The organism is Streptomyces sp. NPDC093510 (assembly GCF_040683555.1).
GTDB lineage: Bacteria > Actinomycetota > Actinomycetes > Streptomycetales > Streptomycetaceae > Streptomyces.
In genome coordinates this window covers 480,309-537,979 of the sequence record NZ_JBFBEE010000001.1, presented here as the reverse complement: position 1 = coordinate 537,979, position 57,671 = coordinate 480,309, and the positions used below count along the sequence as shown (strand labels likewise).

Below are 57,671 nucleotides of genomic sequence, written 5' to 3'. Positions count from 1 at the left end.
TGCCCGATACCCGCCACCTCCTGGTCGTCGAGCAGCGCCCGCACGTACGGGCCGAGCTGCTGCGGACCCGGCCGGAACTCCCACCCGAAGAGTGACCCGTAGAACTCCTGGGTCGCGGGCAGATCATGTGTCATCAGACTCACCCAGCAGGGCGTACCGAGCTTGTCCCGCAGACCGGTCCACGCACCGTCCCGCCGTACTTTCCCGAAGGGCTCCGACGAGCTCTGTCCAGGGGAGACCCCATTCGCCCGCGCCTCGGTCATCGTCACCCTCTCCTCGGTCTTCGTGCGACCGCTCAGCTCTGTATTCGAATGTGCATACGGCGCCGCGCTGTCCGGCTTCCCGCGGTAGATGCCCGATTTCCCGCTTCTCATCCGTGACGCGCGCTCGCTCCGACCCGTCCGTCATCCGTACGGGCCGTGCATGGTTCCATACGCCCCGTGGTCGGGCGTCGTCCGGCGGTGCAGGGTAGCCGCACCTTGGCGACACGACCACCCCGTACGCAAGGATGGGGCCATGAATGCCATCATCTCCGCATCCGAACTCGCGAGCGAGCTGGCGGGCGGGAATCCGCCGGTCGTGCTCGACGTCCGCTGGCAGCACGCGGGCTCCCAGCGCTCCGCATACGAGGAAGGGCACATTCCGTCGGCTGTCTTCGTCGATCTGGACGCCGACCTGGCCGGACCCGCGGGTTCCGGTGGCCGGCACCCCCTGCCCGACGTGGACCGATTCGGTGCCGTGATGCGGGCGGCCGGGGTCTCGCAGGACCGGGACGTCGTCGTGTACGACGGTGGCCAGAACTGGGCGGCGGCACGCCTGTGGTGGATGCTGCGCTGGACGGGTCACACGTCCGTCCGGGTCCTCGACGGTGGCATCGGTTTCTGGACGGGTCCGCTGGAGCGGGGCGCGGGTACGGCGCCGGCCGAGGGCTCCTTCGAGCCGGCGCCGAACAGCACGGACCTCCTGGACGCGGACTCCGCCGCGGCCCTGGCGCGCTCCGGACTCCTCCTGGACGCCCGCGCGGCCGAGCGCTACCGCGGCGAGGTCGAGCCGATCGACCGCGTGGCCGGTCACATCCCGGGCGCGGTGTCGGCACCGACCACGGAGAACGTCGAGGCGGACGGCCGCTTCAGGCCCGCGGACGAGTTGGCGGTCCGCTTCAAGGCGCTGGGCACGTCCGGCACTTCGGAGGTCGGCGTCTACTGCGGCTCGGGAGTCTCGGGCGCCCATGAGGTGCTCGCCCTCGCGGTGGCGGGGATTCCGGCCGCGCTGTACGTCGGCTCGTGGTCGGAGTGGTCGGCCGACCCCTCGCGTCCCGTGGCGACGGGGCCGGACCCGCAGTAGGACGGGGCCGGTCCTCGCACCCGTCGGGTGCGAGGACCGTGGCCCTGCGTCCGGTTACTCCTGCTTCTTGCGGCGCGTGCCGAAGACGATCTCGTCCCAGCTGGGCACCGCCGCGCGGCGGCCCGGCCGCACACCGTCGGCCTCGGCCTGACGGTCCGTCGAGCCGACGAGACGGTCGCGGTGGCTCGCCACCGCGCGCGGCATGAGTACGTCGGCGTAGGCCGCGCCGGCACCGGCGGAAGCCGCCGGGGGCTCCTCCGAGTCCGGCTCCTGCTCGGGCTCCTCCTGGGCGGGCGGCGGCAGTTCCGTGGTGGTCGCGGCCGTGGGGCGCTCGGGCACCACCATGTCGCCGCGGAAGCTGGGCACCGCCTCCAGGAGGCTGGTCAGGGAGTCGCGCTCCTGCTCGGCGACCGCGGAGGCCGCCCCGGTGCTCTCCTCCGGCGGGTCGGCGGGCGGAGCGGGGATGCTCGGGCGGTCGAGCTGCCGGTCGAGGGCACGGTCGAGCGGCCGGTCCGCGGGGCGGTCCCGGGGGAGCCGCGCGATGCGCGGCACGAACGGGAAGCTGGGCTCGGGCGCGGAGATGTCGTCCGTCTCGCCGATCAGCGAGCGCGCCTCGTCGTCCACGGCCTGGACGAGCCGCCGGGGCGGGTCGTACGTCCAGCACGCGGAGTGCGGCTCGGTCGCGACGCGGTAGACGAGCAGGACTTCCCAGGTGCCGTCGTCGCGGCGCCAGGAGTCCCACTGGACGGTGTCCTTGTCGACGCCCCGCAGCATCAGCCGCTCCTGCACGGCCTCGCCGAGCTGGGGGCCGGTGTTCTCGCCGGGGCGGCGTACGGGGGTTTTCCTGGCGCGTTCCGCCATGAAGGCGCGCTCGGCGAGCACGGGTCCTTCGAAGCGGCGGACGCGATCGACGGGGATGCCCGCGAGCTGGGCCACTTCTTCCGCGCTGGCGCCCGCACGTATCCGGGCCTGGATGTCGCGCGGGCGGAGGTGGCTCTCCACCTCGATCTCGATCTGTCCGAGTCGGGGCCTGTCGCCGCGGACGGCCGCACGCAGCCGCTCGTCGATCGGAAGCGTGTACTCCGTGCTGTCCGCAGCCTTCAGCACCAGCCGTGTGCCGTCGTTGCTGACGGCCACGACACGCAGTTCGGGCATGGGGACCTCCCGGGTGGTGCCTGCCGACGTCACGTGCGTCGCTGCTTCCGCTAGTCGAGTGTGGCCTGCCCGGGTGCAGCCTGCCACAACCTTGCCGATTTGCCCGGCGTGTCGGGCATGGGCCCTGGCTCGCCGTTATGGCACGGTTACCATTTCGCAACGCTAAGTGACGACGTTCGTCACCCTGTGAAGCGAGCCCCCCACCCGGCGGTCCTGGAAGGCCCCGGGCACCCTGGCGGGAGACCGGACCCAGGGCTCGCAACAGTACTCCATTCGGGCCACGCGGGTGGACCGCCGCGCCGCCGAAGTTCTCGTGGGGGAGGGCAGTTGACGGACACTGACGGGCGCTGGCGGGCGCCGACGGGCATTGACGGGCGCTCCCGCTCTCCCGTCGCGCCCGCGCGCGGGTGGCGCACTTCACGGAAAAGGCGGAAACGGAACTAATCGCTTCGCCCATACGTCCCTGTCTCGTGCAGTCAGTCGAGAAAGGCGTGAAAGGCAGGTAAGGGTCGGAGATGCGTGAAAAGCCGGATTCCGGCAAGGAGTCGAAGGACCAGGAGGAGCCGGAGGAGAAGCGGCGCCTCGATCTGAGCGTGCCGCAGGTGGCGGGCAGTGCCATCGCCGCGGTCGTGGCGGCCAAGCTCGCCTCGAACCTCGGTGTCTACGGGACGATCCTCGGCGCCGGCGTCGTCAGCGCGATCGCGACCTGTGGCGGCACCGTCTTCCAGCACTTCTTCAAACGTACGGGCGAGCAGATACGTGACGTCACGGTGCAGGCCAAGCCGAAGGCGCGGCAGGTACCGGTGACGCCCGACGCACAGGTGCCCGAGACGTTCAGAACCGCGACCCACACGAGAGCCATGGGCGCGACCGGGCCCGTGACCACGACGTGGGGGAGACCACAGCCGGCCGGCACGGATGCCGACGCCGACGCGACCACGGTGCTGCCGGCGGCGGAAGACGCTGATCCCACGACGGTGCTGCCCTCCGTGGCGGCCGGGCTCGACGCCGACGCCGACAGGACCCAGCTCCTCGGGACCGTGGACGCCGCGCAGTTGGACGCCACACAGCTGTTGCCCAGGGACGACGCCACGCGCGTGCTCCGCACCGAGGGTCACGTCCCGGCTCCGACGACCGCTGTCGAACCGCCGCTCCCGCCGGACGAGTTCACCGAGGGCACCACGCACCGCGCGCGTATCCGCAGCTGGAAGCGGCCGTTGATCGCCGCGGCCGTCGTCTTCGGTGTCGCCATGGCGGGGATCACGACGTACGAGGTGGTCTCCGGGGAGGACTTCAGCGGCGGCAAGGGGACCACGATCGGCAACGGCTTCTCGGGCCGCAACTCCTCTCCGGAGAAGCCGTCCACGCCCTCGGTCGAACCGTCCGGTCAGCCGTCGGACAACGGCACCACGGGGACGGACGAGGGCTCCGGGCAGGGTGACGGAAACGCCTCGCCGGACCCGAACGGCACCGGAGGCGAGACCCCGGGGAGCGGTCAGGGCAACGGAACGGGCAACGGCACCGACTCCGGTTCGAAGGGCGACCCGGACAGCGGCACCGGCACGGACCCCGACAAGGACAAGGGCACCGGCTCCGGAGACGACGGTTCCAAGACGGACCCGACGCCCACGCCGACCCCGACGCCCACTCCGTCGAGCGGCACGGGCACCGGCTCGGACGGCGACGCCCAGCAGGGCGGGACCCCCTCTCCGTAGAGGGCGGTTCAGTCGCCGAGGACCCGTCGCAGGTAGTCGTTGCCGAACAGGCGGTCCGGGTCGAGGCGGTCGCGCAGGTCGGTGAACTCGCCGAAGCGGGGGTACGCCTTGGAGAAGTACTCCGCGTCGCGCGTGTGCACCTTGCCCCAGTGCGGCCGCCCCTCGTGCGCGGTGAAGATCCGCTCGGCGGCCGTGAAGTACGCCTGGTACGGCGTGCCCCGGTACATGTGGACGGCGATGTACGCGCTCTCCCGGCCCGCGGCCGTGGAGAGCGCGATGTCGTCCGCGGGCGCCGTGCGGACCTCCACGGGGAAGCTGATCCGCAGCCGCGAGCGGTCCACCATCGCCCTCAGCTCGCGCAGGGTCGGTACGAGGGCCTCGCGCGGGACGGCGTACTCCATCTCCATGAACCGCACGCGGCGCGGGCTGGTGAAGACCTTGTAGGGGATGTCCGTGTACGTGCGTGCGGACAGTGCCTTGCTGGAGATCTTGGCGATGCCGGGTATGGCCGCGGGGACGGCGCGGCCGAGGGAGTTGACCACCTGGAAGAGGCCGTTGGAGAGCAACTCGTCCTCTACGAAGGCGCTGATCCGGCTGGGCGGCGCCGCCGGGCCGGGGCTGCGGTTGTTGCGCTTGGTGGTGCAGTTGCCGGTGTGCGGGAACCAGTAGAACTCGAAGTGCTCGTTCTCGGTGACGAGCGCGTCGAAGTCACCGGTGACCTTGTCGAAGGTCATGGGCTCCTCGCGGGCCGTGAGGAAGAAGATCGGCTCCACGGCGAAGGTGATCGCCGTGATCACGCCGAGCGCCCCGAGCCCGATGCGGGCGGCGGCGAAGACCTCGGGGTTCTCGTCGGCGGAGCAGGTCAGGACCGTGCCGTCCGCGGTGACCAGCTCGAGGCCCTTGATCTGGGCGGCGATCGAGGCCGACTCGCGGCCCGTGCCGTGCGTGCCGGTGCTGACGGCCCCGGAGACGGTCTGCTCCATGATGTCGCCCATGTTCGTGAGCGACAGGCCCTCACGGGCGAGCGCCGCGTTCAGGCGCTTCAGCGGGGTGCCCGCCCCGACGGTGACCGTCCCCGCCGCACGGTCGATGCTGCGGATGCCCGCGAGCAGGTCGGGGCGTATGAGAACGCCGTCGGTCACGGCGGTCGCCGTGAAGGAGTGCCCGGAACCGACCGGCTTCACCTTGAGGCCGTCGTCCTTGGCGCGGCGCAGTGCGGCGGACAGTTCGCCGACCGACGCGGGGGTGGCCTCCCGGACCGGCCGAGCGGTGACGTTGCCCGCCCAGTTACGCCACGTCGCTGTGCTCTTCCCGCTGCCCGTGCCCGTTCGCGTGCTCATGCGGCCCTCCCCGTTGCGGCACCGGCCTCTTCAGCCGGCGATACCCAAGGAACCCGACCGCGACCGCGACGGCTCCGGAGACGCCCGGCACCCCGTACCCGGCATCCGAGCCCGCGGCGTCGATGACCCAGCCGGCCGCGGAGGAGCCGAGCGCGACGCCGACCGCGAGCCCGGTGCTCACCCACGTCATGCCCTCGGTCAGTTTCGCGCGTGGTACGTGCTGCTCGACGAGGGCCATCGTCGTGATCATTGTCGGTGCGATGGAGAGGCCCGCTACGAACAACGCCACGGCCAGCAACGGAAGGTTCCCGACCAGTTGAAGCGGGATCATACTCACGGCCATCGCACAGACACCCAGCAGCCATCGGGGGGCCGGCGCCCCCTTGAAGTGCAGCAGCCCGAAGGCCGCTCCTGCCAGGCAGGAGCCGAGCGCGTAGACCGCGAGGACCAGGCTCGCCGCGGACTTGTGGCCCTGGTCCTCCGCGTACGCCACGGTGACCACGTCGATCGATCCGAAGATCGCGCCGGTCGCGACGAAGGTGAGGACGAGCACCTGAAGGCCCCCGGAGCGCAGCGCCGACTCCTTGGTGTGGTGCTCGCGCGGGTGCGGCACAGGCTCGGTGGCCCGCTGGGCCGTCAGCCAGAAGACGCCCACGGCGAGGAAGGCGCCCGCGAGCAGCGGACCCGCCTCGGGGAACCACACCGTGGACAGACCGATCGAGATGATCGGCCCGAAGATGAAGCAGACCTCGTCCACCACCGACTCGAAGGAGTACGCGGTGTGCAGCTGCGGGGTGTCGCGGTACAGGACCGCCCAGCGCGCCCGGATCATCGAGCCGACACTCGGCACACAGCCGACCAGGGCGGCGAAGACGAACAGCGACCAGTCGGGCGCCTCGAACTTCGCGCAGAGCAGCAGCCCGGCGACCGCGGCCAGGGACACCAGCGTCGCGGGCCGCAGCACACGCCGCTGGCCGTGCCGGTCCACGAGCCGGGAGATCTGCGGCCCGATCGCCGCCGCGGACAGCGCGACCGTCGCCGACAGCGCGCCCGCGAGGCCGTACCGCCCGGTGAGCTGGGACACCATGGTCACGATGCCGATGCCCATCATCGACAGCGGCATGCGGCCGAGGAACCCGGCGCCGGAGAAGGCCTTGGTGCCGGGGGCGGCGAATATGGCGCGGTAGGGGCTGGGCACGAGGAACTCCGCGGAGGCGCCGGAGCGGCTCCGCGAGGAGAGGCTCCGGTAAGGCGTAAAGATGGCTGATACAGCTTACGGCTCCGGAGGGGTCGGCGGCACGGGGATTTTCCGGTCGGCGGAGGCCGTTTTCCGCCTGTCAGTGGCGGGTGGCAGGATCGGAGACATGTCCGATGCGCTGGATCCCACTCCGTACGACGCCCTGCTGCTGCTCTCCTTCGGCGGCCCCGAAGGCCCGGACGACGTCGTCCCGTTCCTGGAGAACGTGACGCGTGGTCGCGGCATCCCCAAGGAGCGGCTCAAGGAGGTGGGGCAGCACTACTTCCTGTTCGGCGGGGTCAGCCCCATCAACGACCAGAACCGCGCCCTGCTCGACGCCCTGCGCAAGGACTTCGCGGAGCACGGCCTGGACCTCCCGGTCTACTGGGGCAACCGCAACTGGGCGCCCTACCTGACCGACACCCTGCGCGAGATGGTCACCGACGGCCACCGCCGCATCCTCGTCCTGGCCACCAGCGCGTACGCGTCGTACTCGGGCTGCAGGCAGTACCGCGAGAACCTCGCGGACTCCCTCGCCGTCCTGGAGTCCGAGGGCCTGGAGCTGCCGAAGATCGACAAACTCCGGCACTACTTCAACCACCCCGGCTTCGTACGCCCCATGATCGACGGCGTCCTGAAGTCCCTCGCCGACCTCCCCGAAGACGTGCGGGCGGGCGCGCACCTGGCCTTCACCACCCACTCGATCCCGAACGCGGCGGCGGACACCTCGGGCCCCGTCGAGGAGCACGGGGACGGCGGGGCGTACGTCAGGGAGCACCTGGACGTGGCCCGCCTCATCGCCGACGCCGTCCGCGCGGAGACCGGCGTCGAGCACCCCTGGCAGCTCGTCTACCAGTCGCGCAGCGGAGCCCCGCACATCCCGTGGCTCGAGCCCGACATCTGCGACCACCTGGAGGAGCGGCACGGCGCGGGAGCGCCGGCGGTGGTCATGGTGCCCATCGGTTTCGTGTCGGACCACATGGAGGTTCTGTACGACCTCGACACCGAGGCCGAGGCCAAGGCGGCGGAGCTCGGCCTTCGGGTGCGCCGCTCGGCGACCGTCGGCGCCGACCCGCGGTTCGCCGCCGCGATCAGGGAACTCGTCCTGGAGCGGGCCGCCGCGGAGAGCGGCACACCCGTCACCCCCTGCTTCCTCGGTTCCCTCGGCGCGAGCCACGACCTGTGCCCCGTGGGCTGCTGCCCCGCCCGTGCCCCGAAGCCCGCGGCCGCGGGCGCCGACAGCCCGTACGCGTAAGGACTCTCCAAGGTGACCGCTGTGACCGACGTGAACGACCTCAAGGCAGAACTCCTCGCCGTCGCCCTGGAGGCCGCGCACCGCGCAGGGACCTTCCTGCGCGAGGGCCGGCCCGACGACCTGGGCGTCGCCGCCACCAAGTCCAGCGCCGTCGATGTCGTCACCGAGATGGACATCGCCTCCGAGAAGCTCATCACCGACTTCCTCGCCGAGCGCAGGCCCGCCGACGGCGTGCTCGGCGAGGAGGGTGCGAGCTCCGAGGGCAGCAGCGGCGTCCAGTGGGTCGTCGACCCGATCGACGGCACGGTCAACTACCTCTACGGACGCCCCGACTGGTGCGTGTCCATCGCCGCCCGCAAGGACGGCGAGACGCTCGTCGGCGTCGTGCACGCCCCGATGCGCGGCGAGACGTACAGGGCGGTCCTCGGGGAGGGCGCCCACCTCGGCGACCTGCCCGCGCGCGTGCGGCCCGCGCCCCCGCTCGACCAGGCACTGATCGGCACCGGCTTCGGATACGTCGCCGAGCGCCGGGCCCAGCAGGCCGAGGTGGCGCGCCACCTGATCCCGAAGGTCCGCGACATCCGGCGCGGCGGGTCGGCCGCGATCGACCTCTGCGACGTCGCGGTGGGCCGCCTCGACGCGTACTACGAGCGGGGACTCAACCCCTGGGACTTCGCGGCCGGTGACCTCGTGGCCCGGGAAGCGGGCGCGCTGACCGGTGGCCGCCCCGGAGAGCCCCTCTCGGGCGACCTGGCCATCGCGGCCCCGCCCGCCCTCTTCGCGACGCTCCAGGGCCTCCTGGAGGACTTCGGCGCCTGGCACGACTGAGCCGTCCTCGCCCACGGACCGAGCTGTCCGGGCACACAGAAGGGCCCCGGCACCTCGTCCACAGGTGCCGGGGCCCTTCCGCTCATGTCCTGAGGCGTCGGTCAGGCCTGCAGAGCGCCCACCTCGACGCCGTGCTCGGCCGCCAGGCGGTGGAGGTCCTCCAGCTCCGCCAGCTCGACCTCGGCAAGGAAGTCGTCTCCCGTCTCACGTGCCTTCGTGAGGTCGGACTCCGTGGCCTCTATGCGCTGCAGGAGACCTGCGGTGAATGCGTCCATGGTTGCGCCCCCTCGGCTGGGTCGTGGGTCGATGGCACGGGGGTGTGCCCTCAAAGAGTGGGGCGATCACGTCTCAAGCCGCTCTGGGAAAGCGGTTCGTGGCGCGCCACATACAAAGCGTGATCGCGGGTGTAAGGCCGTCCTCCCCTGGGTCCGTTCCGCAGAAACCTCAACCGGCGGAGAAAATCCCGCATTCCCGCGGTCCGCTGCCGATGACAGGCCGTCTTACAGCCGGTTTACGGCCGAAAGGGGCAGGATGGGGGCCTACCCCCAGACAGACCTGCCCGCAGGGGCACAGAGGAAGGACAGCGACGTGCGCGTACTCGTCGTCGAGGACGAGCAGCTGCTCGCCGATGCGGTGGCCACCGGACTGCGCCGGGAGGCCATGGCAGTCGACGTCGTGTACGACGGAGCGGCCGCCCTGGAGCGCATCGGTGTCAACGACTACGACGTGGTGGTGCTCGACCGGGACCTCCCGCTCGTCCACGGCGACGACGTCTGCCGCAAGATCGTCGAGCTCGGCATGCCCACCCGCGTCCTGATGCTCACCGCGTCGGGCGACGTGAGCGACCGTGTCGAGGGCCTGGAGATCGGCGCCGACGACTACCTCCCCAAGCCCTTCGCGTTCAGCGAGCTCACGGCACGCGTGCGTGCCCTCGGACGGCGTACGAGCGTCCCGCTGCCGCCCGTCCTGGAGCGCGCCGGGATCAAGCTCGACCCCAACCGCCGCGAGGTGTTCCGCGAGGGCAGGGAGATCCAGCTGGCCCCCAAGGAGTTCGCCGTCCTCGAAGTGCTGCTGCGCAGCGAGGGCGCGGTCGTCTCCGCGGAGCAGCTCCTGGAGAAGGCCTGGGACGAGAACACGGACCCGTTCACGAACGTCGTCCGGGTGACCGTCATGACCCTGCGCCGCAAGCTCGGTGAGCCGCCCGTCATCGTGACGGTGCCCGGCTCCGGCTACCGGATCTGATCGGCGGTGGCCGCGACCCCGGCGCCACCAGCCGCGCCCCCCAAGCCGACCTGGGACCCGAGGAAGGCCGAGCCGCCGTTCCCGTGGCTGCGCCCGACCATCCGCATACGGCTCACGCTGCTCTACGGCGGCATGTTCCTGATCGCGGGCATCCTGCTCCTGTCGATCATCTATCTGCTCGCCGCGCAGGCCCTGAACGTGGGCAGTGACCTGCCGTTCAGGGTCACGGGCAAGTCCACGGTCAGCAGCAGCACCTGTACCAACTTCCAGGGGCTCCCGGAACACCCCACGGAGGTGCAGCTCAACGCCGCGCTGAACGAGTGCGTCAACCGGATGCGCCAGAGTGCCCTCGACAACCTCCTCAGCCGGTCGCTGCTCGCCCTGCTCGGCCTCGCCGTGATCGCCTTCGCCTTCGGGTACGCGATGGCGGGCCGCGTGCTCTCGCCGCTCGGCCGGATCACGCGCACCGCCCGCAGGGTGGCCGGCACGGACCTGACCCGCCGCATCGAGCTGGACGGCCCGGACGACGAGCTGAAGGAGCTCTCGGACACCTTCGACGAGATGCTGGACCGCCTGGAGCGGGCCTTCACCGCCCAGCAGCGGTTCGTCGGCAACGCGTCGCACGAGCTGCGCACGCCCCTGGCGATCAACCGCACGCTCCTGGAGGTCCACCTCTCCGACCCGGGGGCGCCGCCCGAGCTTCACCAGCTCGGCAAGACGCTGCTGGCCACCAACGAGCGCAGTGAGCAGCTCGTGGAGGGCCTGCTGCTGCTCGCCCGCAGCGACAACCAGATCGTGGAGCGCAAGCCGGTCGACCTCGCCGAGGTCGCCGACCGCGCCGTCGACCAGGTGCGGGCCGAGGCCGACGCCAAGGGCGTGGAGATCCGCGGAGAGCGCGCCCCTGCCGTCGTGCAGGGCAACGGCGTCCTCCTGGAGCGGATCGCCCTGAACCTCGTCCAGAACGCCGTCAGGTACAACGTGCCGGACGAGGGCTGGGTCGAGGTCACCACGGAGGCCCAGCACGGTCAGGCGGTCCTGGTGGTGTCGAACACGGGTCCCGTGGTGCCCGCGTACGAGATCGACAACCTTTTTGAGCCGTTCCGGAGGCTGCGGACCGAGCGGACGGGCAGCGACAAGGGCGTCGGGCTTGGCCTGTCGATCGCCCGGTCGGTGGCGCGGGCCCACGGGGGCCGTATCATCGCGGAGCCGCGTGAGGGGGGAGGCCTCGTGATGCGAGTCACCTTGCCCCTCTGAGATGCTGGCGCGGACGCGCCGACGTGTTCGCTCTGCGCGAAATTCCCAAGGGTCCACCCCGGGGAAAAAGTGTGCGATCGATCACAGAGGCGATTTTTCGGCCATCTACTCTCCGTGATCGTGAAAGTCGTCGGAAAGCCGGGAAAATCCGGGTTTTCGGGGGTCTTGATCACGGGAAGTACACGGGGTGGCGCCCGTGGAGTGCGACATTCGGACCGTGTACGGTCCGATCGCCATCCAACCCGAGCACCTCTTCGGAGGTGCGGTTGGGTGTCGATTGAGTAACAGACCTTGATGTGAGGCAAAATCTCCGCCTCGGGTCGGGCACAAGTCCGGCCTCTCACGCGTTACGTGCGCTGGAGACACCGCAGACACCCAGAGGGGGAGAGCGACATGGCAACGGACTACGACACCCCACGCAAGACCGACGATGACGTCAACGAGGACAGCATCGAGGAACTCAAGGCACGTCGGAACGACAAGTCGACGTCGGCCGTAGACGTCGATGAGTTCGAGGCCGCAGAGGGCCTGGAACTGCCCGGCGCGGACCTTTCCAACGAGGAGCTCGCCGTGCGCGTGCTCCCGAAGCAGCAGGACGAGTTCACCTGCATGAGCTGCTTCCTGGTCCACCACCGCAGCCAGCTGGCCAAGGAGAAGAACGGCCAGCCGATCTGCCGCGACTGCGACTGAGGCGGGGTCGGCCGTGACTGGCTCGACCCCGTCCAGGAAGCGCCGCTTCCGCAAGGGCGGAGCGGACGAGGCCGGCGTCCCGGACGCCGGCGTGCGTGACGACGGGCGAGGCTCTTCCACCACCGGAGCAGCCTCGCTCGAACCGGCGAACGCCCTCGAGGCGGTGCCGGACGCGACGGCGGCGGACAAGGCCCCCAGGACCGACCGGAAAGCCGGTGGGACATCCAGGATCGGCCGCGTTGCCGCCGTCACGCACGGGGTGAAAGAAGGCGTGCGCAAGGGCGGGCGCGGCGCCAAGGCCGGCATCGGGTATCTCGCCGACCGGCTCATCGAGAACGCCCCGCGGATCCCGGTCCGCGATCTCGCGACCCTCCGCAAGCAGTTCCCGGGCCTCGGCCCCGAGCAGCTCGCGGACAAGCTCGTCGCGGGCGCCGCCAACGCCACGTCCACCGTGGGCGCGGGAGTGGGCGCCGCCGCGATGATGCCGGTGCCGCCCGCGATGCCCGCCGAACTCGCGGCGGAGATCACCGGTGTCGCCGCCATCGAACTGAAGCTGATCGCCGAGCTGCACGAGGTCTACGGACGGCGGCCCGACGGCAATCTGAAGCAGCGCAGCACCGAATATCTGAACTCCTGGTCACAGGAGCGCGGCGTCGACGTCTCGAAACCGGCGACCTTCAACGCCGCGCTGGGCGGCCAGATGAAGCGGGAGCTGCGGCAGCAGATCATGAAGCGGATGGTCCGGAACCTGCCGAACCTGATGCCCTTCATGGTGGGTGCCGCGGTCGGGGCGGTCATGAACCGCCGGGACACCAAGAAACTGGCGGCCCGCATCCGGCAGGACCTCCGCAAGACGCAGGTCCCGTGGGACGCGCTGCCGGAACTGCCGCCCCTCGACAAGCCGGACAACCCGCTGCGCATGGGGGACACCCCCAGGGAGCTGGGCCGCTGATCTACGCAGCGCTCTGCCTCACCGTGTCCAGCGCCTTCGCCAGTTCCTCCGGGTGCCGCGTCGAGACGTACACGTACGGCGTGGGGTCCTCGGGGTCCGTGATGTTCACGCGCAGTGCCGTGGGGATGTAGGCGCGCAGCAGCATGTACGCGCGCGGGTCGGCCTTGTAGGTGCGCCAGGCGCGGGTCTCCTCGCCCGTCAGGACCTCCGCGTCACCCAGGGCGGACACCGGGATCTTCGCGTCGCCCGCGACCAGTGAACCCGCCACCACACGGATTCGTACAGCGCCGTACGCGCTGGTGACGACGGCCGCCACGGCCGTGCCGCCGACCAGGCCGCCGAGGAGCGGCAGCGTGCCGAACGGCAGCAGGATCAGGGCCATCGCGACGCCGACCAGGAGAGAGGCGAACCACCACGAACGGGGCGCGGTCAGGCGTTCTTCGTAAGGCTGCATGGAACCAAGCTTGGCACGGTGCGGTTGCCGCGCTGACGCGGAGGTAAGGTCTGCGCCTGTGAGTGGTACATCTGCAGCTCTGACGCCCCCGGCCGACGCGATAGCGCCCGTCCGCCACCCCGACGCACCCGCCCCCGGTGAGCTCATCGGAGCCCACTACGAGCACTGTTTCGGCTGTGGCGAAGGGCAGGCGCACGGACTGCACCTCGCGGCGCGGGCAGGCGAGGGCGTGGCCATCACCGCCGAGTTCACCGTGCGCGAGGCGCACCAGGGCGCTCCGGGCCTCGCCCACGGAGGTGTCCTCGCCACCGCGCTCGACGAGACGCTGGGCTCGCTGAACTGGCTGCTGCGCGTGATCGCCGTGACCGGGCGGCTCGAGACCGACTTCGTGCGACCTGTGCCGCTGGGGACCGTGCTGTACCTGGAGGCCGAGGTCACCGCCGTCGCCGGACGCAAGATCTACTCGACCGCCACCGGGCGGATCGGCGGACCCGAAGGGCCCGTCGCGGTCCGCGCCGACGCCCTCTTCATCGAGGTGAAGGTCGAGCACTTCATCGACAACGGCCGCCCGGAGGAGATCCAGGCCGCCATGAACAACCCGGACCAGGTCCGGCGTGCCCGCGCTTTCGAGGTGAACCCGTAATGCCCTCCCAAGAGCTGAACGTACTGATCAGGCGCGTCGACCCCGACGTACCACTGCCCGCCTACGCGCAGCCCGGTGACGCGGGCGCCGATCTGCGGACGACGGAATCCTGCGAGCTCGCGCCCGGCGAGCGTGTGGTGCTGCCCACCGGAGTGTCGATCGCGCTCCCGGAGGGGTACGCGGCCTTCGTGCACCCCCGTTCGGGGCTCGCGGCCCGCTGCGGTGTCGCTCTGGTGAATGCCCCGGGGACGGTGGATGCCGGGTACCGTGGAGAGATCAAGGTGATCGTGGTGAATCTCGACCCGCGCGAGGCCGTGCGGTTCGAGCGCTTCGACCGGATTGCCCAACTGGTCGTCCAGCAGGTCGAGAAGGTTCGCTTCCAGGAGGTGGCGGAGCTTCCCGCATCGGCGCGGGCCGAGGGGGGCTTCGGGTCCACCGGTGGCCATGCCGCCGTGGGCAGCGGCTCGGGCGTGAGCTCGGGCGAACAAACGGGTGGGAATCGATACGCATCGGTCGTATCCGACCGGGAAGGACAGTGACGTGTTCGGACGTCGCAAGAAGGACAGTGCCGCCGAGGACGCGGCGGGCGCGGACGAGCAGGTCGACGGCGTGAACAGTGCCGAGTCCGCCGACTCCGCTGACGCCGGCGCCGCGCGGTCGCGGGTGAGGCTCGAGCCCGAGCCCCGCCCCGACGGTCCCTGGGACCTCTCGGAGGTCCGTGAGCCGGGCGAGGGCCGTGTGGACCTCGGCGGGCTCTTCGTGCCCGGTGTCGAGGGCATGGAGCTGCGGGTGGAGGTCGCGGGCGACGCGATCGTCGCGGCCACCGTGGTGCTCCAGGACAGCGCCATCCAGCTGCAGGGCTTCGCCGCCCCCAAGAAGGAGGGCATCTGGGGCGAGGTCCGCGAGGAGATCGCCTCGGGCATCACCCAGCAGGGCGGCGTCATCGACGAGGTCGAGGGACCCCTCGGCTGGGAGCTGCGCGCCCAGGTGCCGGTGCAGCTGCCGGACGGCACGGGTGGCGTGCAGGTCGTGCGCTTCATCGGCGTCGACGGCCCGCGCTGGTTCCTGCGCGGCGTGATCTCCGGGCAGGGCGCGGTGCAGCCGCAGGCCGCGGGGCTCCTGGAGCAGATCTTCCGGGACACCGTCGTCGTGCGCGGCGAGGGCCCGATGGCGCCGCGCGACCCGATCGTCCTGAAGCTGCCGGACGACGCGCAGATGGTCGCCGAGGGCAGCGTGCAGCAGGAGCAGCAGGAGGGCTCGCGCTTCTCCGGAGGCATGGGCCAGCTGCAGCGCGGCCCCGAGATCACCGAGGTTCGCTGACAGCCGCTCAACTGGTGGGTGGCCCGCAGAGGTTCCGGTTCGTCCGGACCATTGCGGGCCACTTTCGCGTACGCCCATACTGTGCCGGTCACTCGGGGGGAGACCGGTGCGGTGAGGGGACGACGCCTGCCCGCGGCGGTGCGGGGGAGCCGGCACCACGGACTCGTGCTGGGGGCGGCCGGTCTCGCCGTGCTGCTCGCCGCCACCGTGCTCGCCGCCTTGGCGGCGCTCTCCGAGAAGGCCGTCGAGGGCGGTGTGCAGCGCAGGCTCGCCGCGGACCGGGATGCCGTGGTCGAGGTCGCGGGTCCCCACCGGCCGGACGGTGCGGGGACGTTGGACCGGAACGTACGTGCCGCTCTCGACCGCACGTACGACGACGTACCCCACCGCACCTGGTCCGCGCTGCGGGCGCCCGCAGCCCGTAACGACGAGCTCGCCGTCACCGAGGCCGCGGGCCGCCCCCGCGAGGACGCCACCGTCTCCGTCGTCGCCCTGGAGGGCGTGGAACGGCACGCCTCGCCGACGGCCGGGCGGTGGCCGCGTCCCGGCAGCGGGGCGGTCGAGGCCGCGCTGACCGAGGTCCTCGCCGCGGAGCTCGCCGTGCGGCCGGGCGACGGGATCACGGTGCGGGGCGCGGACGGACGCCCGGTGACGATGCGGGTCGTCGGGTTGTACGCCGCGGAAGGGCGTGCGCCCGCGGTCTGGGCCGCGCTGAGCAGCACGTTCGGGACACCCGACTCGATCGCGGTCGTCCCGCGCCGGGCCTTCGCGGGCAGCGGCGGCCTCGCCGGGGACGCCACGGCGCTGTGGCTCGGGGTGCCCGGGACGGGCGGGCTGAGGCTCGGGGACATCGGGCCTTTGGAGGAGCGGGTCAAACGGTTCGCGGGCAGCGACGCCTCGCGTTCTGTGCTGGGAGGTGCGGGTGGTGGCGGTGGGCAGGAGGGGAGCGGTGAGGGTGACCGGGGCGGAGGGGATGTCCGGGCCGGGGAGGTCGGCGGGGGTGATCTGACGCTGTCGGGCGGGCTGCGCAGGGCGCTCGACCGGCTCACCACGCCGATCGCGGTGGCCCGCGCCGGGCTCTACGTCCCCGCGATGCTCCTCGCCGCGCTCGCCGTGGCCGCCCTCGTGCTCACCGCACGGCAGCTCGCCGAACACCGCCGCCCCGAGCTGGTGTTGCTGGCCGCACGCGGCGCGGGCACCCGCCGGATCGCTCTGTCGACGGCCGCGCAGTGGGCCTGTGTCGCGGTGCCCGCCGGGCTGGCCGCGCCGTTCCTCGCGGGGCCACTGCTCCACGTACTCGAAGGGGCCGGGCTCATCGGGGGCGATGTGCCCGCGTCGGCGGCGACCGTCCTGGGCTGGTCGGCGGCCGCGGCAGCCCTCGGTGTGCACGGCCTGGCGGTGCTCGTCCCGACCGTGCGGTTCGTGCGGGACCGGTGGGCGGTGCCCCGGCGGCGTCCGCGTCTGCCGTTGCGGCTACGGCTGCGAAAGGCCGGGTCTCAGGGCGGCGCGGGGGGAGCCGGTGGCGTGAGGGGCGTGAGGGGTGTGAGGGGCGTGGAGGGCCGTCTCGGCCCGGAGCTCGGGGGAGGGCATTGGGGGAGGTTCGGGGCCGATCTGGCGCTCGCCGCCGTCGCGGTGCTCGGCTGGCTGCAACTGCGGCAGTACCGCTCGCCGGTGACCGGCGGCAGCGGCGTCGACCCGGTCCTCGTGCTCGCGCCCGTCGCGATGACCGTGGCGGCCGCGCTGCTCGTCCTGCGGCTCCTGCCCCTGCTCGCCCGTGTCGTCGACCCGCTCGCGCGGCGCGGCCGCGGCCTGGTCCTGCCGCTCGGCGGCTGGCAGCTCGGCCGGCGCGCGGCCCTGCACGCGGGCCCCGCCCTGGTGGTGACACTCGCCCTCGCGGTCGCCGCGCTCAGCAGCACGGCGCTGGCCGTCCTGGACCGGGGCGACCACGACCAGGCCGCCTTCCAGGTCGGCGCCGACCTGCGGGTCGAACCGGGCGACGGAGTGCCGCCCGGCGAGCGGCGCGCCGCGTACGAGGCGTTGCCCGGCGCCGAGTCCGTCACGCCCGTGGTCACTACGGAGGGGTACGTCGGCCAGGACGCGGTGGCCGTCACCGCCCTCAACACGGGGCGCGGGCCCGTGCCCTTGCTGCGCGGCGACCTCGCGGACCGGCCCGTGAGGGAGCTCGTGACGCCGCTGGGGAAGGGAATCCCCGAGCATGGGCTGCCGGTGGGGCGGGCCGGGCAGGGGGCGAAGCGCGAGCTGCCGCTCCGCGTGCGGCTGTCCGCCGACGGCGGAGGCACCGCCGTGCCCGTGCGGCTCACCGTCTTCTTCGAGGACGGCGACGGCCTGACCCACACGAGCTCCGTCGTCATCGAGGAGGGCGGCGCCAGGACCGTGCCGCTGAAGGTGACGGCGCGCGGTGACGGCGTACGCATTGTGCAGATCGATCTGAGCATGGCCGGCGAACGGGTGCGCAGGACGTACCGGCTGACCGTCGATCAGGTGCCGGGGCTCTCGCGGGAGGCGCGGTGGCGCGATCTGCGGGCGGACCGGCCCGACCGGCGTGCGGCGGGGTGCCCGGGGAGCGCACGGGAGCGGGAAGGAGAGCGGGGGCGCGAGCGGGGGCGGCGGTCTTCCGGGGAGGCGCCCGGGCCCGTCCTCTGCGCCGACCGCCCCGGACGCGGAAAGCTCATCGACGCGGTGCTCCGGGGGCCCGACGGGCGGCTGAAGTACCCCACGTGGAACGTGCGGCTCGGCACGGACCGCGCCAAGGGGCGTCCCGCCGCGCCCGCGCTCGCCGGCGACGCGCTGCTGGCCTCCGGGGCGGTGCGGGTCGGGGACACCGTCACGGTGCGGGGGAGCACGGGCGGCAGCGCGCGGGTCGAGATCGTGGGGCGGATCGCGGCGGTGCCGGGGGTGCCGCGCGACCGGCCGCGGCTGCTCGCCGACTCCCGTGCCGTGGCCGCCCAATGGGTCCTCGGCGGAACGTTGCCGGGGGCTGAGAGCGCCTGGTGGGTGGGGGTCCGCGGCACGGACGTGGCGGCGGCCTCGGCGGCTTCGGCGGCGGTGCGGGCGGACCCACGGCTGGGGCGCGCGGTGGACGTCCCGCTCGTCCGGGAGCAGCTGGCCGACGACCCGCTGCGGCGTGGGGCGCGCGGGACGCTCGTGCTGTGCCTGGTGCTCGCCCCCGCTTTCGCCGTCATCGCGTTCGCCCTGCACACCGTCCTCTCCGCGCGGGCCAGGCAGCGGGAGTTCGGGCTGCTGCGGGCGCTCGGGGTGCGTCGGGGACAGCTGGCGGCGTACTTGTGGACGGAGCAGTTGGCGCTCGCGGGGGTGGCGGCGGCGCTCGGCACGGTGCTCGGCGCCGCGCTCGCCTCACTGATCATGCCGGTGGTGACGGTCGACGCCGAGGGCAAGCCGGTCTTCCCGGACCTGACCGCCTCCGTGCCGTGGCTGCGGGTGGCGACGACGGCCGGGCTGACCACGACGGTGATCTGCGCGGTCGTGACCTTGGCCGCGCGAATCCTGGGCCGGGTGGACCCGGCGCGGGTGCTGCGGGCGGGGGAGGAGGGGTGAGGGGCGCGCTGTTGGGGGCGGGGTGGCGTGCTTCCGGCCGGCCCGGTCGTGGGAGCGGCGGTACTTTCGGCCGGCGCGGTCGTGGGGGGCGGCCAGGGGGGGCGTGGGAGGTGCTGAGGCCAGGGGCGGTGTTGCTCGCGGGGTGGGGCGGCGGTGCTTTCGCACCGGTCCGGGCGCGGGGGCGGTCGTGGGGTGTGAGTGGGGTGTGAGGGGTGCCGGGGGCGAGGGCGGCAGTGCTTTCGACCGGTGTGGTCGGGGAGTCGGCTGTGGGGTGTGAGGGGTGTCGGGGCGGGGGCCGAGGTGGGGGCGTCGGTGTTCGTGGCGGGGGCCGAGGTGGGGGCGTCGGTGTTCGTGGCGGGGCGTGGGGGTGGTTGTGAGGTGTGAAGGGTGGCGGGGTGTGCCGCTGATGGTGGGGCTCGGGGTGTTGATCGGCGTGCTCGTGGCCGTCGCCGCCGCCGGTCCCGGGCTGCTCGGGCGGCTCGGCGGGGACGCGTTGGCGGGCCGCTTCGAGCAGGTGCAGCGCGCGGCGCCCGGTGTGGTGCACAGCGCGCGGATCGATCCGGAGCAGCCCCGCCCCGGCGAGGAGAGCGACCTCGGGGCCGACCTCGCGCGGTACGCGACCACCCTGGAGAACGCCGCTCCGGCCGCACTGCGCGGCGCCCTCGCACATGATGCGACCCGGATCGAACTGCCCACCGTGCGAGGGGACGTGGCGGGCGGCGTCTCGCTGTCCCTGGTGTACGCGTCCGACGCCCCGGGCCGGCGCGCGTACGTCGCCGGGCGGGCACCCCGCGAGCGGGGACAGGTCGTGGAGCTCGCCGTGTCCGAGCGGACCCGCGCCGAGCTGCGGCTGCGCGTCGGGCAGCGGATCGGACTACAGGGCGGCGCTCTGGAGAACGTCCACGCGGTCGGGCAGGTCGTCGGTGTCTACCGGGCGACGGGCGGCGAGAGTGATGGAGAGGACGGGACCGCGCGGCTGTGGAGCGAGCGGCCCCTGCTGGCCCGCCCGTTGCCCGGCACAGGCGTGGCGCGCGCCACCCCGGACGTCGGCGCGCTCATCGCACCCCGTGGCGCCGAGATCCTGCAGAACCAGTCGAACGCCGAGCTCACCGTCGAGTGGAACATGCGGCTGCACCTTGAGGAGGAGGCGGCGGCCCGCTTCGTGGGGGAGCGCGGGGCGCGGGAGTTCCAGCGGCTCATGGCCCGCTACCCACCCGCGGCCAAGGACGCCTTCTGCGACATCGAGACGTACGGCGGAAAGTGGTGCGTCCTCGGAACGCATGCCGCCACCGAGCTGGAGAGCGACACCGAACTGACCGACACCTTCGAGGAGTTCCGGGACCAGTGGCGGCAGGCGAGCGTCGTGATGTCGTTCGCGCTGGCCACGTTGCTCGGCGTGGGGTTCGCCGCCGTCGTCGTGACCGCGCTGCTGGTGGTGCGGCGACGGCTCGACGCCGACCGGCTCCTGCGGGCGCGCGGGGCGTCGGCCGCCGGGCTCGCCCTGACCCGCGCGGCGGACGGCGCGCCCGCCGCGGTGCTCGGCTTCGGCGCGGGGTGCGCGGCCGCGGCGACGGTGCGGGGAAGTTCGCCGAGCTCACCCGCGTACGGCGAAGGGCTGGTCGTCGCCCTTCTCTGCTGGCTGCTGCTGCCCGCCCTCACGTGGTTCGCGGTGCGGGACCGGGTGGTGCCGCGAGAGGGGGAGAGGGCATCGCGTGGCGCCGGGCGCCGGATCGTGGCGGAGGCGCTGGTGCTGCTGCTCGCCGTGAGCGGGGTCCTCGCGCTGCGGGCACGGGGCACGGAGGGGGAGTCGGGGCCGGACCCGCTGCTCGCCGCGGTGCCCGTGCTGCTGGGGCTCGTCACGGTCGCCGTCCTCGTGCGGTGTTACCCCTGGCCGGTGCGCGCGGTGGCGCGGTGGTCGGCGCGCGGCCGGGGCACCGTGGTCCTCGTCGCGCTGTCCCGCGCCGCCAAGGAGGCGCCGGCGCGCGGACTCGCGCTGCTCGTCCTGGTGGTGACGCTCGCCGGCGCCGTCTTCGGAGGGCTCGTCTCCGGGACGCTGGTGGAGGGGCGGCAGGCCGCGGCGGCCTGGCAGGTGGGCGCCGACGCCTCCTTCCTGGGCGCCGGGCGCGACCCGGGGACAGCGGAGCGGCTGGCACGCGCGCGTGGCGTGCGGGAAACGGTGGCGGTGCGGCAGCTGCGGGTCGATCCGGTGAGCGGGACGGACGGGGGACGGTACGGGATTGCCGGCCTGGTCGGGGTGGACGGGGCGGAGCTCCGCGAGGCGGCGGGGGGTTCGGCCGCCGCCCGGGCACTGGAAGCGGCGGGGCTCACCCGGGGCGGAGGCGGCCGGGACATCCGGGTGCTCGCCTCGGAGGGCCGCACCGGGGACCTGCTCACGTTCATCCGGCACGGCAAGGAGACGCGGCTGAGGGTCGTCGGACCACTGCCCGAGGGAGTCGAGCGGGACGCCGCTCTTGGGCCCGTGCGCGGCGCCACCGAGTCCCGTCAGCACCTGCTCCTCGCCGACAACAGAGATCTGCGAGCCTTCGACGCGTCCGAGTTCGAGGAGTCCGCGCTCCTGCTGTACGGCGCACGGATGGACACCGAGGCGCTGCGTTCCCTCGTACCGCGTGCCGCTCCCGGGGCGACCGGCGGCGAGCTACGCATCCGCGCGGAGGAACAGGCGGAGGCCGACGATGACAGGCTGATCGCCGCCGTGACCGCGGCGCACACCGTCTGCACCGCCCTCGCCGTGCTCCTCGCGCTCCTGGCCCTCGTCCTCGACCTGCTCCTTTCCGCGCCCGCGCGCGGGCGTACGACCGCCTGTCTGCGCACCCTCGGGCTCGGCGGCCGTCCCGCGGCCGCGCTGCACCTGTTGCAGCTTCTGCCCCTGGCGCTCGCGGCCGTCACGGGCGGCGTCGCACTCGGCCTCGTACTGCCGTCGCTGCTCGGACCCGCCCTGGATCTGCGGGAGTTCACCGGCGGGCCCACCGCGCCCGACCGGCATGTCGACGTGCTGTTCACCGCGGCCCTCGGCGCGGGACTCTGTCTCCTGGTCGCCGCGGCGGTGGGCGTGGAGACGTGGCTCGGGCGGCGCCGGGGGCTCGGCGCCGCCCTGCGACTCGGGAGAGCCGATGACTGACCAGGAGAGCCGATGACCGAGCTGGCCGAGCTGGAGGCGCGGGCTCGCGCCGCGGGGCGCACCGCGGACGACGAGGGGCTGGTCGTCTGCGACAACCTCGTCCGCGTCTACCGCACGGAGGAGGTCGAGGTGCAGGCCCTCCAGGGCCTGGACCTGGTCGTCGCGGAGGGCGAGTGCGTGGCTCTGGTCGGCGCCTCGGGCTCGGGCAAGTCCACGCTCCTGTCGATCCTCTCCGGGCTCGATCTGCCCACCGCGGGCCGCGCGAAGGTCGCGGGCCACGACCTGCTCGCGATGGGCCGCCGGGAACGCCTCGGCTACCGCAGAAGCACCGTGGGCTTCGTCTGGCAGCAGGCCGGCCGCAACCTGCTGCCCTATCTGACCGCACTGGAGAACGTGGCGCTGCCGATGAAGTACGTGCGCGTGCCGCGCCGCACGCGCCGGGAGAGGGCCGCCGAACTGCTCGGCGTGCTCGGCGTCGCCCACTGCCGCGACCGGCGGCCCGCCGAGCTCTCCGGCGGCGAGCAGCAGCGCGTGGCGGTCGCCGTCGCCACCGCCAACTCTCCGCGCGTGCTGCTCGCCGACGAGCCGACCGGCGAGCTGGACACCGTCTCCGGAGAGGACGTCTTCGCCGCCCTGCGCCGTGCGAATGAGGAGCTCGGCTCGACCGTCCTTGTCGTCACCCACGACCCTCTTGTATCCGGACAGGTCCGCCGCACCGTGCACATCCGCGACGGACGTACGTCGACGGAGACCCTGCGCGGACAGGGCGGCGGCACGGGCGAGGAGTTCACGGTCCTGGACCGGGCGGGGCGGCTGCAACTGCCGGGGGAGTATGTGGAGCGCTACGGACTGCGGGGCCGGGTACGGCTGACGGCGGAGCCCGATCACGTCGGACTGTGGCCGGACACGCCTCGTACTACTGAAGAAGAGCCCTAGGACAAGAGCCCTGGAACAAGAGCCCCGAAACCGGGGTTCCGGCCTTGTCGGGCAGGGCCCCGCTGGCGATACTGGCGCCCGGCCCAGCACACCCGGGGGCGTACGGGGGCGTACGGGGAGGGGGGACGGTGGCAGTGGTCGCGGAAGACATGGTCGTCGTCGAGGACCTCCACCGCACGTACGGCACCGGCGCCGCGGCCGTGCACGCCCTGCGCGGCGTCTCCCTCACCGTGCCGCGCGGTGAGCTCGTCGCCCTGAAGGGTCGCTCCGGGTCCGGCAAGACGACCCTGCTCAACCTCGTAGGCGGGCTGGACACCCCGGACCACGGGAAGATCACCGTGGACGGTGTGGAGCTCGCGGGCCTCGGCGAGAGCGGCCTCCTGGAGCTGCGCAGGGACCGGCTCGGCTTCATCTTCCAGTCCTTCGGGCTCATCCCCATCCTCACCGCCGCCGAGAACGTCGGCGTCCCCCTGCGGCTCCGCAGGACCGACCCCCGCGCGCGTGAGGAGCGTGTCGCCCTCCTCCTCGCACTCGTCGGCCTCGCCGACCACGCGAAGCAGCGGCCCGGCGAGCTCTCCGGAGGACAGCAGCAGCGCGTCGCCATCGCCCGTGCCCTCGCCAACAGGCCCGCCCTGCTGATCGCCGACGAGCCGACCGGACAGCTCGACGCGGAGACGGGGCTCGCCGTGATGGAGCTGCTGCGCGCGGTCGTGCGCGGCGAGGGCGTCACCGCCCTGGTGGCCACGCACGACGCGACGCTGCTCGATCTGGCCGACCGGGTCCTCGAACTGCGCGACGGGGAGATCGTCGCGCAATGACTGACCAATGACTGATCACCGACTGATCACCGACTGATCACCGACTGATCAATGACTGATCAGTGACTGATCACTGACCGGTCACCGACCGACCGCCGACCGGCCCGGCGGGGCCGACCCATCAGGGTTGTGTCAAGGACAGCACCCCCGTACCCCCTCATCCGTAATGCCGGATTTGTTGGCCGTAAGGTCGACGCTGCGTACACAGCAGTTTCGGGAAGACAATGAGGCCATGGCACGCGGCAAGCTTCGGATCTACCTCGGTGCGGCACCGGGCGTCGGCAAGACGTACGCGATGCTCTCCGAGGCCCACCGCCGCATCGAGCGCGGCACCGACTGCGTGGTCGCCTTCGTGGAGCACCACGACCGGCCGCGCACCGAGGTGATGCTGCACGGTCTGGAACAGGTGCCCCGCAAGGACCTGGAGTACCGCGGCACGGCGTTCACCGAGATGGATGTAGACGCGGTCCTGGAGCGCGCCCCCGCCGTCGCCCTCGTCGACGAACTCGCCCACACGAACGTCCCCGGCTCCCGCAACGCCAAGCGCTGGCAGGACGTCGAGGAACTCCTCGCGGCCGGCGTCGACGTCGTCTCGACGGTCAACATCCAGCACCTGGAGTCGCTCGGCGACGTCGTCGAGTCGATCACCGGCGTGCGCCAGAAGGAGACCGTGCCGGACGAGGTGGTGCGCCGCGCCGACCAGATCGAACTGGTCGACATGTCGCCACAGGCGCTGCGCCGCCGCATGGCGCACGGCAACATCTACAAGTCCGACCGCATCGACGCGTCCCTCTCCAACTACTTCAGGCCCGGCAACCTCACGGCGCTGCGCGAGCTCGCCCTCCTCTGGGTCGCCGACCGCGTCGACGAATACCTCCAGCAGTACCGCGGCGAGCACAACATCCGCTCCACCTGGCAGGCCCGCGAGCGCATCGTCGTCGGCCTGACCGGCGGACCCGAGGGCCGCACGCTGATCCGGCGCGCGTCCCGGATGGCCGCCAAGGGCTCGGGCAGCGAGATCCTCGCCGTCTACATAGCCCGCAGCGACGGCCTGACGGGCGCGTCCCCCAAGGAACTCGCCGTCCAGCGCACCCTCGTCGAAGACCTCGGCGGCACCTTCCACCACGTCATAGGCGACGACATACCGGCCGCGCTCCTCGACTTCGCGCGCGGCGTCAACGCCACCCAGATCGTCCTCGGCTCCTCCCGCCGCAAGACCTGGCAGTACATCTTCGGCCCCGGCGTCGGCGCGACCGTGGCCCGCGAGTCGGGGCCCGACCTGGACGTGCACATCGTCACGCACGGCGAGGTCGCCAAGGGGCGCGGCCTGCCCGTCGCCCGCGGGGCCCGCCTCGGCCGGTCCCGCGTCATCTGGGGCTGGCTGGTCGGCGTCGCGGGCCCCGTGCTCCTGACGCTGCTGCTCACCCATGTCGACGCCGATCTCGGTCTCGCCAACGACATGCTGCTGTTCCTGACACTCACGGTCGCCGCCGCGCTGGTGGGCGGGCTGTTCCCGGCGCTCGCGTCGGCGGCCGTCGGTTCGCTGCTCCTCAACTACTACTTCACGCCGCCGCTGCACCTGTGGACGGTCTCCAACAACAAGAACATCGTGGCGATCGCGGTGTTCGTGGGCGTCGCCGTGTCGGTGGCCTCCGTGGTGGACCTCGCCGCCCGGCGCACCCACCAGGCCGCCCGGCTGCGGGCCGAGGCGGAGATACTCTCCTTCCTCGCCGGCAGCGTCCTGCGCGGCGAGACCAGCCTGGAGGCCCTCCTGGAGCGGGTCCGCGAGACCTTCGCCATGGAGTCCGTGTCCCTCCTGGAACGCGCGGGCGACACCGACCCCTGGACGTGTGCGGGCAGGGTCGGCGAGGGCCGCCCGCTGGAACGCCCCGAGGACGCCGACGTCGACATGCCCGTCGGCGACCACATGGCGCTCGCCCTCTCGGGCCGGGTGCTGCCCGCCGCGGACCGCCGCGTCCTCGCCGCGTTCGCCGCGCAGGCCGCCGTCGTCCTGGACCGCCAGCGTCTGCAGTCCGAGGCCCACCAGGCCCGCACCCTCGCCGAGGGCAACCGCATCCGCACCGCCCTGCTCGCCGCCGTCAGCCACGACCTGCGCACGCCGCTCGCGGGCATCAAGGCGGCCGTGTCCTCGCTGCGCTCCGACGACGTGGAGTGGTCCGAGGAGGACGAGGCCGAGCTTCTGGAAGGCATCGAGGAGGGCGCCGACCGGCTCGAACACCTCGTCGGCAACCTCCTCGACATGTCGCGGCTGCAGACCGGCACCGTCACCCCCCTGATCCGTGAGATCGACCTCGACGAGGTCGTCCCCATGGCCCTCGGCGGCGTACCAGACGGCAGCGCGGAGCTGGACATCCCCGAGACGCTGCCCATGGTCGCCGTCGACAAGGGCCTCCTGGAGCGGGCGGTCGCCAACATCGTCGAGAACGCCGTGAAGTACGCCGCCGAGGGCGAACCCGTCAAGGTCTCCGCCAGCGCCCTGGGCGAGCGCGTCGAGATCCGTGTCGTGGACCGGGGCCCCGGTGTCCCCGACAGCGCCAAGGACCGCATCTTCGCGCCCTTCCAGCGCTACGGTGACGCTCCACGGGGTGCCGGTGTGGGCCTCGGCCTCGCCGTCGCCCGCGGCTTCGTCGAGGCCATGGGCGGCACCCTCGCCGCCGAGGACACCCCCGGCGGCGGCCTCACCATGGTCCTCACCCTGCGGGCGGCCGCCGGCAGGACGCCGGTCCGCCCCGAGCTTTCGTCCCAGGCCACCTCGTGACCCGGAACCGGAACCCGGACCCAGAACACAAGCCGTGCTCAAGAACCAGAAGCCGGAAAGGCAGGTACGCATGACCCGGGTGCTCGTGGTCGACGACGAGCCGCAGATCGTACGCGCCCTCGTGATCAACCTGAAGGCGCGCAAGTACGAGGTGGACTCCGCGCCCGACGGTGCCACGGCGCTGCAGGTCGCCGCGGCCCGCCACCCCGACGTGATCGTGCTCGACCTCGGTCTGCCCGACATGGACGGCGTGGAGGTCATCAGGGGCCTGCGCGGCTGGACGCGCGTCCCGATCCTGGTCCTCTCCGCCCGGCACAGCTCGGACGAGAAGGTCGAGGCGCTGGACGCGGGCGCCGACGACTACGTGACCAAGCCCTTCGGCATGGACGAACTCCTCGCCCGGCTGCGCGCCGCCGTCCGCAGGGCGGAGCCCACCGGGGCGGGCGACGGCGACGTGCTGGTCGACACCGGCGACTTCTCCGTGGACCTGGCCGCGAAGAAGGTCAACCGCGGCGGACGCGACGTACGCCTCACCCCCACGGAGTGGCACCTCCTGGAGGTCCTGGTGCGCAACACCGGCCGCCTGGTCAGCCAGAAGCAGCTGCTCCAGGAGGTGTGGGGTCCTTCGTACGGTACGGAGACGAACTACCTGCGCGTCTACATGGCACAGCTGCGCCGGAAGCTGGAGACGGACCCGGCGCACCCGCGGCACTTCATCACGGAGCCGGGAATGGGATACCGGTTCGAAAAGTGACCGGATCAGGCGCCGGAACGCTCGCTTCAGTGGGTCCTGGAGCGGGTATTGAGCGGACAGAAGCACAGATGAGCGCACCCCTTTACCCAGTGTCGCCGCCCCCCGGTACGCTTCTTGTATGAGTGCTGTTTCTGGTTCCGACAAGCCGGCGGGCCGTTTCCGGCGCATGCTCGACCGGCTCTCCTCCTCCCAGGAGGATCTGGAGTCGGAGGAGCTGCGCGAGGACGCCGAGACGGCGGGCTGCGTCCGCATCGGTGACTGCCGCGACCGCCAGATCGTCACCGTTACTGGTACCTTGCGCACGGTCACTCTGCGGCCACGCGCCGGGGTTCCCGCCCTGGAGGCCGAGCTGTTCGACGGCTCGGCGGCGCTGGACGTGGTGTGGCTCGGCAGGCGCTCCATCGTGGGAATCGAACCGGGGCGCAGGCTGATCGCGTCCGGCCGGATCTCGGAGAGCCGGGGCCGCCGGGTGCTCTTCAACCCGAAGTACGAACTCAGACCCCTCGGACGGGAGTAACCGGTGACGTCCCTCGACAAGCCGACGGACCACGGGAGCGCCGATCAGGCCGATCAGGACGCCGATTCCAGGGCCGTGACCGAGGCAGCGCTCTTCGAAGCCTTCGGCGGCGTGCGGGGCATGGTGGAGACGGTCGTTCCCGGCCTGCTCTTCGTGACCATCTTCACGATCAACAAGGACCTGCACATGTCGGCCATCGCGGCCCTCGCGGTGTCCCTGGTGCTCGTCGTGGTCCGCCTCGTCATGAAGGACACCGTCAAGCACGCCTTCAGCGGTGTCTTCGGTGTCGCCTTCGGTGTGGTCTTCGCGATGATGACCGGCAACGCCAAGGACTTCTACCTGCCGGGCATGCTCTACACCCTGGGCCTCGCCCTGGCGTACATGATCACGACCCTCGCGGGCGTCCCGCTGATCGGCCTCATCCTCGGCCCGGTCTTCAAGGAGAACCTCTCCTGGCGCACCCGCAACCCCGGCCGCAAGAAGGCGTACGCGAAGGCCAGTTGGGCGTGGGGCCTGATCCTGCTCGCCAAGTGCGCGGTCCTCTTCCCGCTGTACTGGTGGGCGGACACCACGCAGTTCGGCTGGGTCCTGGTCGCCCTGAAGATCCCGCCTTTCCTGCTCGCCGTCTACCTGACCTGGGTCTTCCTCGCGAAGGCCCCGCCGCCGATCGACGTCTTCGCGGAGATGGAAGCGGCGGAGAAGGCGGAGGAGGAGCGCGAGCGGGAGCGCCGGAGCGCCTGAGGCTGCCCCGCAGGGGCGGTTCAGGGGCGCGGGGAACTGCGCGCCCAGCCACGACGCACCCGCAGCAGCAGATGTACGAGATGGGGGGCGCCCGGTAATCACCGGGCGCCCCCCATCCACGTACAGAGCCCAGGGGCTAGCTCTCCCGCCGCACCGACAGCAGATCCTCCAGCTGCTCCTCACGGGCCTGCGCCGCGACGAAGAGAAGCTCGTCCCCCGCTTCGAGGGAGTCGTCCGCGGTCGGCGCGAGGACGCGCGTACCGCGGATGATCGTGACCAGCGAGGTGTCCTCGGGCCACTGGACGTCGCCGACCTGCGTGCCCGCGAGGGCCGACTCGGGCGGCAGCGTCAGCTCGACGAGATTCGCGTCGCCGTGGCTGAAGCGGAGCAGCCGGACGAGATCGCCGACGCTCACCGCCTCCTCGACGAGCGCGGACATCAGACGCGGCGTGGAGACCGCGACGTCGACGCCCCAGGACTCGTTGAAGAGCCACTCGTTCTTCGGGTTGTTCACCCGGGCGACGACGCGCGGGACGCCGTACTCGGTCTTGGCGAGCAGCGAGACGACGAGGTTGACCTTGTCGTCGCCGGTCGCCGCGATCACGACGTTGCAGCGCTGCAACGCCGCCTCGTCGAGGGAGGTGATCTCGCAGGCGTCGGCGAGCAGCCACTCGGCCTGCGGGACGCGCTCGACCGAGATGGCGGTCGGCGCCTTGTCGATGAGCAGGATCTCGTGCCCGTTCTCCAGGAGCTCACCGGCGATGGAACGGCCCACCGCGCCGGCTCCGGCAATGGCGACCCTCATCAGTGACCGCCTTCCTCGGGGCCTTCGGCGAACGCCGCTTCGACCTTGTCGACCTGGTCGGTACGCATCATGACGTGCACCAGGTCACCTTCCTGAAGGACCGTCTGCGAGGTCGGCAGGACCGCCTCGCCCAGCCGGGTGAGGAAGGCCACGCGGACACCGGTCTCCTCCTGGAGCTGGCTGATCTTGTGCCCGATCCACGCCGCCGACGCGTGCACCTCGGCGAGCTGCACACCGCCGGTGGGGTCGCGCCAGAGCGGCTCGGCACCGGAGGGCAGCAGCCGGCGCAGCATCTGGTCGGCGGTCCAGCGGACCGTGGCGACCGTCGGGATGCCGAGGCGCTGGTAGACCTCGGCGCGGCGCGGGTCGTAGATACGGGCCGCGACGTTCTCGATGCCGAACATCTCGCGGGCCACGCGGGCGGCGATGATGTTCGAGTTGTCGCCGCTGGAGACGGCGGCGAAGGCACCCGCCTCCTCGATGCCGGCCTCGCGCAGGGTGTCCTGGTCGAATCCGACGCCGGTGACGCGGCGGCCGCCGAACCCGGAGCCCAGACGGCGGAAGGCCGTGGGGTCCTGGTCGACGACGGCGACGGTGTGCCCCTGTTGTTCCAGGTTCTGGGCGAGAGCGGACCCGACTCTTCCGCAGCCCATGATGACGATGTGCACCTGTCCTTTACCCCGCACTCCTGGTCATCCCGCTGACCTGCGAAAACATCCCGCTCACTCTTCTCTCTCACTCTGCCGGCAACAACGGGGCAACAGCGTGCGGTGTTGCCAAGAGACGAGCTTAAGCCGCAACCGGGCCCTGGCACTCACCCGCGTACTCACACGACGCCCAGCCATCCATGGAGACGCGAAAGGGCCCCGGGGAGGTGAGAGCTAGTCCACGCTGCGCAGCAGCCCCTCGACCTTCTCGAGCCGGTGGCCGAGCTCGACGAGCTGGAGGCGGGCCGACTCCTGCTCGGACCTGGCGCGCTCGACGGCCTCCCGGTACCCGTGCATGGCCTCGGCGTACTGCCGGTCGCGCTCGCGGTTGCGCTGCGACTGGAAGTACGCGACGGCGACGATCGCGCCGGCGAGTATCAGGAAGAAAGCGACGGGAATGATCACGTCGTCCACTAGGGCGTCCCCTTTGCTGAGTGCTGTCCGTCGTCGCCCGTCTCGGCTGCCTGACCTGTCTGCTCCGACTGGTCCTGCCGGACGGCCGCGACGATCGTATCCACGTTCAACTGCACGTCGAACGGCGCCAGTTCGAAGTACTTGAGCGCCTTGCCGTCGTCGGAGAGCTCCAGATGGCCGACGACGAGGCCGGCCTTCTCCATGCGTTCGAGGTGCATATAGAGCAGGGGGCGGGACACCCCGAGCCGCCGGGCCAGTTCGCTGACGTACAGCCGGCCGGGTGCGAGCTCGGTGATGATCCGGATGCGCTGCGCATGGCCGACCGCTGCGAGAAAAGCGAGCAGTTCCTCGCTGTCCATGGCCCGCCTTCGCGCTGGTCCCGAAACCTGTCAGTGAAGGCTTACGTATGACGGGATCTGCTGTCAATCTGCCGCCCTTCTGCCCCTCACCGTCCCAATGACAGTTGACGGCTCGTTCCTTCACCTGTCAGTCTCCACTTACACATGAAGCGTCAAGGGGTGGAGCAGGCATGGCAACGGGTGGGACAGGGATGACAACAAGTGGGACAAAAACGAGAAAACGATCGGCCACGGTGCGCGTGGCCCGGTGGAGCGCGCTGCACCCATGGCGGGCGATCATCGGCTGGCTGCTCTTCGTGGTGCTCTGCCTCGGCGGGGGCATCGCCGCCGGCATGAACAGCGCGACCGGGGAGGACTTCCGCGTCGGCGAGGCGGGCCGGGCCGAGACCCTGGCGGCCGAGGGCGGCCTGCCGCTGCGCTCCACCGAACACGTGATGATCCGCTCCGCGTCGGGCTCGCAGGACGAGCCGGGACCGCTGGACGAGGCGGCGGCCGACGCCGCGGTCAAGGACATCACCGCGCGGATGAAGTCCCTGCCCGAGGTCGCCTCGGTCAAGGCCCCGGTGCGCTCCACCGACGGACGCGTCCTGCGGGTCCCGGTCGAACTGACCGGCTCCGAAAAGGACGACCAGGACCGGGTCCCGCCGCTCCAGGCCCAGACCGAGAAGGCCGCCAAGGCCCACCCGGGCCTGCTGATCGAGGAGGCCGGCGACGCCTCGGTGAGCAAGGGGGTCGACGGTCAGCGCAACGAGGACCTGAAGCTCTCCGAGGCGATCACGCTGCCGGTCACGCTGATCACGCTCGCCTTGGTCTTCGGCTCGGTCGTCATGGTCGGCGTACCGCTGCTGCTCGCCGTCACCTCGATCATGGCGACGATGGGCCTGGCGATGGTGGCCTCGCACCTGCTGCCCGACACCGGCGTCGGGATGAGCATGATCCTGCTGATCGGCATGGCGGTCGGCGTCGACTACACGCTCTTCTACCTCAAGCGCGAACGCGAGGAGCGGGCCCGCGCGGGCGGCCGCCTCACCTCGGAAGCCCTGGTCGAGGCCGCAGCCGCGACGGCGGGCCGCGCGATCGTGGTCTCCGGCCTCGCCGTGATCGTCTCCACCACCGCGCTCTTCCTGGCCAGGGACGTCATCTTCGACTCCCTCGCCACCGGCACCATCCTGGTCGTCGCCGTCGCCGTGGTCAGCTCGGTGACCGTGCTGCCCGCGCTCCTCGTCAAGCTCGGCCGCCGCACCGAACGGCGCGCCGCGAAGCGAGCCGCACGGGGCAAGCCGGTCCGGTCGTACGGGGAGAAGAAGCCCGGCCGCGTCTGGAGCGCCCTGCTCGCCCCCGCCCGCAAGCGCCCCGCGCTCACCCTCGGCCTCTCGGTCCTCGTCATGCTGGGGCTCGCGCTGCCCGCCCTCGACATGAACCTGAAGAACCCGGCGCGGGACAGCTTCTCCCGGGAGATCCCGGCGATGCAGGGGTACGACCGGCTGCTCAAGGCCTTCCCGGAACAGCGCGTCCGCCATCTCGTCGTGGTACGCGCCGAGGCGTCCCGGGCCGCCGACGTACGGACCGCGCTGGGGGCGCTGGACCGCAGGGCGCAGGCCGACCCGCTGTTCTCGCACCCCTCACGCACTCCGCTCCTCCGCACCTCCGAGGACCGTCGGACCACCATCCTGGAACTCAACGCTCCGCACCCCACGTACTCGAAGAACGCTGAAGACTCGCTCGACCACCTCCGCCACGACCACCTCCCCGCCACCGTCGGCAAGCTCTCCGGCGTGGAGACGGCCGTCACCGGCGAGGTGCCGCGCGGCGTCGACTACGTAGGACACCAGAACGAGAAACTGCCGCTCGTCCTCGGCTTCCTGCTCCTGATGACCTTCGTCATGACGGTCTTCGTGTTCCGCTCGGTCGTCCTCGGGCTGCTCGGCGTCTTCCTCAACCTGCTCTCCGCCGCCTCGGCGCTCGGCATCCTCGTCCTCGTCTTCCAGGGCGAATGGGCCGAGGAACTGCTCTCCTTCATCTCGCTCGGCGGCATCTCCTCGCGTGTGCCGCTCTTCCTCTTCGTGATCCTCTTCGGCCTCTCGATGGACTACCAGGTCTTCGTGGTCAGCCGCATCCGTGAGGCCGCCCTCAACGGCGTACCCACACGTCAGGCGGTCATCGACGGCATCACCTCCTCCGCGAAGGTCGTCACCAGCGCGGCGATCGTCATGGTCACCGTCTTCGCCAGCTTCGTGATGCTGCACATCCTGGAGATGAAGCAGATGGGCCTCGTCCTCGCGGTGGCCGTCCTGCTCGACGCGTTCGTGATCCGCGTCATGATCCTGCCCGCCGCGCTCCTCCTGCTCGGCCGCGCCACGTGGTGGCCGTCCCGCGCGATCCACCGCGCGGAGGCGCGGGTCGCGGAGCGGTACGGAGCGGGGGCGGACGGGGGAGTGGACGGGGGAGCGGACGCGGGAGCGGACGGGGCGACGGACGCGTCGGCGGAGCACTCCCCGGAGCACTCCCCGGAACACTCCCCGGCGCACGCCGTCCGGCATCCGGAGGGGCGCAGGATCGCACAAGGCAGATAAGCGGAGCAGTTGGGGGTGGTGGGTGGGCGCACCCCCGTACGAACGCTTACGATCCTCTCCGTGTCCAAACTGACCGACGTGCCCAAACGGATCCTCATCGGGCGCGCACTGCGCAGTGACCGGCTCGGAGAAACGCTCCTGCCGAAGCGCATCGCACTCCCCGTCTTCGCGTCCGACCCGCTCTCGTCTGTGGCGTACGCGCCGGGAGAGGTCCTTCTCGTCCTCTCCATCGCGGGTGTGTCGGCCTACCACTTCAGCCCGTGGATCGCCGTCGCGGTCGTCGTGCTGATGTTCACGGTCGTGGCGTCCTACCGCCAGAACGTCCGCGAGTACCCGAGTGGTGGTGGCGACTACGAGGTCGCCAACACCAATCTCGGCCCGAGAGCCGGCCTCACCGTCGCGAGCGCCCTGCTCGTCGACTACGTCCTGACCGTGGCCGTGTCGATCTCCTCGGGCATCGAGAACCTCGGGTCCGCGGTGCCGTTCGTGGTCGAGCACAAGGTGCTCTGCGCGGTGGCCGTCATCGTCCTCCTCACCCTGATGAACCTGCGGGGCGTGAAGGAGTCGGGGAAGCTCTTCGCCATTCCGACGTACGTCTTCGTGGCGGGCGTCTTCATCATGATCGCGTGGGGCGCCTTCCGGAGCATCGTCCTCGGCGACACGATGGACTCGCCCACCGCCGACTACGAGATCAAGCCCGAGCACCAGGGCCTCGCCGGCTTCGCGCTGATCTTCCTGCTCCTGCGGGCCTTCTCCTCGGGCTGTGCGGCGCTCACCGGCGTCGAGGCGATCAGCAACGGCGTCCCGGCCTTCCGGAAGCCGAAGTCGAAGAACGCCGCGACGACGCTCGCGCTCATGGGCGGCCTCGCCGTCACCATGTTCTGCGGCATCATCGGCCTCGCCATGGCGACCAACGTCCACATGGCCGAGAAGCCCGCGCACGACCTGATCCACAACGGCGTCCCCGTCGGCAGCGACTACGTCCAGAACCCCGTGATCTCCCAGGTCGCCGAGGCCGTCTTCGGCCACGGCAGCATCCTCTTCATGATCCTGGCCGCCGCCACCGCGCTGGTCCTCTTCCTCGCGGCCAACACCGCGTACAACGGCTTCCCGCTGCTCGGCTCGATCCTGGCGCAGGACCGCTACCTGCCGCGCCAGCTGCACACCCGCGGCGACCGCCTCGCGTTCTCCAACGGCATCGTGCTGCTCGCCGGCGCGGCCGCGCTCCTCGTCGTCATCTACGGCGCGGACTCGACCCGCCTCATCCAGCTCTACATCGTCGGCGTCTTCGTCTCCTTCACCCTCAGCCAGATCGGCATGGTCCGGCACTGGAACCGCCACCTGGCCAAGGAGAAGGACCAGAACAAGCGCCGCCACATGATCCGCTCCCGCGCGATCAACACGTTCGGCGCCTTCTTCACGGGCCTCGTCCTGGTCGTCGTCCTCGTCACCAAGTTCACGCACGGCGCGTGGGTCGCCCTGCTCGGCATGTGCATCTTCTACGTGACGATGACGGCGATCCGCCGCCACTACGACCGTGTGGCCGAGGAGATCGCGGCCCCGGACACCCCGAACGACGACAGCATGCGCCCCTCCCGGGTCCACTCGATCGTCCTCGTCTCCAAGATCCACCGCCCGACGCTCCGCGCGCTGGCCTACGCGAAGCTGATGCGCTCCCACACGCTGGAGGCGCTCAGCATCAACGTCGACCCGGCGGAGACCAAGGCCCTCAAGGAGGAGTGGGAGCGCCGCGGCATCACGGTCCCCCTGAAGGTCCTCGACTCCCCCTACCGCGAGATCACCCGCCCGATCATCGAGTACGTGAAGAACCTCCGCAGGGAGAGCCCCCGCGACGTCGTCAGCGTGATCATCCCCGAGTACGTGGTCGGCCACTGGTACGAGCACCTTCTCCACAACCAGAGCGCACTGCGCCTCAAGGGCCGCCTGCTCTTCACGCCGGGCGTCATGGTGACCTCCGTCCCCTACCAGCTGGACTCCTCCGAGGCCGCGAAGAAGCGCGCCCGCAGGCGTTCGGAGTGGAACGCGCCGGGTGCGGTGCGGCGGGGCCCGGTGGAGAAGCCGAGGCGCACGAAGGAGCCGAGCAAGAAGCCCTGAGCCGTCAAGGCTCCCACTCTTGGCTCCCGCTCTTGGCTCCCGCTCTTAGCTCCTGCTCTTGGTCAAGCGGCCGGACGACACCCACGTAGACTGGTGGGCTGTAGTCCGGCCGTTCCCCTTTTACTTTACGTAGTGGAGTCACCCCGCCATGCAGGCAGAACCGAAGAAAGCGCAGGCGGGGAACTCGTCGGCGGACGCCTCAGAGGCGAGCGTCTCGCTGATCGGCAGGGAGTACGAGGTCGAGATCGGCCCCGTCGCGCACGGCGGCCACTGCATCGCCCGTACGGACGAGGGCCAGGTGCTCTTCGTACGGCACGCGCTGCCCGGCGAGAAGGTCGTCGCACGCGTGACCGAGGGCGAGGAGGGCGCGCGCTTCATCCGCGCCGACGCGGTGCAGATCCTTTCAGCGTCCAAGGACCGGGTCGAGGCCCCCTGCCCCTACGCCGGCCCCGGCCGCTGCGGCGGCTGCGACTGGCAGCACGCCAAGCCGGGCGCGCAGCGCCGCCTCAAGGGCGAGGTCATCGCCGAACAGCTCAAGCGGCTCGCGGGCCTGACCCCCGAGGAAGCGGGCTGGGACGGCACGGTCATGCCGGCGGAGGGCGACAAGCTGCCGCCGGGCGAGGTCCCCTCCTGGCGCACCCGCGTCCAGTACGCGGTAGACCCCGACGGCAACGCGGGCCTGCGCCGCCACCGCTCCCACGAGGTCGAGCCCATCGAGCACTGCATGATCGCGGCGGAGGGCGTCTCGGAGCTGGGCATCGAGCAGCGGGACTGGTCGGGCATGGCGTCGATCGAGGCGATCGCGGCGAGCGGCTCCCAGGACCGCCAGGTGATCCTGGCCCCGCGCCCCGGCGCGCGCCTGCCCATCGTCGAGCTGGACAAGCCGGTCTCGGTCATGCGAATCGGCGAGAAGGACGGCGGAACGCACCGGGTCCACGGCCGCCCCTTCGTCCGCGAACGCGCCGACGGCCGCACGTACCGGGTCGGCAGCGGCGGTTTCTGGCAGGTCCACCCGAAGGCGGCGGAGACCCTCATGCTGGCCGTCATGCAGGGCCTCACCCCCCGCAAGGGCGAGTCAGCCCTCGACCTCTACTGCGGCGTCGGCCTCTTCGCCGGCGCACTGGCCGACCGCGTCGGCGAGAAGGGCGCGGTGCTCGGCATCGAGTCCAGCAAGCGCGCGGTGGAGGACGCCCGGCACAACCTCGCGTCCTTCGACCGCGTCCGCATCGAACAGGGCAAGGTCGAATCGGTCCTCCCGCGCACGGGCATCACCGAGGTCGACCTCATCGTCCTGGACCCGCCCCGCGCGGGCGCGGGCAAGCAGACGGTCCGCCAGCTCGCGTCGCTGGGCGCACGCCGGATCGCGTACGTGGCGTGCGATCCGGCGGCGCTGGCGCGGGATCTGGGGTACTTCCGGGAGGGCGGGTATCGGGTGCGGACGCTTCGGGCGTTCGATCTGTTTCCGATGACGCATCATGTGGAGTGCGTGGCGATTTTGGAGCCTGCCAAGGAAGGCGCCTGACCTGCGGTTTTCCTAGGCCTCTCAGGTGTGGCACGGTGGATTGACCTGTTCCCCGGAGTGCATGACGTGAAGCCTGCCACGTGACAGATGCGTGCCTCTGACCTGCGGTTCTGTGGACGTCATGCTGAACGAAGGGTTCGCTGGCTTGTTCATCGTGGGGACGGCGACGAGCTATCTCGACGCATGTTTGACGCTGCTTCTGACGATGTGTCACGCCTATCGGCCTGCTCCCCCATCTGTGTCACACCGGCGCTGAGGTCTCACCTCGGGTTGAACAGGCGACTCAGAGGGCCACCACCGGACGGACCGGGGCGGGCGTGGACAAGCAAGGCCGTGCGGTCCCGTGGCGTAAACCACGGGGCCGCACGGTGGCGGGGGCATCGAAGCCCGCCTCTTCTTCCCGGTCAGAGGTCGACTCCAGGGCCCTCCGTGTCCAGTTTCAGGTCCACGCTGTACAGGGGACGGTCCTCGATCCCCAGGGCGCGCATCAGCTCGTTGGTCGGAATCCTGTACCTGCGTCCGACGCGGCGGATGGAGCAGGGGAACTCGCCCTCGCGGATCAGCCGGTAGGCGGTCGTCGAACCGATCCCGAACGCTCGGCACGCCGTCCGCAGGTCCACTGTCACGGGCAGGTCGAACATCTCGGAGAAACTGAGTCGGCCCTCTGCCGGGTCCTTCATGCTCGCCTCCCCGCAGGGCGGACCGGCCGGGTGCCCTCACGGCGCTCGGACCGTCGGTTCTTCCGGGGGGTGTGGTGCGTCGAACGGCCCCTCGTCCCGTCGTCGGTGTCGGCGAGGGCGCCCCTGCGCAGATGCTCCGGGCGCACTCGGAAGCGCAGCGGGGCGCGCAGCCCGTCGGGGCCGTCCGGACGGTCGACCCGCACGTTCAGGCACTCCTCGGCCGGAGCGTCCGTCTCCCCGTCGGACGCGCTGAGCGCGCGATCCTGGGCGATGCGCTCGACATGAGTGGAGGGGAGTTCCCGCAGGCCGTCGCGGGCGAAGCGCCACGCCCTGGTGCGCGCGGCGTGGATCAGGGACGAGTCGGAGAGGTGGCTCGCGGCGTCCGGAGCCGCCAGTTCCTCCAAGAGGGCCAGGATCATCTCGGCCTCCACGTCCGAACGATCGGCGTGCAGGCGCGTGCAGACGCGGTGGACAGTCCCGGTCAACCGGGGCAGGGCCAGCCAGATCGCCAGGAGCTTCCCGGTGCCGTGTGGAGCGAGGTCACTCAGCGCGGTGCTGAGCACGTCCTTCCAGACCGCGGCGGCGAACTGCGGGTCGGAGCCCGGCCCGTACAAGGCTTCGTGCGTCTCGACAGCGGTCAGCCGGACCGGCTCCGCCCCCTCGATGTCTGAGGGAACGGTCACGAGGATCGAGTCGCCGCCCCGGGGGTCGTCGAAGTGCCGCCTCACCGAGGCGAACATACTGCTTGATGCTGGATACATCAGTAAATGTCCTTTCTCTGGGCTTAAGGTGCCGAAGATGCTGAAGGCACCGGAGATGTCGATGTGCTGGACAGGTTGAAGAGCCGCCGAGGTCGGTCTTGTTGACCGGGAATCGCCGCCTTCGACCACGAGCGTGTGACAGTGCGGAAAGGGCCGTGAGCTCGCCGGTCCGAGTAGTTCAGAGGGGTGGGGCCGCAGTGGGTGGGTGCCCGCCCGGGATCGGGCACCCACCCATGAGCTGTGGAACTCAGGCGGTCTCGGAGGGAGAGTCGTCCGGCGCTTCGGCGCGCGGGGTCGCCGGCGTGGTGCCCTCGGTCCGGTCGGCCGCCCGCCGGCGCCGGGTCGGCGGCCAGTCGGGGGACTGGCGCAGACGGCTCGCCCGGCGGTTTCGCTGACGGTTGTTCATAGAGCCTGTGGTTCCTTCCTGATGGGTCGATGGATGACTACGCTGCCGTCTCGCTTTTCTGTGAGCGGCTGGTGCCATCGTGCCCGGGGGCGGGAGGAGGCCGCGGAGCGGAAACTGAGGGAAAACTGAGGCATGGGGGCGTGAAGGAGTACGTGCGTGTGAAGCGGCACATCGCAACGTACAGATGAAGGGGGCGCCGTCGCGGGGCCCGGGCCACTGCTTCCGGTGCGGAGAGGGGAAGGGCGATGGAGGGGTATGTGCTGGGCCCGGTAAGAGTCGAAGGGGACGGCGGCGGAAGGGCCTGCGCAGGTTCGAAGGCAGCCGGCCTGTTTGCGCTTCTGGCGACATCAACGGGCTACCGATGCACCAGGAAGGAGATCGCCGAAGTTCTTTGGGAGGGCGAGGAGAACACCCGCGGTCTGGTGGACCGTGCTGTCTCCGACCTGCGGAAGCGACTGGGCCCGGAGGCCGTGCCCCATGGTGGCAAGTCGGGTTACTGCACGCTCCGCGCGCCGGAGGGCGGCGTCGACCTGCTCCGCTTCCGCGACCGGGTGGCGAGGGCCGAAGGGCTGAACCATCCGGAGGGGTTCGAGTTGCTCGGCGCGGCCCTAGAGGAGTGGGACGGCGGTGATCCGCTGCGCGGGCTGACCGAGAGCGGCTTCCAACTGCGCCGGGAGGCGCTGCGGGCCGAGTTGATGGCCGCGGTGCACGCCCGGATGGACGCCGCCTACAAATCGAGGGAGGAGAAGTGGCTCCGCGAGGAGACGGAGAAGTGGTTCGAGCGCGCACCGGAACTGCCCCAGGTCTTCCGGTTCTACCTGCTCGCCCACGACGACCTGGCGGAGCGCCGACGTGAACGGCTCATCGAGGAGTGGACGAGGCGCAACGGAAAGCCGGACACCGACTTGCGGAGCGCCTTCGATCAGGTCCGGGGAGTCGCCCACCGGTCCGGCGGGACGCTCCTGCCGCCCGTCCCGGACCAGTTGCCCGGCAGCAGTCGCAGGCCGGTCGGGCAGGACGAACTGATCAGTGGCCTCGTGGAGGCCGTGTGCGAGGAACAGGACGCCGGCAACCTGGCACTGGCCCTCATCAGTGGCATGGCGGGTGTCGGGAAGAGCACGGTGGCCAATCACCTTGCCCGTCGGCTTCGGGAGCGGTTCCCCGACGGGGTGCTCCACGCCGGACTGAATGGGTTCGCCGACGGAGACGCGCGGCCCGCCGAACCGGACGAGGTCCTGGACGGGTTCCTGGCCGCGTTGCCGCCGTACACCACGGTGACCGGATCGGAGAGCAAGAGCAACGCGCTGCGGTCGGCACTGGCCCACCGCTCGGTACTCGTCGTCCTAGACGACGCGCTCAACGCTCAGCAGGTGCTGCCGCTGCTCCCCGGCGACGGCACCTGCGCTGTGATCATCACCAGCCGCAACGACCTGTTGCGCCTGCAGTCCGAGAGGAAGGTGCTGTTTCGCAAGATGGAGCCGCTGCAAAAGGCGGATGCCCTGGAGGTGCTCCAGGAGAAGGTGTCGGCCGAGGACCGGGCGAAGCACGCACAGGCTTTCAGTGAGCTGGTCCGCCTCTGCGGACGGCTGCCGTTGGCGCTCACCGTGGTGGCTCGCCTCCTGGAAGGCGGTGCGCGTCCGCTGCGTACCCTCCCCGCCTTGGTGCGGGACATGGAGGAGGAGCGGGCGAGGCTGGACACCCTGCACTTGCCGGAACACGAACTGTCGGTCCGCGCAGCGCTGAACTGCTCCGTACGCGTGCTCGGCGCGGAGGTCCGGCTGCTGCTGTGGCAGCTCGCCGTCCACCCCGGGCCCACCGCCTCCTGGGAGGCGGTGATGGACCTGGGAAGGGCGGCTGGCGAAGGCGCGCGCACCGACCGCGCCTTGATGGAGCTCGTGGCGGCAAACCTGGTGGAGCGCCAGGGTGACCGGTACGGGCTGCACGACCTCGTACGGGCCTTCGCCCGTCGGCACGTGCAGCCGGGGGCGGACGGAGAGACGGCGGAGATCGAGCGGGCGACCGTACGGCAGGTGCTGGAACACCAGCTGCACAACGTCCGCGCCTGCGACCGGGTGCTCGACCGCGAGCGCGCCCTGCCCATCGGCGAGCCCGAACGGGTCACGGTCACCGACCCCGCGGAACCGGGGCAGGCGATGGCGTACGTGGACGAGGAGTACGCCGCCGTCCAGCGAGGCATCCGATTGGCCATCGGCCAGGGCATCGAACGGTACGCATGGCTGCTTTCGATGGCCCTGGTCACCTATCAGTGGCGCCGGCACCTCCTCGGCGACGCGCGGAGGAACCTCCTGCACGCCGTCGACGCCGCCGAATCCGTCGCCGCCCCGGTCGATTGCGCCATGGTCCACCGGATGCTGGCAGGGACACAGTGGCGGTTCGGTGAGTATGACGCGGCCGTGGGGCACCTGCGCCGTGCCGTCCGGCTCAGCAAGGAGGACCACAGTGAGGCAGGCCGGCTGAGTCTTGCCCGTTCGCTGCACCGGCTCGGGATCACCCTGCGCAAGCAGGGCGACCGTACGGGGGCGGAGGAAGTGCTGTGCCAGGCACTGGAGTTGTGCCGGGAGGTGTCCGACGCTGTCGGGGAGGCCGCCGCCCTGAACGCCCTCGGCGCGCTTCACCACGACCGGGGTGAGTACGCGCAGGCGCTCCGTCGATGCGCCGACGCCTTGGGCGTGGTGGAGCGCACGGTGGAGCGCAGCGGCCTGGCCGATGTGCTGTTCACCCTGGCCAAGGTGCACCTGGCCCGCGTTGAACGGGACGAGGCCATCTCCCTGTACCGGCAGGCGTGCGACATCTACCGCGAACAGGAGAACTGGCCCAACGAGGACAAGACGCGGATGCTCTTCGCGGACGTCCTGGTGTCCGCCGGTGAAACCGACTCAGCGGTAAGGGAGTTGGAGAGAGTCCTCGTGCTGCGTGAGCTGATGGGCGGCGAAGGCGTACGTGAGGTCCGGGAGTTGCTGGAAGGGTTGAGGTGACCCGCCCGGCCGGCGACCTCGGGATCACCGTCACAGCCGAGGCGGATGCGTGCGGTAGTACTCGGTCGGGTCGGGACGCAGCCGCCTCGACGGACGCCCCGAGTCCAGTCGGGGCAGGTACCGGCGGAGTCGGTCGAACACCTCACGGACATCCGCTGGGCGCTCCTCCGCCTCCCACCGGACCATCCACAGCGCGAGGGAGGCGAACTCCGGAGGCAGCTCGGCGAGTTTGTCGGGCGGCAGCACCGGGCCGCCCGGTTCCGCCCGCTCCTCCAGTCCGCCGTAGGGCAGCCGCATGACGACCATCTCCAGCAGGATGCAGCCGAGTCCGAAGATGTCCGCCCGCCGCGTCAGGCCCGAGGGGCACGCGTCGGACTGTTCGGGCGAGGCCCAGCCACGCGTGCCGCGCTCGAAGGATGTCTTTTCGCCCGCCATGATCGCGTGGCCCATGTCGATGAGACGGAGTCGGCCGTCCGGTTGCACGATGACGTTCTCGGGTTTGAGGTCGCAGTGCACCAGGTTCCGGTCGTGCACTTCCCGCAGTATTTCGCACAGCTGGCCGATGACGGACGCGACGATCTCGGGGTGCCTCACGGGCCGTTTCTCCAAGAGAACGTTCTGCAGTTGGCGTCCTTCGACGAATTCCATGACCAGGCATCGGCGCCATCGGTGCGTCCCGGAGGCGATGATTTCGGGAATCGCCTGAATTCCCGTCAGCATCATCATGCGGGAGCCCTCTTCGAGAAGCCTCCTGCCTGCCCAGGAGAAGTCGCTCTCGGGGCCGAGGTCCCGGGCCTTCTGGAGCTTCAGCGCCACCCTTTCCCCGCTCCTGCGGTCACGGCCGAGGAAGAGGTCGCCCTGACCGCCGTCACCGACCATGTCCAGCACTTCGTAGCGCTTCTCCACATCACCGATCTCCTCGATCTCCCTCATGGCCACACTCTCTTTCCTCTCTTTTCTCCGTACAGAAATGGAGCAGAAGATGTCACAGCCGTGGCTGCCCCCCGACGGGGTGACGCGCACCTCCGAAGTCATCACGGTATCCGCCGGAATGTTCAAAGGAGGCGAATTCCGGTGCCCTGCCGCTGACGCTCTCAAGACCCGCGGCTACCACACTGCCGACCCCGTACCGCGCCGCCGCGAGCGGTTGGAGAACTTCACTCTCGGCCCCTTCATGGCCGCCTGCGACGCTCGCTTCCGGCCCTCCGGCAGCCTGCCCCGGACGCGTACCGCGCCCTTGCACGACGGCCTGAGGGCGTGGTCGGACCATGGCGTGAAGGCGTACGAGACGGCCTTCCCCGCCGACCCGGAACGCCCCCTGAACGAGGTCCCCGAGCCGTGGACGTACCGCTACCGGCCGTCCGGCCCCGACTCGCGGAACGCCCAGGAGTACCGCTTTACCGTGTGGGGCCGCTGCCTGGCCTCCGCCGACGGTGCCTACCGTGAACTCCGTCTGCCCGTGCACCGCCTGAACCGGGAGCTGCCGCCCGACGGGTTCGTCGCCGCCGTCGCCCTGGTGCTGGCCGAGGGCACCCCCGGGCCGCAGCCGGAGGATGTACGGATCGTGGAGTTCGCGCTGTTCGACGGCCGTACCCGGGAGCTTTTCGCCGGCAGCCGGGAGCAGGCGCTCGCCCGGTACCGCGAGCACGGCCCCGGCGCCCTGGCCGGCGTACTGGACGGACGGGAATACCGCCCTGGCTCCGCGTGCGGCGGATGTCCCTACCTGTCGGTCTGCCCGGCGCTGCGCGCGGCGCCCGGACTGCTGGGCATCGAGTCGCCGAACCGGCCCCGACGTACCTGGTCGGTGACCAACGGGCGCAACTACCGGGCCTGCCCGGCCCGCGACCACATGCGCCGGCTGCACCTGCCCACGGCGGACTCCGTCGAGCGCGAGGTGACGGCCGAGCGCGGCCGGGCCCTGCACGCCTACCTCGCCGACCGGCACGGCCACGGATCACCTCGACCGTGCACGGTCGAGGTTCCCGAGGAGTGGGTGCCGGACGGATTCGACCTGCCCGACCGCGAACGCACCCTCGGCGCAGTCCTGTTGCGACGGCACGCCGCGGTCTGCCCGCTGCGGTGCGTCGGGGACGGGACGGACGTGCGGACCGAACCCCGGGTGGTGCGGCACGACACCGTCGCCGACGTGGTGGTGATCGCCGCACCCGACCTGCTTTACCGGGACGCCGACTCATGGGTGTGGCGCGAGACCAAGACCTCCGCCACCGACCGGCGGTCCAACCGTCCCCTGCTGGAGCTCTACCCCCAACTGGCCCTGGCGGTCGTGCTGATCGGCCGCGGTGACCTGGGCGGCGCTCCGTCCCGTGCCCGGGTCGAGCTGGAGGTGCTCCGCCCCGGCGGTGCCGACCTGGAGATCATCGACCCCTTCGACTCCGCCAACCGGACCTCGGCTGAGGGAATCCTGCGGACGATGGTGGCCGACTGGCACGGGGACGACCGCTACACGGCCGTGCCCGGACGCTCCTGCCAGCGGTGCGAAGTGGCCCGCTGGTGCTCGGTGTCGGCCGCCACCGAGGCCACGGCGTGAGGGCGGGGGCGGCCCGCCGGGCCGACCAGCCGGACACCAGGGGGGAATCTGAGGGCGCGGGCAGCGAACTCTTCCGCGAGCTTGCCCGCATGGTGGTTGCCCTCGCCGAGGTTCAGGGTCTGCGCTCGTTCGCCCTGCCCTATCCCGGCCTCGCCCAGCGTGCGCTGGACCGCACGGTGATGCACTGCCTCGACGCCGGGGAGGAACCGCCGAAAAGCCTTCCGGAGCTGTGGGAGTGGTGCCGGACCAAGCCGGCGGACGATCCGCTCTTCGCGGTTCCCGCCTCCCTGGTCACCCCGGGCGCGACGCTGGTACACCCGGTCGGCCGGATGCCGACGCGGTCGTGCCTCGAAGTCGCCTCGTACGGGCCGGACGGGGGCGTGGCGGCGCAGGCCCGCGCGCTTCTGGGCGACCTGGAAGCGCGGTGCGGAACGGGCGAGCGCTACTGGCAGTGTCGGAGCTTCTTGGCCCACCACGCGGTGGTCCACCAGCAGGACCGCTTCGGGTTCGGCTGGAGCAAGGCCGTCTGGAGCCGCGTCAAGGACCTCTACGGGCCGCTGCCAGAATCCCTGCTCTTCGACGGCGACTTCCTGCGCTGCCCCTCGTGCGGACTCCCCGTGCTGCCCAGGCACCGGGCCGTGCCCGTACCCGGGCCGTCCGCCACCGACACGGACATCTGGTGCGAGGGGGAGGAATGCCCACGCGACGACCCTCCGGAACTGATCCGCGATCCGGAACAGACGTGGATCCTGCGGCGTCCACTGCGGATGTTCCTCACACTGCCGCATCGCACCGAAGAGGCCGCCCTGGACGCGCTGGATCGTGCCGGGATCGACCATGAGGCCCTGTCGGGGCCTCTGTCCGCCTACCGGTTGAGGGACTCTGGTCCCGCGATCGTCGACATCCAGGTGTACGACCGCCTTCAGCCGGCCCTCCTCGCCGCGCATCTAACCGACAGCGCGCCCCTCGCGGACCGCACTCTCGTCGTGGTCCCGGATGCGCTCGCCGGACGGGACGGCTACCGCGAGGCCTTCACCGACGCCCTTCCCGCGCTTCTACGGGACCGGCTGGTGCTCACCACACCCGTGGACCTCGTACCCGACCTGGGTCGGGCTCCGAGAGAGGAGAAGAACGATGCGTAGCATCACCCCGCCGCTGACCGACGTACTCCGCGCCCTCAAGGCATACCTTGGGCCGGCCGTCCGCAAGCCCGCCCTGGAAGACCTCTGCCAGGTGGAACTCGGCCTGTATCTCCAGCAGAAGCTGATGCCGGGCAGCCCCGCGGGCAGTGCCTGGGTACTCTTCAGCGGATACGGGTTCGCCGAGGCGCACGGAGCACAGCTGCCGCCGGACATCGCGCGGACGCTGCGTGTCGCCCGGTACTCGCTGTGGACCCTGCGCAGGGGCCGCACCTGGCGCGAGGCGCTGGAAACCTACCAGCTGTTCGACCCGAGGGTGCGCGGCTACGAAGTGCCGGACACCGAGTCGCCCGCCACCCGCCGCGAACTCTCCGTCGCCGGAGACCGCTTCGCCGTCTACGAGCAACTGCTGAGTGTCGCACCGCCGCTGGCGGGCAAACGCATGCCGGTCGCGGGCCAGGGCCCGCACGCTTTCCCCGTCAGCCGCACCCTGGCCGTCGTCGATCTGCCGTCCGTCCCTCACACCCCCCTCGTAGCCCACGACATGGACCTGGAACCGGCCGGCGCCGGAGAGCCCCTGGTCTTCACCAGGAAGGGCCTGGAGCGCACCGCAGCGGACATGGACGCCACGCACGCCCGCGCCGGCGAGGGAAGGCCGCCGCGCTGGCTGGAGCGGCTGCGGGCCTTCGACCTGTCCGCCAAGGAGAACGGCACGTTCCACAAGGCCGGCAAGGACGAGGACTTCTCGTTCACGGTCGACGGGATCCAGCACCTGCTCGGTATCGTCGGCGCGGGCAAGAGCACGCTGCGCGACATCATCGCCGTCCATCTCGCCAAGCTCGGCAAGCGCACCACCATCGTGGTCACCGACGTCGCGGAGGTGCTGAAGCTCGTCCGGCTCTACGGTCTGTACACCGACGGCGCCGCCGCACCCGTGCTCGGGTCCTCCGGCCGGGAGCGGCATGCCCAGCGGCTGCACCGCCGGCTGGCGGGCCGGGGCGAACACCGGCTGCTCGCCCATGACGACCCCGCCTTCGCCTACCTTGGGACCTCCTGCGTGCTCAACGTGAGGCGGCAGGGCGCCACTTCGTCCACCGAGCCGCTCGCCTTCGGCGAGGCACCCTGCTCCCGGCTCCAGCCACCGTCGGACCCGAGGCGCGACAAGGGTGGCGGTCGGGCCTCCGAATGGCAGAGGAGCGCGACGAGCTGCCCGTACTGGTCCGCCTGCCCCCGGTACCACGGAGCCCGCACCCTGGTCGGCGCCCTGATCTGGGTGGCCACGCCGGCCGGACTGATTGACGCCTCACCGCCCCGCCCCCAGAACGGCGAGCGCATCCGCTACCTCGAACTCGCCTGCCGCCGCAGCGACCTCGTGATCATCGACGAGGCCGACCGTGTGCAGATGCAGTTCGACCAGACCTTCGCACCCGCCGTCGTCCTCGCCAGCGACGAGGACAAGGGCCTCATCGACCAGCTGAGCCGGCACAAGATCCGGGAACTCGCGGCCAGCGGGCGCACCCAGCTCTCCGAACGGGACGTGGAGACCTTCGCCGCCGCCCTCAACACCGCCGGATCGGCCACCGACCGGCTGTACGCGATGCTCGTCGCCAGGTATGACCTGCGCAGGTGGGTGCGGATGGGCTACTTCAGTGCCTGGACGCTGCAGCTCGGACTGCTCGACGAGCGCTACGAACTCCCCGACGGCAGCGGGCCGGAACACCGGAACCACGCCCCGAGACAGGCTCTCGGCAAGCTTCTGGACGCCTTTCGGGACAACCCCTTCGGCGACCGCCACCGTAGGACGGAGGAGGACTTCAGCGAGCTGACCGCCCTCCTCAACGAACTCCTCCACACCGGGAACCCGGAGAACACCCGGCGCCACCTGGCCGAGGTCATGGACGAGGTCTTCCACATCGACCCGCAGTACATGGCCGCCCGGCAGCAGACGTACAAGGAGAAGTACGACGAGTGGCAGCGCGCGGAGGAGGAACGGCAGCAGGGGCGAGGCCGCCGCCGGAAGCCCAAGCCAGCGCCCCAGACACCTGAGCAGTGGCATAGGGAGCTCGCCGAACGCTTCGAGTTCACGCTGCTGCTCAGCGCCCTGGAACCACGGCTCGCCATGATCAACGCCATGTGGCCCCGCGTCGAGGCCGCCCTCAGCCTGGGCTACAACACGATGTACCGTCGGCCGCTCGACTACGGCCCGATGGTGCCCGAGGCCCCGATGGGCAACGTACTCGGCTTCCAGTTCCGGGTCCCGGGCGAGGACAAGGGCGGAGTCCGCAGCGGCGAGCTGACCTTCTTCCGCTGCAGCGGCGTCGGGCGTGAACTGCTGCGCGCCATGCCCCACCTCGCCTCCGTCGACGGCAGGCCCGGCGCCCATCTGCTGCTCATGTCCGGCAGCAGTTGGGCAGGCGCGTCCAGCCGCTACCACGTCTGCGTCCCGGTCGGCGTGATCATCGAGCCGCCGGCCGAGGTGACCGAACGCATCGCGAGCGAGAGCCTGATGCGCTTCGAGTTCATCGACGACGGCGACGAGAAACTGCGCCTGTCGGGAACTCACCCGGACGACCGCCCCGAGAAGCTGCGCCGCATCGCCACCCACCTCGGCGCCGGGGAGTACGACGCCCCCGAAGGAGGCCCGCTGGAGCGCGAGCTGCTCTCCCTTCGTCCGGGGAAACGCGACCAGATCCTCCTGCTGGTCGGCAGCTACGCCGAGGCGCGCATCGTGGCCGACACCCTCCACAACCTCAACTCCCGTTGGCGCGACAGCGTGCTGTGCCTGGTCTCGGACGACGAGGAGATCGCCCCGGAGGACGAGGCGCCGTCCGCCTACCGTGCCCGGTCACTGCGCCGGGGCGACGTCGAACACCTGAAGGACCTCGACGCGAACATCCTCGTGGCGCCCCTGCTGGCCGTGGAGCGAGGCCATAACATTCTCAACGACGACGACGAGGCGGCCATCGGCACGGTCTACTTCCTGGCACGGCCCAATCCGCACCCCGAGGACCTGTCCCTGGCTGTCCACGCCGTCAACGACTGGATCGTCCGCGCCGTCACCGGCGGTGACTTCGACACCTGGGTACGGGGACAGGCCACCGTCGAGGAAGGTGCCGACGAGGTCCGCCGCCTCGCCCGTTCACGCTGGTACCAGGTACTCGCCCGCTCGATGGCGTGGAGCCGCCTCAACGACGAGGTGAGGGAGCAGGTCACCTGGGACATGCTGGTCCTGATGTGGCAGGTGATCGGGCGGCTGGTGCGCGGCGGTGTACCGGCCCGGGTGGTCTTCGTCGACGCCGCCTTCGCCCCGAACCGCGGGGCCGTACCACCGCAGGCCGACACCCCCAAGTCCAGCCTGCTGCACAGCGTGCTCGACGTGCTGGACCCGTACTTCGAGGGCGACACGAAGAGCGCGGAGGAGCAGTTCATCGCCCACGCCCTGTACGAACCCCTCCGGCGCATGCTCACCCGTCTGCTTGCCCCTGCTCCCGCCCCGGCCCACCCGTAAGCGCCGAACTCCAGCTTTCAGGAGGAAATTTCGTGTATCACGTCATTCGCAACGCGGCCTACGAACCCGACCCGCTGCATGGACCGTGGCGGGAGGAGATGAGTGTGCTGCGGCTCGGCGAGGAGTTGCACACCGAGCTCACCAGGATGCACGCCGAGGCCGACCAGGGTTCCGTCCGCCCTGATCGGCTTCCCGTACGCAGGCTCAACTCGCTGCTCCAGGCGATGGCCCCCGGTGTCATCGCGACCGGCCGCAATGCCGGAACGGACGGCCGCCTGCCCTGGCTCTACGCGCGGGAAGCCGTCCCGCCGGAGGTGCTGGCTCCGGTGATCGGCACCTGGGCGGCGGGCATGTACCGGGAGGAGGACGACACCGAAGACGCCGACCTGGAGGGGAGGCTCCGCTCCGACAACCCGGCCGAGGCCATCCAACTGCCACATTGGGAGGCCGAATCGGTCGACCTCACCGAGACCGTGACCTCGGCGGGCGGAACAGCCGAACCCGCCGCACGGCTCTACAGCCTGCTGCCCGAGTGGGTCGCCTTCCGGCTTGCCGCCCGGACGTTCCGCACCGGGGGCACCACACTCCACTTTCGCGTCGAGAGCTCGGGCAACGGCGCGCGACTCGTCTCCTGGCCGCCACAGCGATACGAGCGCCGCGGACAGACCTGGTACTACTCGGCTTGCCTCAACATCACCGTCCACACCGTGCCGTTCGCCCCACGGTTCCGCGTCCATGTGTCCTCGCAGGTACGTCGGTGGGCCACCCGGCTGGACGTACGCCCCCACCAGCTCGGCGGCGCGACCGTTCTGCTCGACGCTCCGCTGCCATGGCCGGGAGGGCCGGACCGGAGCCACCGGTTGATGGTGAACACCCTCGGCTACGACCGGCGGCTGAAGGAACTGGCCTGGCGCCACCACAGCCCCGCACCGCTCCTGCCCGAGCTGGACATCGTACGCAACTACCCGCAGCCCGAGGCGCTCCTCTCCCACCCGGAACGCTGGATCAACGGGTCCGGTGACGTGGCCGCCGGCATCGTCTACCACCCGTCGATCGGCCCGCACGAGGTCGGACCCGGGTTGATGCCACAGGAGCGGGCGGATCTGGACGCCTGGGTCGAGGACGGGCTGCGCCCCATGCTGACCCGGGTCCCCGACCTCACGCGGGTCACCCGGAGCAACACCCCCTCATTGCTGCCTCGTTCGGGAGCCGGACGTGGTCCGGACGTCCGGGACACGCAGCTGGCCCTGCAGCGGCGGGCGGCGCTGGCACGCGCACTCAACGGCCGTCCCCTGGAGATCGACGTCTTCTGGCAGTCCCCGGAAACCCGTGCCGCGCTGCTCGCGGAGCTGCCGAAGCTCATCGGCTTCCCTCCCGGGGAGAGCATGGGGCCGGCCGATGACGACACCTGGCGGTGGCGGGGCGAGGGGGTCGAGATCCGCGTACGAGCCCGGCCCGCGGGGCCCCTGGCCGACGCCCTGCCAGTCTCCCGGGAGCGCAGTCGCCCCAGGGCCGCCCGGCTGGCCGAAGCAGTCGAAGGGCGCTGCCGACTTGTGGCGGACCGAGTGGTTCCGCGTCCCGACGCGGCCGGAGTCGTGATCACGGAGATCGCCGGCAAGGAGCGCTTCGCCGCCGTCCCCGACTCCGATCCCAAGCATGCGCTGCGCATCGCCTGGGCGCGGCAGGGCCGGCTGAGCCAGTTCGTCAACCTGCCCGACGACACCGACAGCGGCTTGAAGCACCGGGCCAAGTGGGCCTGGCTGGACGCCTTTCGGCAGCTCGGCGCGATCAGTCCGCCCGCCCCTCGAGTGGGGGCCGGAGTTCCCGGCGACCTCCAGTACGTGGCGCTCTGGCTCGTACGCCACACCAGGAAGGGGCCCACGCGGCGCCCCGTTCATCGGCTTGTCGCGGTGCGGGTCCGCCCCGGGGACGAAGGGCCGGGCGTCATCGAGGGGTGGGACGTCGAGCGCGCCGAATGGGTGCCGTACTCGAAGCTGTTGCTGCTGCTCTCCCAGGCAGTGGAACCAGTGGTGGAGACGGGGAAGGAGACTGATACGGGTGGCCCTGGCGACGGCGTGACCGCCAGGGGCGGGCTCCGGCCCGGTGCCCGCCCAGGTGTGGAGCAGCACAGGCAGCGGGAGGCCGAGCGGCAGATCCGCGCGCTGCTCTTCCAGCTCCGCGGTCGCCCGACCCTCGTGCTGGCGGACGCAGGCAATCTGCGCCAGTGCTGGCCTCGTCTGCGCAACGGCGAGCTGGACCGGGACATGCTCGGCTTCGGCACCGAACCAGCCCAGCGCCACACGCTCTACGGTGACGACCTGCGGGTGGTGCTCGTAAGGGACGCCAACGCTCGGGAGGAAGTGGCGGAGTGGTACGCCCACGACGCCAAGGGCAGCGTCGGCTTCGCCGAGGGCGTGTGGGGGACGGCAGAGACGGAGAGCCGTGTCTTCGCGAGTACGGCCTCGAAGCCGCACACAGTGGCGAAACTACCGAAGGGCCTCATGAAGCTGGCGCCCACGGCACAGGGCCGGACAGCACCCGGGAAGACTGCCTGGAACCCCGGGCAGCTGGAGATCACCGTGCTCGGCTGCCTGTCGGAGAAGGCGCTGGCGGACTCGGGGCGTGAAGGGGACCTGCCTGACCGGCCGGCGGAGTGGGCGACGCTCACGCACCAGCTGCGCTACCAAGACGACTACCCGCCGCTCGCCCGGCCCCTCCCGTTGCATTTGGCGCGTCTCGCTGGTGAGTACGTGCTTCCGGTGGCCGGAACGAAAAAGGAGGGGAGCATGTCATCCGCTCCATGAGCGAGGCACCGCCTGCATGGGGCGTCCCAACGACAGACGCTGAGAGGCATCATTGCTCCCTCGTGTGAGTGCCAAAGGCTGAACCTGACCACGGTTGACGGTGTCTGGTGCACTCCTTGCTGGGATCACCGCGCTCGTTGCTTTCTCCACGATGACGCTCGTTTGACGCTCTGCGTGTCTGGTGACCCCAGACTGAGATGAGAGATTGCACCTTTTGGAGCCGGTCAAGAAGGACGCCTGGCCTGCGGTTTTGTGCGCTTTTATCACATGCGGTGCGGGTGGTGCGGGGCATTCCGAATGCTGGAATATTGCTTGTGACGCTCCTGCTGGGTCCCGGGGCGACCGCCGTGCAGCAGGGAGCGGTATCCGGTCAGGTCGTCCGTGCCTTCGCCGCCCAGGCCCTCGACTCTCACCGGGTCAAGAATCCGCGTCGACCACGTGTTGATCCGTAGCCGGCTCGTCCGTCCGGTCACCGAGATCCCCTACTGAAAGTCGGGCTTGTCGCGGGGCAGCAGCACCTCGCGGGCACGTGCGTGGAGCCCGGCCAGCCGCCCGGTCCGTTCGTCGAGTTGGAAGACGAACGCCTTGGCCTGGTCGGCAAAGACGGCTGCTGGTTTGCTCAGGCCCGCTCGGGTGATCACCATCAGCCGTTTGAGAACGTCGTCCCCGGCTGCTGCGGCCTCACCGTTGAGTGCCTTCAGGGCAGGCGCGGAAAGGTCCTTCTGCGCGCTGTGCAGGGCGATGTGAAAGTGGGTGGAGCGAAGGGGGTTCTCGGCGTCGCCTTCGTAGACGTCGGTGAAACCGAAGGTGCCGAGCTGGCCGAGCACGGTCAGGAAGAGTTCCTCGTAGCCGATTCCGGGCCGGGTGGGGTCAGCAGCGCTGTCGTCGTCCTCGATGGACCCAACGTCCTCACTCTCCCAAGCAGGGTGTCCGGCTCCGATCAGTTTTGCCAGCTCTGCCACGGACAGGTCGGCGCGGGGCACCCCAGGGACGGGAGAGAGGGGCCGCCCGAGTGACCGGTTGATATCGACACGGGTCCAGAGGTCGACTTCCGAGCACCAAAGATCGATCACCCAGCCAAGACGGGGCTTGAGAGAGATGCGGAGCTCGTGGCCGTCGACCGTGGCATCGACATGAGGATCGCGGTGGCTGGGAGTGACGAGCTCGGGGGCGTAGTAGGGGTCGCGCAGGCTGTAGATGTTTCCTGCGGCCACTCGACGTACTACTACTCCTTGTGCGTCCAGCAGGTCGGCCAGTTCGGTCAGGTCCGAGTGCTCGTTCTCGTGCCAGCGCCAGGGGGACGGGACGGGCGCGCCGGTGAGATGCGCGGTCGTATGGGCGTGCACCGCGTCGGCGAGTGCTTCCTCACTGGTGTCCAGCGGCAGAACCGAAGCGGCGGCCGTCAGGCCAGGTCCGGTGAGGCCCAGGCGCCACATGATGGTGTACGGGAACCGCACGTGCGCGAGCAACACGCCACGCTTCCCGTCCAGATCCACCTTCAGGTAGAGCGGCGCCGTTTCAGCGACTTCGATGCGGTGCGCGAGCTCCGGATGACGCTCGGCCAGGGTCTTCCCGAGACTCTGAAAACGTATGTACGTGCCGAAAGCGGCGAGCATGTCGCTGGTCGGAAAGGGCAACGGGTGCGCTCCAAGGCAGGGGAGGGGCAGGCGACGGGCAGCAGGCGTGGGTGAGTTGAGGAAGCCTACGCCCGGTGATCAGGCCGGGCAACGAGCTCGTCGGCCTGCTGGCCGGAAGTGCACCTTGCTGCTCCGGGCTTGGGATCGATCTCGGCCTAGACGCCCTTGCCGCTGGGCGGGTAGGTCTCCGTGCCCCACCGGTCGGCGAGTGAGGTGACCTCCCTAGCCCCGCCCCCGCCCGCTTCCCCGGCGAAGTCGGCGGCGTCATGACCATCCGTGTGGTGATCGCCGACGACCAGGTCATGGTCCGTGTCGGGTTCGCGACGATCCTCGCCGCCGAGGACGACATCGAGGACGACATCGAGGACGACATCGAGGACGGCATCGAGGTCGTCAGGGAGGCCGCGGACGGGGTGTACGCGGTCGAACTCGCCGAGCAGCACCGGCCCGACGTGGTGCTGATGGACATCCGCATGCCCCGCATGGACGGGCGGAAGGCGCTGCGCAGACTGACCCGCCCAGCACCGTGAATCCGCTGAAGGTCGTCGTGGTGACGACGTTCGACGACGACGAGTACGTCCAGCGCGCTCGCCGCCGCCGCGCACGCGCGCTTCCGAAGCCATCCGTATCCGCAACCCCTCAGCTCGCCCGCACCGCGGCGAGGAACCGGCTGGGTTCCCCGTGCCATGACACCCGTAGCGCCTCGCGGGCCCGGGTGCAGGCCACGAACAACAGGCTGAGTTCGCTGAGCAGGTCCTCACGGTGCTGCTGGGCGTCGGTCTCCTCGGCCGTCACGGCATTGCGTAGTGGGACCGTGCCCTCCTTGACTCCGGCCACCGCGACACAGCGGAACTCCAGCCCCTTCATGCGGTGCATCGTGCCGATCCGGACTCCGTCACCGGCCGCCGACCCACCGCCGAGTACCACGGCTGGAACGCCCGACTGTTCCAGCGTCTGTCTGATTTCCTTGCCGAGCTGGGTGTAGCGCACGGCGATGCCGATCTCGCGCGGGGCGACACCGGCGTGCGTCCAGTCGCGGACCTGGCCCACCAGCCCGGCGAGCTCCTCCAGTTTGTCCTCGGCGCCCGAAGTCCGGGGCAGTGCTCCATGAAAGGCGGACCGGTAGCCGTTCAGCGACTCGGTCCCCTCGTCCATGTCGTCGACCGATTCACCGGTGAGCAGCGCCGTGGACCAGGCCAGGATCTCCTGCGTGGTGCGGTAGTTGATGCGAAGCCGGGTTGAGCGGCCGGTCACCGGGATGCCGAGGCTGCGCAGGGAGACCTTGTTTCCGTAGATCCGCTGATACGTGTCGCCCGCGATGAACAGGTCGTCCGGTCCGGAGGCCACCAGGGCCCGGAGCAGCCGCCATTGGGCCGGGTGCAGGTCCTGCGCCTCGTCGATCACCACATGACGGAACGGGCGCTCGCCGCCCTTCGCGTCGAGCAGCCGGGCGGCCTCCGCGCAGATCTGGAGGAACGTCCATTCGCGTGCCTGCGCCAGTTCCCTGGTGAAGGCCTCGACCGCGCGCCACACCTGGGCCCGCTTGAGCGGCCCGAGCGCGGTCCCGCGCCCGGCGCGCGACGCCTTGAGATAGGCCTCTGGCGTCCGCAGGTCCTGGGCCAGTACGACCTGCCGCCACTCCTGGTCGAGGAAGACATCGGTGAAGTCGGCACCGGTTCGCCGGGCGATCCGGGCCCAGCGCGCGGTGATCTCCTTGTGGTCGGTGACCAGCGAGAGAGGAGCACCCCGGTCCTCACGTACGAGCTGATGAGCGAGTGCGTCCACGTTGACCACCCTGATCTTCGCGCGCAACGCCGGGTGGGGGATGAGGAGTTCGAGGCTGCGGCGGAGATCGGCGGCGAGGTCCCGGGTGTACGTGGTCAGCAGGATGGACTCGTCCGGAGCGTCGGCGGGCAGCTGCCGTGCCAGGTGCAGAGCACGGTGCAACGCGACGACTGTCTTGCCGGTGCCGGGGCCGCCCACGACGCGCGCCGGTCCCCTGTACGACGGCCGGTAGGCGACCCGGTGCTGGCTGGGGTGCAGGAACACCCGCCAGGTGTCGAACGGCCGCGCGAGGATGTCCATCAGCTCGTCGGGGCCGGTGACCAGAGCGATCCGTCCGCGGGAGTGGGCCATCGCGGCCGACAGGTCGTCCGGGGCGGTGGGGAACGGGGACAGGTCGCCGCCCGGTACGGCGTTGACCTCCTGGGATGCCGAAGGCGAGGCGTGCTCCAGCTGGACTGCCACCACCTCTCGCCAGACGTCCTCCGGAGACATGCCGGCGGCGAGCCCGGCCAGTACGTCGTACTGCTGCTCCGGAAGGATCTTCTGCAGCGCGTCGAGATGGGCCTCGTCGGTGAGGTGCCGGACCAGCGGCAGCAGATCCGCGTCGATGCCGAGCCGGACGAGGTCCTTGTCGTCGACCTTCCCGAACAGCCGTCGGTCGGCTTCGCCGGCCAGCTCTCGTATGCCCGCCGTCGCGCGTTCCAGGGCCACGTCGTTGCGCAGTTCGATGCCCTGGGTCGCCGAGTTGACCGTCGCCCGGTGCTTGCGGGCCCAGGCGATCGCGTCGTCGTGCGGCATGACCTTGAGCAGGAGGAAACTGTCGCCGGACTCGGGGGCGAGGACGACGCCGCGCATGAACTTGTCGATACGAATGGTCCGGATCCGCGGGTCGCGCGGCTGCTGCAGCTTCTCCAGATGCAGGCCCGCGTGCCGGTGCGCCCGGAACTTGTCGAAGACCTCCTGGACCCGCTTCTGCACCGGCTTTTCCAGCCGGGCGAACTCCATCAGGAAGTCCTTGTGGATGCCCAGCATCGCCATGGGTGTCCTCCGCGCGTGCGGCCGGTCGGCCAACCTGTCGGTTTGCCTGATCACCGTACCCGGATGGAGGAGGATGACGAGGCAGTCTTGTCAGACCTTGCCGGAGAGGGACGCGCGTGCACGCTCAGGAGACCACGTTCAGCAAGCTCGTCCAGGGCGAGATGCAGTTTCAGGTGCCGCTGTATCAGCGTACCTACAGCTGGCAGCAGGCGGAGCTGAAACAACTCTGGGACGATGTCATGGAGTTGGTCGAGGAGCGTCTTGAAGGTCGTGCGACGACCGGGCACTTCCTGGGTTCCGTGGTGCTTGCCCCGACCGGCGTCGCCGCCGGTGCGATGCAGCGCTGGCTGGTCGTCGACGGGCAGCAGCGGCTCACCACTCTGATGCTCGCCTTCACCGCCCTGCGCGACCACCACCGGGAGCAGGGCGCGGACAAGAAGGCCGCTCGCATCAACGACCTCCTGCTGGTCAACAGCTACCGCGAGGGCGACGAGCATTACCGGCTGCTGCCGACCCAGGCCGATCGGGACGCCTTCACCGCGTGTGTCGAGAGCACCCCGCGCGCGGGCGGCCCCGGCAACATCGGGGCCGCCTACCGCTTCTTCCTCGGCGTACTGGCCGAGGGCACCGAGAACGGTGGAGAGAAGTGGACCGAGGCGGTGGAGACCGTACTGGGCGGGCAGCTGTCCATCGTCGCGATCACCGCGGCGGAGGGCGACAACGTCTACCGGATCTTCGAATCGATCAACAATACCGGCGTCGGACTCAGCCAGAGCGACCTCCTGCGCAACTACGTCTTCATGTGTCTGCCGACCCGCGGTGAGGCCGTCTACCGCAGCCGCTGGCTGCCCATGCAGGAGCTGCTCGGCCCGGAGAACCTCGAACTCCTCGTCTGGCTGGACCTGGTGGTCAGCGGCAACAGCCGGGCCAAGCAGAGCGAGACCTACCGCGACCAGAAGAAGCGCCTGGAGGCTCTGAACGGCGGAGAGGCCGCACTGGAGCGGGAAGTGGCCGCGCTGGCGGAGCGCGCGGAGAGGCTGATGCGCATCCTGGAGCCCGCACGCGAGCAGGACCCGGGTCTACGGCTGGCGCTGGAGCGGCTCGCCCGGTGGGGCGGCCTGACCCACTACCCGCTGGCCCTCCACCTCCTGGACCGGGTCGACGCGGGGCAGGCGTCCGCCGCCG

General features: G+C 70.9%; 44 protein-coding genes and 1 pseudogene (2 of these 45 cut by a window edge). 29 read left to right on the top strand and 16 right to left on the bottom strand.

The window, feature by feature from the left end; genetic code table 11:
• Nucleotides 1–134, bottom strand: partial view of a VOC family protein gene (locus AB0N81_RS02170; RefSeq protein WP_365354790.1) — the beginning only. Its footprint begins 592 nt before the window's first position; the window shows 134 of its 726 coding nt (coding positions 1–134); its start codon is at nt 132–134; the stop codon falls past the left edge of the window.
• A gap of 382 nt (nt 135–516) precedes the next feature.
• Between AB0N81_RS02170 and AB0N81_RS02165 the strand changes: the two genes are divergently transcribed.
• Nucleotides 517–1,344: a sulfurtransferase gene (locus AB0N81_RS02165; protein ID WP_365354788.1), complete on the top strand. Its 828-nt coding sequence runs from the start codon at nt 517–519 to the stop codon at nt 1,342–1,344.
• Nucleotides 1,345–1,398: 54 nt separating this feature from the next.
• Here AB0N81_RS02165 and sepH read toward each other — a convergent pair whose 3' ends face one another.
• On the bottom strand, nt 1,399–2,499 hold the full coding sequence (gene sepH / locus AB0N81_RS02160; protein ID WP_365354786.1) for a septation protein SepH: 1,101 nt from the start codon (nt 2,497–2,499) through the stop codon (nt 1,399–1,401).
• A 515-nt stretch (nt 2,500–3,014) separates the two neighbouring features.
• Between sepH and AB0N81_RS02155 the strand changes: the two genes are divergently transcribed.
• Nucleotides 3,015–4,214 (top strand): hypothetical protein, encoded by a 1,200-nt coding sequence (locus tag AB0N81_RS02155; RefSeq protein ID WP_365354784.1) that lies wholly within the window; start codon nt 3,015–3,017, stop codon nt 4,212–4,214.
• An 8-nt stretch (nt 4,215–4,222) separates the two neighbouring features.
• Here AB0N81_RS02155 and AB0N81_RS02150 read toward each other — a convergent pair whose 3' ends face one another.
• Nucleotides 4,223–5,554, bottom strand: a complete 1,332-nt coding sequence (locus AB0N81_RS02150) for a D-arabinono-1,4-lactone oxidase (protein WP_365354783.1) — start codon at nt 5,552–5,554, stop codon at nt 4,223–4,225.
• A complete protein-coding gene (locus AB0N81_RS02145) occupies nt 5,502–6,752 on the bottom strand; it encodes an MFS transporter (RefSeq protein ID WP_365354781.1) in 1,251 nt (416 codons plus the stop codon). The genes AB0N81_RS02150 and AB0N81_RS02145 overlap by 53 nt, the downstream gene beginning before the upstream one ends.
• Before the next feature lie 166 nt (nt 6,753–6,918).
• On the opposite strand from AB0N81_RS02145, the gene AB0N81_RS02140 reads away from it, so the two are divergent.
• On the top strand, nt 6,919–8,046 hold the full coding sequence (locus tag AB0N81_RS02140; protein WP_365354780.1) for a ferrochelatase: 1,128 nt from the start codon (nt 6,919–6,921) through the stop codon (nt 8,044–8,046).
• Nucleotides 8,047–8,058: 12 nt separating this feature from the next.
• Nucleotides 8,059–8,874, top strand: coding sequence for an inositol monophosphatase family protein (locus tag AB0N81_RS02135; RefSeq protein ID WP_365354779.1), 816 nt, complete (start codon nt 8,059–8,061; stop codon nt 8,872–8,874).
• Between the two features lie 101 nt (nt 8,875–8,975).
• Here AB0N81_RS02135 and AB0N81_RS02130 read toward each other — a convergent pair whose 3' ends face one another.
• Nucleotides 8,976–9,149, bottom strand: coding sequence for a hypothetical protein (locus AB0N81_RS02130; protein ID WP_355804484.1), 174 nt, complete (start codon nt 9,147–9,149; stop codon nt 8,976–8,978).
• A gap of 313 nt (nt 9,150–9,462) precedes the next feature.
• On the opposite strand from AB0N81_RS02130, the gene AB0N81_RS02125 reads away from it, so the two are divergent.
• The 4 genes from AB0N81_RS02125 to AB0N81_RS02110 all read left to right on the top strand — a co-directional run bounded on the left by AB0N81_RS02125 (nt 9,463) and on the right by AB0N81_RS02110 (nt 13,012).
• The gene (locus AB0N81_RS02125; RefSeq protein WP_365354778.1) at nt 9,463–10,116 is read left to right on the top strand and encodes a response regulator transcription factor; all 654 of its coding nucleotides are present in this window, start codon (nt 9,463–9,465) and stop codon (nt 10,114–10,116) included.
• A 6-nt stretch (nt 10,117–10,122) separates the two neighbouring features.
• Nucleotides 10,123–11,370, top strand: a complete 1,248-nt coding sequence (locus AB0N81_RS02120; protein ID WP_365354777.1) for a HAMP domain-containing sensor histidine kinase — start codon at nt 10,123–10,125, stop codon at nt 11,368–11,370.
• A gap of 393 nt (nt 11,371–11,763) precedes the next feature.
• A complete protein-coding gene (locus AB0N81_RS02115) occupies nt 11,764–12,060 on the top strand; it encodes a DUF4193 domain-containing protein (protein WP_055563079.1) in 297 nt (98 codons plus the stop codon).
• A 13-nt stretch (nt 12,061–12,073) separates the two neighbouring features.
• Nucleotides 12,074–13,012 (top strand): hypothetical protein, encoded by a 939-nt coding sequence (locus AB0N81_RS02110; RefSeq protein WP_365354775.1) that lies wholly within the window; start codon nt 12,074–12,076, stop codon nt 13,010–13,012.
• A gap of 1 nt (nt 13,013) precedes the next feature.
• Here the strand turns inward: AB0N81_RS02110 and AB0N81_RS02105 are convergent, their stop codons facing one another.
• Entirely contained in the window at nt 13,014–13,466 is a 453-nt protein-coding gene (locus AB0N81_RS02105) for a DUF3093 domain-containing protein (RefSeq protein ID WP_365354774.1), read from the bottom strand.
• A 58-nt stretch (nt 13,467–13,524) separates the two neighbouring features.
• Between AB0N81_RS02105 and AB0N81_RS02100 the strand changes: the two genes are divergently transcribed.
• The 11 genes from AB0N81_RS02100 to AB0N81_RS02050 all read left to right on the top strand — a co-directional run bounded on the left by AB0N81_RS02100 (nt 13,525) and on the right by AB0N81_RS02050 (nt 28,689).
• Nucleotides 13,525–14,109, top strand: a complete 585-nt coding sequence (locus tag AB0N81_RS02100; RefSeq protein ID WP_365354773.1) for a PaaI family thioesterase — start codon at nt 13,525–13,527, stop codon at nt 14,107–14,109.
• On the top strand, nt 14,109–14,648 hold the full coding sequence (gene dut, locus AB0N81_RS02095) for a dUTP diphosphatase (RefSeq protein WP_365354772.1): 540 nt from the start codon (nt 14,109–14,111) through the stop codon (nt 14,646–14,648). The genes AB0N81_RS02100 and dut overlap by 1 nt, the downstream gene beginning before the upstream one ends.
• Before the next feature lies 1 nt (nt 14,649).
• A complete protein-coding gene (locus AB0N81_RS02090) occupies nt 14,650–15,429 on the top strand; it encodes a DUF3710 domain-containing protein (RefSeq protein WP_365354771.1) in 780 nt (259 codons plus the stop codon).
• A 111-nt stretch (nt 15,430–15,540) separates the two neighbouring features.
• Nucleotides 15,541–19,005: an ABC transporter permease gene (locus tag AB0N81_RS02085; protein ID WP_365354770.1), complete on the top strand. Its 3,465-nt coding sequence runs from the start codon at nt 15,541–15,543 to the stop codon at nt 19,003–19,005.
• Nucleotides 19,006–19,402: 397 nt separating this feature from the next.
• Nucleotides 19,403–22,144, top strand: coding sequence for a hypothetical protein (locus AB0N81_RS02080; protein WP_365354768.1), 2,742 nt, complete (start codon nt 19,403–19,405; stop codon nt 22,142–22,144).
• A gap of 12 nt (nt 22,145–22,156) precedes the next feature.
• A complete protein-coding gene (locus tag AB0N81_RS02075; RefSeq protein WP_365354766.1) occupies nt 22,157–23,080 on the top strand; it encodes an ABC transporter ATP-binding protein in 924 nt (307 codons plus the stop codon).
• A 149-nt stretch (nt 23,081–23,229) separates the two neighbouring features.
• Nucleotides 23,230–23,898: an ABC transporter ATP-binding protein gene (locus tag AB0N81_RS02070; protein ID WP_365354851.1), complete on the top strand. Its 669-nt coding sequence runs from the start codon at nt 23,230–23,232 to the stop codon at nt 23,896–23,898.
• A gap of 232 nt (nt 23,899–24,130) precedes the next feature.
• Nucleotides 24,131–26,677 (top strand): sensor histidine kinase KdpD, encoded by a 2,547-nt coding sequence (locus AB0N81_RS02065; RefSeq protein WP_365354765.1) that lies wholly within the window; start codon nt 24,131–24,133, stop codon nt 26,675–26,677.
• Between the two features lie 70 nt (nt 26,678–26,747).
• Nucleotides 26,748–27,431 (top strand): response regulator, encoded by a 684-nt coding sequence (locus tag AB0N81_RS02060; RefSeq protein ID WP_365354849.1) that lies wholly within the window; start codon nt 26,748–26,750, stop codon nt 27,429–27,431.
• A 118-nt stretch (nt 27,432–27,549) separates the two neighbouring features.
• A complete protein-coding gene (locus AB0N81_RS02055; RefSeq protein WP_150173151.1) occupies nt 27,550–27,948 on the top strand; it encodes an OB-fold nucleic acid binding domain-containing protein in 399 nt (132 codons plus the stop codon).
• A gap of 3 nt (nt 27,949–27,951) precedes the next feature.
• The gene (locus tag AB0N81_RS02050) at nt 27,952–28,689 is read left to right on the top strand and encodes a DUF3159 domain-containing protein (protein WP_365354763.1); all 738 of its coding nucleotides are present in this window, start codon (nt 27,952–27,954) and stop codon (nt 28,687–28,689) included.
• A 136-nt stretch (nt 28,690–28,825) separates the two neighbouring features.
• On the opposite strand, the gene AB0N81_RS02045 is transcribed toward AB0N81_RS02050, so the two are convergent.
• The 4 genes from AB0N81_RS02045 to AB0N81_RS02030 form a co-directional block, all read right to left on the bottom strand.
• Nucleotides 28,826–29,494, bottom strand: coding sequence for a TrkA family potassium uptake protein (locus AB0N81_RS02045; RefSeq protein ID WP_362992296.1), 669 nt, complete (start codon nt 29,492–29,494; stop codon nt 28,826–28,828).
• A complete protein-coding gene (locus tag AB0N81_RS02040; RefSeq protein ID WP_356249822.1) occupies nt 29,494–30,162 on the bottom strand; it encodes a TrkA family potassium uptake protein in 669 nt (222 codons plus the stop codon). The genes AB0N81_RS02045 and AB0N81_RS02040 overlap by 1 nt, the downstream gene beginning before the upstream one ends.
• Before the next feature lie 213 nt (nt 30,163–30,375).
• On the bottom strand, nt 30,376–30,615 hold the full coding sequence (locus tag AB0N81_RS02035; RefSeq protein ID WP_365354761.1) for a hypothetical protein: 240 nt from the start codon (nt 30,613–30,615) through the stop codon (nt 30,376–30,378).
• Nucleotides 30,615–30,974 (bottom strand): winged helix-turn-helix domain-containing protein, encoded by a 360-nt coding sequence (locus AB0N81_RS02030; RefSeq protein WP_365354759.1) that lies wholly within the window; start codon nt 30,972–30,974, stop codon nt 30,615–30,617. The genes AB0N81_RS02035 and AB0N81_RS02030 overlap by 1 nt, the downstream gene beginning before the upstream one ends.
• Nucleotides 30,975–31,165: 191 nt before the next feature.
• Between AB0N81_RS02030 and AB0N81_RS02025 the strand changes: the two genes are divergently transcribed.
• The 3 genes from AB0N81_RS02025 (at nt 31,166) to AB0N81_RS02015 (ending at nt 37,184) form a co-directional block, all read left to right on the top strand.
• Nucleotides 31,166–33,547, top strand: a complete 2,382-nt coding sequence (locus AB0N81_RS02025) for an MMPL family transporter (RefSeq protein ID WP_365354757.1) — start codon at nt 31,166–31,168, stop codon at nt 33,545–33,547.
• 60 nt (nt 33,548–33,607) lie between these two features.
• Nucleotides 33,608–35,662, top strand: a complete 2,055-nt coding sequence (locus AB0N81_RS02020) for an APC family permease (protein ID WP_365354756.1) — start codon at nt 33,608–33,610, stop codon at nt 35,660–35,662.
• A 148-nt stretch (nt 35,663–35,810) separates the two neighbouring features.
• Nucleotides 35,811–37,184, top strand: coding sequence for a class I SAM-dependent RNA methyltransferase (locus AB0N81_RS02015; RefSeq protein WP_365354754.1), 1,374 nt, complete (start codon nt 35,811–35,813; stop codon nt 37,182–37,184).
• Nucleotides 37,185–37,588: 404 nt separating this feature from the next.
• On the opposite strand, the gene AB0N81_RS02010 is transcribed toward AB0N81_RS02015, so the two are convergent.
• The 3 genes from AB0N81_RS02010 to AB0N81_RS02000 all read right to left on the bottom strand — a co-directional run bounded on the left by AB0N81_RS02010 (nt 37,589) and on the right by AB0N81_RS02000 (nt 39,031).
• Nucleotides 37,589–37,864 carry a helix-turn-helix domain-containing protein gene (locus AB0N81_RS02010; protein WP_365354753.1) on the bottom strand — a complete coding sequence of 92 codons (276 nt, stop codon included), beginning with the start codon at nt 37,862–37,864 and terminating at the stop codon, nt 37,589–37,591.
• On the bottom strand, nt 37,861–38,604 hold the full coding sequence (locus AB0N81_RS02005) for a hypothetical protein (protein ID WP_365354751.1): 744 nt from the start codon (nt 38,602–38,604) through the stop codon (nt 37,861–37,863). Before AB0N81_RS02005 ends, AB0N81_RS02010 begins: the two co-directional genes overlap by 4 nt.
• A gap of 268 nt (nt 38,605–38,872) precedes the next feature.
• Nucleotides 38,873–39,031 (bottom strand): hypothetical protein, encoded by a 159-nt coding sequence (locus AB0N81_RS02000; RefSeq protein WP_362446361.1) that lies wholly within the window; start codon nt 39,029–39,031, stop codon nt 38,873–38,875.
• A gap of 422 nt (nt 39,032–39,453) precedes the next feature.
• On the opposite strand from AB0N81_RS02000, the gene AB0N81_RS01995 reads away from it, so the two are divergent.
• Nucleotides 39,454–42,027 carry a tetratricopeptide repeat protein gene (locus AB0N81_RS01995; protein ID WP_365354750.1) on the top strand — a complete coding sequence of 858 codons (2,574 nt, stop codon included), beginning with the start codon at nt 39,454–39,456 and terminating at the stop codon, nt 42,025–42,027.
• A 30-nt stretch (nt 42,028–42,057) separates the two neighbouring features.
• On the opposite strand, the gene AB0N81_RS01990 is transcribed toward AB0N81_RS01995, so the two are convergent.
• Complete coding sequence (locus tag AB0N81_RS01990; RefSeq protein ID WP_365354748.1) at nt 42,058–42,960, bottom strand: serine/threonine-protein kinase; 903 nt, start codon at nt 42,958–42,960, stop codon at nt 42,058–42,060.
• A 49-nt stretch (nt 42,961–43,009) separates the two neighbouring features.
• Between AB0N81_RS01990 and AB0N81_RS01985 the strand changes: the two genes are divergently transcribed.
• From AB0N81_RS01985 to AB0N81_RS01970, 4 genes are read left to right on the top strand one after another with little or no spacing between them, the layout of a single operon-like run.
• Nucleotides 43,010–44,575, top strand: a complete 1,566-nt coding sequence (locus AB0N81_RS01985) for a PD-(D/E)XK nuclease family protein (protein WP_365354747.1) — start codon at nt 43,010–43,012, stop codon at nt 44,573–44,575.
• Entirely contained in the window at nt 44,521–45,717 is a 1,197-nt protein-coding gene (locus AB0N81_RS01980) for a hypothetical protein (RefSeq protein WP_365354745.1), read from the top strand. The genes AB0N81_RS01985 and AB0N81_RS01980 overlap by 55 nt, the downstream gene beginning before the upstream one ends.
• Nucleotides 45,710–49,222, top strand: coding sequence for a hypothetical protein (locus AB0N81_RS01975; RefSeq protein WP_365354743.1), 3,513 nt, complete (start codon nt 45,710–45,712; stop codon nt 49,220–49,222). Before AB0N81_RS01980 ends, AB0N81_RS01975 begins: the two co-directional genes overlap by 8 nt.
• A 32-nt stretch (nt 49,223–49,254) precedes the next feature.
• Nucleotides 49,255–52,026: a DUF3962 domain-containing protein gene (locus tag AB0N81_RS01970; protein ID WP_365354741.1), complete on the top strand. Its 2,772-nt coding sequence runs from the start codon at nt 49,255–49,257 to the stop codon at nt 52,024–52,026.
• A 482-nt stretch (nt 52,027–52,508) separates the two neighbouring features.
• Here AB0N81_RS01970 and AB0N81_RS01965 read toward each other — a convergent pair whose 3' ends face one another.
• Nucleotides 52,509–53,663 carry a hypothetical protein gene (locus AB0N81_RS01965; RefSeq protein ID WP_365354739.1) on the bottom strand — a complete coding sequence of 385 codons (1,155 nt, stop codon included), beginning with the start codon at nt 53,661–53,663 and terminating at the stop codon, nt 52,509–52,511.
• Between the two features lie 266 nt (nt 53,664–53,929).
• Between AB0N81_RS01965 and AB0N81_RS01960 the strand changes: the two are divergent.
• Nucleotides 53,930–54,243: pseudogene (locus AB0N81_RS01960) on the top strand (response regulator transcription factor); the annotation flags it as partial.
• Between the two features lie 59 nt (nt 54,244–54,302).
• On the opposite strand, the gene AB0N81_RS01955 reads toward AB0N81_RS01960, so the two are convergent.
• The gene (locus AB0N81_RS01955) at nt 54,303–56,486 is read right to left on the bottom strand and encodes a UvrD-helicase domain-containing protein (RefSeq protein ID WP_365354738.1); all 2,184 of its coding nucleotides are present in this window, start codon (nt 56,484–56,486) and stop codon (nt 54,303–54,305) included.
• 116 nt (nt 56,487–56,602) lie between these two features.
• On the opposite strand from AB0N81_RS01955, the gene AB0N81_RS01950 reads away from it, so the two are divergent.
• On the top strand, nt 56,603–57,671 hold the start of the coding sequence (locus AB0N81_RS01950) for a DUF262 domain-containing protein (RefSeq protein WP_365354736.1). Its footprint extends 1,535 nt past the window's final position; 1,069 of the gene's 2,604 nt are visible here — the first part of the coding sequence; the start codon lies at nt 56,603–56,605; its stop codon lies off the right edge, out of view.

What these genes read in the sequence shown, in the direction of transcription:
- AB0N81_RS02000 (WP_362446361.1), bottom strand. Translation starts at nt 39,031, where the DNA reads ATGAACAACCGTCAGCGAAACCGCCGGGCGAGCCGTCTGCGCCAGTCC.
- AB0N81_RS02130 (WP_355804484.1), bottom strand. Translation starts at nt 9,149, where the DNA reads ATGGACGCATTCACCGCAGGTCTCCTGCAGCGCATAGAGGCCACGGAG.
- AB0N81_RS02045 (WP_362992296.1), bottom strand. Translation starts at nt 29,494, where the DNA reads ATGAGGGTCGCCATTGCCGGAGCCGGCGCGGTGGGCCGTTCCATCGCC.
- AB0N81_RS01955 (WP_365354738.1), bottom strand. Translation starts at nt 56,486, where the DNA reads ATGGCGATGCTGGGCATCCACAAGGACTTCCTGATGGAGTTCGCCCGG.
- sepH (WP_365354786.1), bottom strand. Translation starts at nt 2,499, where the DNA reads ATGCCCGAACTGCGTGTCGTGGCCGTCAGCAACGACGGCACACGGCTG.
- AB0N81_RS02105 (WP_365354774.1), bottom strand. Translation starts at nt 13,466, where the DNA reads ATGCAGCCTTACGAAGAACGCCTGACCGCGCCCCGTTCGTGGTGGTTC.
- AB0N81_RS02030 (WP_365354759.1), bottom strand. Translation starts at nt 30,974, where the DNA reads ATGGACAGCGAGGAACTGCTCGCTTTTCTCGCAGCGGTCGGCCATGCG.
- AB0N81_RS02150 (WP_365354783.1), bottom strand. Translation starts at nt 5,554, where the DNA reads ATGAGCACGCGAACGGGCACGGGCAGCGGGAAGAGCACAGCGACGTGG.
- AB0N81_RS02115 (WP_055563079.1), top strand. Translation starts at nt 11,764, where the DNA reads ATGGCAACGGACTACGACACCCCACGCAAGACCGACGATGACGTCAAC.
- AB0N81_RS01985 (WP_365354747.1), top strand. Translation starts at nt 43,010, where the DNA reads ATGTCACAGCCGTGGCTGCCCCCCGACGGGGTGACGCGCACCTCCGAA.
- AB0N81_RS02005 (WP_365354751.1), bottom strand. Translation starts at nt 38,604, where the DNA reads ATGTTCGCCTCGGTGAGGCGGCACTTCGACGACCCCCGGGGCGGCGAC.
- AB0N81_RS02065 (WP_365354765.1), top strand. Translation starts at nt 24,131, where the DNA reads ATGGCACGCGGCAAGCTTCGGATCTACCTCGGTGCGGCACCGGGCGTC.
- AB0N81_RS02155 (WP_365354784.1), top strand. Translation starts at nt 3,015, where the DNA reads ATGCGTGAAAAGCCGGATTCCGGCAAGGAGTCGAAGGACCAGGAGGAG.
- AB0N81_RS01975 (WP_365354743.1), top strand. Translation starts at nt 45,710, where the DNA reads ATGCGTAGCATCACCCCGCCGCTGACCGACGTACTCCGCGCCCTCAAG.
- AB0N81_RS02070 (WP_365354851.1), top strand. Translation starts at nt 23,230, where the DNA reads ATGGTCGTCGTCGAGGACCTCCACCGCACGTACGGCACCGGCGCCGCG.
- AB0N81_RS02010 (WP_365354753.1), bottom strand. Translation starts at nt 37,864, where the DNA reads ATGAAGGACCCGGCAGAGGGCCGACTCAGTTTCTCCGAGATGTTCGAC.
- AB0N81_RS02060 (WP_365354849.1), top strand. Translation starts at nt 26,748, where the DNA reads ATGACCCGGGTGCTCGTGGTCGACGACGAGCCGCAGATCGTACGCGCC.
- AB0N81_RS02165 (WP_365354788.1), top strand. Translation starts at nt 517, where the DNA reads ATGAATGCCATCATCTCCGCATCCGAACTCGCGAGCGAGCTGGCGGGC.
- AB0N81_RS02015 (WP_365354754.1), top strand. Translation starts at nt 35,811, where the DNA reads ATGCAGGCAGAACCGAAGAAAGCGCAGGCGGGGAACTCGTCGGCGGAC.
- AB0N81_RS02075 (WP_365354766.1), top strand. Translation starts at nt 22,157, where the DNA reads ATGACCGAGCTGGCCGAGCTGGAGGCGCGGGCTCGCGCCGCGGGGCGC.
- AB0N81_RS02140 (WP_365354780.1), top strand. Translation starts at nt 6,919, where the DNA reads ATGTCCGATGCGCTGGATCCCACTCCGTACGACGCCCTGCTGCTGCTC.
- AB0N81_RS01990 (WP_365354748.1), bottom strand. Translation starts at nt 42,960, where the DNA reads ATGAGGGAGATCGAGGAGATCGGTGATGTGGAGAAGCGCTACGAAGTG.
- AB0N81_RS02025 (WP_365354757.1), top strand. Translation starts at nt 31,166, where the DNA reads ATGACAACAAGTGGGACAAAAACGAGAAAACGATCGGCCACGGTGCGC.
- AB0N81_RS02055 (WP_150173151.1), top strand. Translation starts at nt 27,550, where the DNA reads ATGAGTGCTGTTTCTGGTTCCGACAAGCCGGCGGGCCGTTTCCGGCGC.
- dut (WP_365354772.1), top strand. Translation starts at nt 14,109, where the DNA reads ATGCCCTCCCAAGAGCTGAACGTACTGATCAGGCGCGTCGACCCCGAC.